61 protein-coding genes, 2 tRNA genes, 1 pseudogene and 1 riboswitch (1 of these 65 running past the window's edge) are annotated in these 53936 nt (G+C 70.4%); of the genes and pseudogenes, 32 read left to right on the top strand and 32 right to left on the bottom strand.

From position 1 onward, the window contains the following. Positions 1 to 681, top strand: the 3' portion of a protein-coding gene (locus tag AB0O34_RS01440) for an AAA family ATPase (protein WP_363911360.1). It extends 633 nt beyond the left edge of the window; 681 of the gene's 1314 nt are visible here — the last part of the coding sequence; the start codon falls outside the window, past its left edge; it ends in the stop codon at positions 679 to 681. On the opposite strand, the gene AB0O34_RS01435 is transcribed toward AB0O34_RS01440, so the two are convergent. The 4 genes from AB0O34_RS01435 to AB0O34_RS01420 all read right to left on the bottom strand — a co-directional run bounded on the left by AB0O34_RS01435 (position 682) and on the right by AB0O34_RS01420 (position 4305). Beyond that, the gene (locus AB0O34_RS01435) at positions 682 to 1758 is read right to left on the bottom strand and encodes a LacI family DNA-binding transcriptional regulator (RefSeq protein WP_363911358.1); all 1077 of its coding nucleotides are present in this window, start codon (positions 1756 to 1758) and stop codon (positions 682 to 684) included. A gap of 115 nt (positions 1759 to 1873) precedes the next feature. Further along, the gene (locus AB0O34_RS01430; protein WP_363911356.1) at positions 1874 to 2665 is read right to left on the bottom strand and encodes an IclR family transcriptional regulator; all 792 of its coding nucleotides are present in this window, start codon (positions 2663 to 2665) and stop codon (positions 1874 to 1876) included. Positions 2666 to 2761: 96 nt separating this feature from the next. Then, positions 2762 to 3499 carry a CoA-transferase subunit beta gene (locus AB0O34_RS01425; RefSeq protein ID WP_363911354.1) on the bottom strand — a complete coding sequence of 246 codons (738 nt, stop codon included), beginning with the start codon at positions 3497 to 3499 and terminating at the stop codon, positions 2762 to 2764. After that, positions 3496 to 4305 (bottom strand): CoA-transferase, encoded by an 810-nt coding sequence (locus AB0O34_RS01420; RefSeq protein ID WP_363911352.1) that lies wholly within the window; start codon positions 4303 to 4305, stop codon positions 3496 to 3498. Before AB0O34_RS01420 ends, AB0O34_RS01425 begins: the two co-directional genes overlap by 4 nt. A gap of 196 nt (positions 4306 to 4501) precedes the next feature. On the opposite strand from AB0O34_RS01420, the gene AB0O34_RS01415 reads away from it, so the two are divergent. The 3 genes from AB0O34_RS01415 (at position 4502) to AB0O34_RS01405 (ending at position 8599) form a co-directional block, all read left to right on the top strand. Continuing rightward, positions 4502 to 6100, top strand: a complete 1599-nt coding sequence (locus AB0O34_RS01415; RefSeq protein WP_363911350.1) for a benzaldehyde dehydrogenase — start codon at positions 4502 to 4504, stop codon at positions 6098 to 6100. A 25-nt stretch (positions 6101 to 6125) separates the two neighbouring features. Continuing rightward, on the top strand, positions 6126 to 7379 hold the full coding sequence (locus tag AB0O34_RS01410; RefSeq protein WP_363911348.1) for an MFS transporter: 1254 nt from the start codon (positions 6126 to 6128) through the stop codon (positions 7377 to 7379). Positions 7380 to 7456: 77 nt separating this feature from the next. Then, positions 7457 to 8599: a glycerophosphodiester phosphodiesterase gene (locus tag AB0O34_RS01405; protein ID WP_363911346.1), complete on the top strand. Its 1143-nt coding sequence runs from the start codon at positions 7457 to 7459 to the stop codon at positions 8597 to 8599. Here the strand turns inward: AB0O34_RS01405 and AB0O34_RS01400 are convergent. Then, positions 8554 to 9063, bottom strand: a complete 510-nt coding sequence (locus AB0O34_RS01400) for a cysteine dioxygenase family protein (protein WP_363911344.1) — start codon at positions 9061 to 9063, stop codon at positions 8554 to 8556. The two genes, AB0O34_RS01405 and AB0O34_RS01400, sit on opposite strands and share 46 nt — an antisense overlap. Next, the gene (locus tag AB0O34_RS01395; RefSeq protein WP_363911342.1) at positions 9060 to 9959 is read right to left on the bottom strand and encodes an amidohydrolase; all 900 of its coding nucleotides are present in this window, start codon (positions 9957 to 9959) and stop codon (positions 9060 to 9062) included. The genes AB0O34_RS01400 and AB0O34_RS01395 overlap by 4 nt, the downstream gene beginning before the upstream one ends. Before the next feature lie 192 nt (positions 9960 to 10151). Here AB0O34_RS01395 and AB0O34_RS01390 point away from each other — a divergent pair, with 192 nt between their 5' ends. Continuing rightward, entirely contained in the window at positions 10152 to 11168 is a 1017-nt protein-coding gene (locus AB0O34_RS01390) for a LacI family DNA-binding transcriptional regulator (protein WP_363911340.1), read from the top strand. 33 nt (positions 11169 to 11201) lie between these two features. On the opposite strand, the gene AB0O34_RS01385 is transcribed toward AB0O34_RS01390, so the two are convergent. After that, the gene (locus tag AB0O34_RS01385; RefSeq protein ID WP_363911338.1) at positions 11202 to 11585 is read right to left on the bottom strand and encodes a phage holin family protein; all 384 of its coding nucleotides are present in this window, start codon (positions 11583 to 11585) and stop codon (positions 11202 to 11204) included. Between the two features lie 136 nt (positions 11586 to 11721). Between AB0O34_RS01385 and AB0O34_RS01380 the strand changes: the two genes are divergently transcribed. The 5 genes from AB0O34_RS01380 to AB0O34_RS01360 all read left to right on the top strand — a co-directional run bounded on the left by AB0O34_RS01380 (position 11722) and on the right by AB0O34_RS01360 (position 15330). After that, entirely contained in the window at positions 11722 to 12726 is a 1005-nt protein-coding gene (locus AB0O34_RS01380; RefSeq protein WP_363911336.1) for an NADP-dependent oxidoreductase, read from the top strand. A gap of 53 nt (positions 12727 to 12779) precedes the next feature. Continuing rightward, positions 12780 to 13055: a hypothetical protein gene (locus AB0O34_RS01375; protein ID WP_363911334.1), complete on the top strand. Its 276-nt coding sequence runs from the start codon at positions 12780 to 12782 to the stop codon at positions 13053 to 13055. Between the two features lie 30 nt (positions 13056 to 13085). After that, on the top strand, positions 13086 to 13484 hold the full coding sequence (locus tag AB0O34_RS01370; RefSeq protein WP_363911332.1) for an OsmC family protein: 399 nt from the start codon (positions 13086 to 13088) through the stop codon (positions 13482 to 13484). A gap of 611 nt (positions 13485 to 14095) precedes the next feature. Then, positions 14096 to 14240: riboswitch (cyclic di-AMP (ydaO/yuaA leader) on the top strand. A 294-nt stretch (positions 14241 to 14534) separates the two neighbouring features. After that, the gene (locus AB0O34_RS01365; protein WP_363911330.1) at positions 14535 to 15143 is read left to right on the top strand and encodes a hypothetical protein; all 609 of its coding nucleotides are present in this window, start codon (positions 14535 to 14537) and stop codon (positions 15141 to 15143) included. Positions 15144 to 15253: 110 nt separating this feature from the next. Further along, positions 15254 to 15330 (top strand) — tRNA-Lys (locus AB0O34_RS01360). 207 nt (positions 15331 to 15537) lie between these two features. Here AB0O34_RS01360 and AB0O34_RS01355 read toward each other — a convergent pair. Then, positions 15538 to 16590: a hypothetical protein gene (locus AB0O34_RS01355; protein ID WP_363911328.1), complete on the bottom strand. Its 1053-nt coding sequence runs from the start codon at positions 16588 to 16590 to the stop codon at positions 15538 to 15540. Continuing rightward, the gene (locus tag AB0O34_RS01350) at positions 16587 to 16961 is read right to left on the bottom strand and encodes a hypothetical protein (RefSeq protein WP_363911326.1); all 375 of its coding nucleotides are present in this window, start codon (positions 16959 to 16961) and stop codon (positions 16587 to 16589) included. Before AB0O34_RS01350 ends, AB0O34_RS01355 begins: the two co-directional genes overlap by 4 nt. Positions 16962 to 17030: 69 nt before the next feature. On the opposite strand from AB0O34_RS01350, the gene AB0O34_RS01345 reads away from it, so the two are divergent. The 3 genes from AB0O34_RS01345 to AB0O34_RS01335 all read left to right on the top strand — a co-directional run bounded on the left by AB0O34_RS01345 (position 17031) and on the right by AB0O34_RS01335 (position 23862). Further along, on the top strand, positions 17031 to 20999 hold the full coding sequence (locus AB0O34_RS01345; protein ID WP_363911324.1) for a CHAT domain-containing protein: 3969 nt from the start codon (positions 17031 to 17033) through the stop codon (positions 20997 to 20999). A 1392-nt stretch (positions 21000 to 22391) separates the two neighbouring features. Further along, on the top strand, positions 22392 to 22595 hold the full coding sequence (locus tag AB0O34_RS01340; protein ID WP_358548598.1) for a cold-shock protein: 204 nt from the start codon (positions 22392 to 22394) through the stop codon (positions 22593 to 22595). 208 nt (positions 22596 to 22803) lie between these two features. Next, complete coding sequence (locus AB0O34_RS01335; protein ID WP_363911321.1) at positions 22804 to 23862, top strand: alpha/beta hydrolase-fold protein; 1059 nt, start codon at positions 22804 to 22806, stop codon at positions 23860 to 23862. A gap of 18 nt (positions 23863 to 23880) precedes the next feature. On the opposite strand, the gene AB0O34_RS01330 is transcribed toward AB0O34_RS01335, so the two are convergent. From AB0O34_RS01330 to AB0O34_RS01320, 3 genes are all read right to left on the bottom strand, one after another. Beyond that, complete coding sequence (locus tag AB0O34_RS01330) at positions 23881 to 24183, bottom strand: antibiotic biosynthesis monooxygenase (protein WP_363911319.1); 303 nt, start codon at positions 24181 to 24183, stop codon at positions 23881 to 23883. Between the two features lie 133 nt (positions 24184 to 24316). Further along, complete coding sequence (locus AB0O34_RS01325) at positions 24317 to 25033, bottom strand: 4'-phosphopantetheinyl transferase superfamily protein (RefSeq protein WP_363911317.1); 717 nt, start codon at positions 25031 to 25033, stop codon at positions 24317 to 24319. After that, entirely contained in the window at positions 25030 to 25872 is an 843-nt protein-coding gene (locus AB0O34_RS01320) for a metallophosphoesterase (protein ID WP_363911586.1), read from the bottom strand. The genes AB0O34_RS01325 and AB0O34_RS01320 overlap by 4 nt, the downstream gene beginning before the upstream one ends. A gap of 117 nt (positions 25873 to 25989) precedes the next feature. On the opposite strand from AB0O34_RS01320, the gene AB0O34_RS01315 reads away from it, so the two are divergent. The 6 genes from AB0O34_RS01315 to AB0O34_RS01290 all read left to right on the top strand — a co-directional run bounded on the left by AB0O34_RS01315 (position 25990) and on the right by AB0O34_RS01290 (position 32629). After that, entirely contained in the window at positions 25990 to 27633 is a 1644-nt protein-coding gene (locus AB0O34_RS01315) for an ABC-F family ATP-binding cassette domain-containing protein (RefSeq protein ID WP_363911315.1), read from the top strand. A 318-nt stretch (positions 27634 to 27951) separates the two neighbouring features. Next, on the top strand, positions 27952 to 28716 hold the full coding sequence (locus AB0O34_RS01310; RefSeq protein ID WP_363911313.1) for a hypothetical protein: 765 nt from the start codon (positions 27952 to 27954) through the stop codon (positions 28714 to 28716). Continuing rightward, a complete protein-coding gene (locus AB0O34_RS01305; protein WP_363911311.1) occupies positions 28716 to 29441 on the top strand; it encodes a hypothetical protein in 726 nt (241 codons plus the stop codon). The genes AB0O34_RS01310 and AB0O34_RS01305 overlap by 1 nt, the downstream gene beginning before the upstream one ends. Positions 29442 to 29461: 20 nt before the next feature. After that, positions 29462 to 30766 carry a hypothetical protein gene (locus AB0O34_RS01300; RefSeq protein ID WP_363911309.1) on the top strand — a complete coding sequence of 435 codons (1305 nt, stop codon included), beginning with the start codon at positions 29462 to 29464 and terminating at the stop codon, positions 30764 to 30766. A gap of 31 nt (positions 30767 to 30797) precedes the next feature. Beyond that, complete coding sequence (locus AB0O34_RS01295) at positions 30798 to 31496, top strand: hypothetical protein (RefSeq protein WP_363911307.1); 699 nt, start codon at positions 30798 to 30800, stop codon at positions 31494 to 31496. A gap of 203 nt (positions 31497 to 31699) precedes the next feature. After that, complete coding sequence (locus AB0O34_RS01290; protein WP_363911305.1) at positions 31700 to 32629, top strand: C40 family peptidase; 930 nt, start codon at positions 31700 to 31702, stop codon at positions 32627 to 32629. 13 nt (positions 32630 to 32642) lie between these two features. Here the strand turns inward: AB0O34_RS01290 and AB0O34_RS01285 are convergent, their stop codons facing one another. Continuing rightward, positions 32643 to 33338 carry an MBL fold metallo-hydrolase gene (locus AB0O34_RS01285; protein ID WP_363911303.1) on the bottom strand — a complete coding sequence of 232 codons (696 nt, stop codon included), beginning with the start codon at positions 33336 to 33338 and terminating at the stop codon, positions 32643 to 32645. Positions 33339 to 33500: 162 nt separating this feature from the next. Between AB0O34_RS01285 and AB0O34_RS01280 the strand changes: the two genes are divergently transcribed. Continuing rightward, entirely contained in the window at positions 33501 to 33791 is a 291-nt protein-coding gene (locus tag AB0O34_RS01280; protein ID WP_363911301.1) for a YiaA/YiaB family inner membrane protein, read from the top strand. A 14-nt stretch (positions 33792 to 33805) separates the two neighbouring features. Here the strand turns inward: AB0O34_RS01280 and AB0O34_RS01275 are convergent, their stop codons facing one another. The 5 genes from AB0O34_RS01275 to AB0O34_RS01255 form a co-directional block, all read right to left on the bottom strand. After that, positions 33806 to 34435: a response regulator transcription factor gene (locus AB0O34_RS01275; RefSeq protein WP_363911584.1), complete on the bottom strand. Its 630-nt coding sequence runs from the start codon at positions 34433 to 34435 to the stop codon at positions 33806 to 33808. Positions 34436 to 34479: 44 nt separating this feature from the next. Next, complete coding sequence (locus AB0O34_RS01270; protein WP_363911299.1) at positions 34480 to 35595, bottom strand: DUF5931 domain-containing protein; 1116 nt, start codon at positions 35593 to 35595, stop codon at positions 34480 to 34482. Positions 35596 to 36016: 421 nt separating this feature from the next. Beyond that, on the bottom strand, positions 36017 to 36319 hold the full coding sequence (locus AB0O34_RS01265) for an AzlD domain-containing protein (protein WP_363911297.1): 303 nt from the start codon (positions 36317 to 36319) through the stop codon (positions 36017 to 36019). After that, on the bottom strand, positions 36316 to 37014 hold the full coding sequence (locus AB0O34_RS01260; RefSeq protein ID WP_363911295.1) for an AzlC family ABC transporter permease: 699 nt from the start codon (positions 37012 to 37014) through the stop codon (positions 36316 to 36318). Before AB0O34_RS01260 ends, AB0O34_RS01265 begins: the two co-directional genes overlap by 4 nt. Before the next feature lie 67 nt (positions 37015 to 37081). Beyond that, positions 37082 to 37687 (bottom strand): GNAT family protein, encoded by a 606-nt coding sequence (locus AB0O34_RS01255; protein ID WP_363911293.1) that lies wholly within the window; start codon positions 37685 to 37687, stop codon positions 37082 to 37084. A gap of 140 nt (positions 37688 to 37827) precedes the next feature. Between AB0O34_RS01255 and AB0O34_RS01250 the strand changes: the two genes are divergently transcribed. The 4 genes from AB0O34_RS01250 (at position 37828) to AB0O34_RS01235 (ending at position 39439) form a co-directional block, all read left to right on the top strand. After that, on the top strand, positions 37828 to 38136 hold the full coding sequence (locus AB0O34_RS01250; RefSeq protein WP_363911291.1) for a DUF6458 family protein: 309 nt from the start codon (positions 37828 to 37830) through the stop codon (positions 38134 to 38136). Positions 38137 to 38196: 60 nt separating this feature from the next. Then, a complete protein-coding gene (locus AB0O34_RS01245; protein WP_363911289.1) occupies positions 38197 to 38589 on the top strand; it encodes a ChaB family protein in 393 nt (130 codons plus the stop codon). A gap of 152 nt (positions 38590 to 38741) precedes the next feature. Next, entirely contained in the window at positions 38742 to 39173 is a 432-nt protein-coding gene (locus AB0O34_RS01240; protein WP_363911287.1) for a hypothetical protein, read from the top strand. 2 nt (positions 39174 to 39175) lie between these two features. Further along, positions 39176 to 39439 (top strand): DUF4235 domain-containing protein, encoded by a 264-nt coding sequence (locus tag AB0O34_RS01235; protein ID WP_363911285.1) that lies wholly within the window; start codon positions 39176 to 39178, stop codon positions 39437 to 39439. A 99-nt stretch (positions 39440 to 39538) separates the two neighbouring features. Here AB0O34_RS01235 and AB0O34_RS01230 read toward each other — a convergent pair whose 3' ends face one another. The 4 genes from AB0O34_RS01230 to AB0O34_RS01215 form a co-directional block, all read right to left on the bottom strand. Then, positions 39539 to 40534, bottom strand: a complete 996-nt coding sequence (locus AB0O34_RS01230) for an SDR family oxidoreductase (RefSeq protein WP_363911283.1) — start codon at positions 40532 to 40534, stop codon at positions 39539 to 39541. A gap of 38 nt (positions 40535 to 40572) precedes the next feature. After that, positions 40573 to 40827 (bottom strand): hypothetical protein, encoded by a 255-nt coding sequence (locus tag AB0O34_RS01225; RefSeq protein WP_363911281.1) that lies wholly within the window; start codon positions 40825 to 40827, stop codon positions 40573 to 40575. Positions 40828 to 40999: 172 nt separating this feature from the next. After that, complete coding sequence (locus AB0O34_RS01220; protein ID WP_363911279.1) at positions 41000 to 41896, bottom strand: glycosyltransferase family 9 protein; 897 nt, start codon at positions 41894 to 41896, stop codon at positions 41000 to 41002. A 31-nt stretch (positions 41897 to 41927) separates the two neighbouring features. Continuing rightward, positions 41928 to 43145: a glycosyltransferase gene (locus AB0O34_RS01215; RefSeq protein ID WP_363911277.1), complete on the bottom strand. Its 1218-nt coding sequence runs from the start codon at positions 43143 to 43145 to the stop codon at positions 41928 to 41930. A gap of 456 nt (positions 43146 to 43601) precedes the next feature. On the opposite strand from AB0O34_RS01215, the gene AB0O34_RS01210 reads away from it, so the two are divergent. Both AB0O34_RS01210 and AB0O34_RS01205 read left to right on the top strand, forming a co-directional pair. Then, a complete protein-coding gene (locus tag AB0O34_RS01210) occupies positions 43602 to 43898 on the top strand; it encodes a BON domain-containing protein (RefSeq protein WP_363911275.1) in 297 nt (98 codons plus the stop codon). Then, positions 43895 to 44629: a metallophosphoesterase gene (locus AB0O34_RS01205; protein WP_363911273.1), complete on the top strand. Its 735-nt coding sequence runs from the start codon at positions 43895 to 43897 to the stop codon at positions 44627 to 44629. Before AB0O34_RS01210 ends, AB0O34_RS01205 begins: the two co-directional genes overlap by 4 nt. 339 nt (positions 44630 to 44968) lie before the next feature. Here the strand turns inward: AB0O34_RS01205 and AB0O34_RS01200 are convergent, their stop codons facing one another. From AB0O34_RS01200 to AB0O34_RS01185, 4 genes are all read right to left on the bottom strand, one after another. Further along, a complete protein-coding gene (locus AB0O34_RS01200) occupies positions 44969 to 45118 on the bottom strand; it encodes a GPGG-motif small membrane protein (protein WP_189166679.1) in 150 nt (49 codons plus the stop codon). A gap of 173 nt (positions 45119 to 45291) precedes the next feature. Next, on the bottom strand, positions 45292 to 45792 hold the full coding sequence (locus tag AB0O34_RS01195) for a DUF6328 family protein (protein WP_363911271.1): 501 nt from the start codon (positions 45790 to 45792) through the stop codon (positions 45292 to 45294). Then, positions 45789 to 46037 carry a hypothetical protein gene (locus tag AB0O34_RS01190; RefSeq protein WP_363911269.1) on the bottom strand — a complete coding sequence of 83 codons (249 nt, stop codon included), beginning with the start codon at positions 46035 to 46037 and terminating at the stop codon, positions 45789 to 45791. Before AB0O34_RS01190 ends, AB0O34_RS01195 begins: the two co-directional genes overlap by 4 nt. Continuing rightward, entirely contained in the window at positions 46034 to 46567 is a 534-nt protein-coding gene (locus tag AB0O34_RS01185) for a DUF1360 domain-containing protein (RefSeq protein ID WP_363911267.1), read from the bottom strand. Before AB0O34_RS01185 ends, AB0O34_RS01190 begins: the two co-directional genes overlap by 4 nt. Positions 46568 to 46689: 122 nt before the next feature. Here AB0O34_RS01185 and AB0O34_RS01180 point away from each other — a divergent pair, with 122 nt between their 5' ends. Next, complete coding sequence (locus AB0O34_RS01180) at positions 46690 to 47271, top strand: hypothetical protein (RefSeq protein ID WP_363911265.1); 582 nt, start codon at positions 46690 to 46692, stop codon at positions 47269 to 47271. A gap of 126 nt (positions 47272 to 47397) precedes the next feature. Here the strand turns inward: AB0O34_RS01180 and AB0O34_RS01175 are convergent, their stop codons facing one another. Then, a complete protein-coding gene (locus tag AB0O34_RS01175; protein WP_363911263.1) occupies positions 47398 to 47763 on the bottom strand; it encodes a PRC-barrel domain containing protein in 366 nt (121 codons plus the stop codon). 211 nt (positions 47764 to 47974) lie between these two features. On the opposite strand from AB0O34_RS01175, the gene AB0O34_RS01170 reads away from it, so the two are divergent. Next, positions 47975 to 48048, top strand: a tRNA-Lys gene (locus tag AB0O34_RS01170). Between the two features lie 129 nt (positions 48049 to 48177). Here the strand turns inward: AB0O34_RS01170 and AB0O34_RS01165 are convergent. Continuing rightward, positions 48178 to 48651, bottom strand: a complete 474-nt coding sequence (locus tag AB0O34_RS01165; protein ID WP_363911261.1) for a CPBP family intramembrane glutamic endopeptidase — start codon at positions 48649 to 48651, stop codon at positions 48178 to 48180. A gap of 443 nt (positions 48652 to 49094) precedes the next feature. Between AB0O34_RS01165 and AB0O34_RS01160 the strand changes: the two genes are divergently transcribed. From AB0O34_RS01160 to AB0O34_RS01150, 3 genes are read left to right on the top strand one after another with little or no spacing between them, the layout of a single operon-like run. Further along, a complete protein-coding gene (locus AB0O34_RS01160) occupies positions 49095 to 49361 on the top strand; it encodes an MEDS domain-containing protein (RefSeq protein WP_363911259.1) in 267 nt (88 codons plus the stop codon). Next, positions 49358 to 49819, top strand: a complete 462-nt coding sequence (locus tag AB0O34_RS01155; RefSeq protein ID WP_363911257.1) for an STAS domain-containing protein — start codon at positions 49358 to 49360, stop codon at positions 49817 to 49819. The genes AB0O34_RS01160 and AB0O34_RS01155 overlap by 4 nt, the downstream gene beginning before the upstream one ends. After that, complete coding sequence (locus AB0O34_RS01150; RefSeq protein WP_363911255.1) at positions 49812 to 50768, top strand: sensor histidine kinase; 957 nt, start codon at positions 49812 to 49814, stop codon at positions 50766 to 50768. Before AB0O34_RS01155 ends, AB0O34_RS01150 begins: the two co-directional genes overlap by 8 nt. 8 nt (positions 50769 to 50776) lie before the next feature. Here AB0O34_RS01150 and AB0O34_RS01145 read toward each other — a convergent pair whose 3' ends face one another. From AB0O34_RS01145 to AB0O34_RS01135, 3 genes are all read right to left on the bottom strand, one after another. Then, on the bottom strand, positions 50777 to 51109 hold the full coding sequence (locus AB0O34_RS01145) for an isoamylase early set domain-containing protein (protein ID WP_363911253.1): 333 nt from the start codon (positions 51107 to 51109) through the stop codon (positions 50777 to 50779). A 190-nt stretch (positions 51110 to 51299) separates the two neighbouring features. Then, positions 51300 to 51653: an STAS domain-containing protein gene (locus AB0O34_RS01140; RefSeq protein WP_363911251.1), complete on the bottom strand. Its 354-nt coding sequence runs from the start codon at positions 51651 to 51653 to the stop codon at positions 51300 to 51302. 298 nt (positions 51654 to 51951) lie between these two features. Beyond that, on the bottom strand, positions 51952 to 52368 hold the full coding sequence (locus AB0O34_RS01135; RefSeq protein WP_363911249.1) for an NAD-dependent epimerase/dehydratase family protein: 417 nt from the start codon (positions 52366 to 52368) through the stop codon (positions 51952 to 51954). Between the two features lie 64 nt (positions 52369 to 52432). Between AB0O34_RS01135 and AB0O34_RS01130 the strand changes: the two genes are divergently transcribed. Continuing rightward, positions 52433 to 53686: an iron-containing redox enzyme family protein gene (locus AB0O34_RS01130; RefSeq protein WP_363911247.1), complete on the top strand. Its 1254-nt coding sequence runs from the start codon at positions 52433 to 52435 to the stop codon at positions 53684 to 53686. Here AB0O34_RS01130 and AB0O34_RS01125 read toward each other — a convergent pair. Further along, positions 53650 to 53772 (bottom strand): annotated as a pseudogene (locus tag AB0O34_RS01125) (hypothetical protein); the annotation flags it as partial. The gene AB0O34_RS01130 and the pseudogene AB0O34_RS01125 sit on opposite strands and share 37 nt — an antisense overlap. Positions 53773 to 53936 lie beyond the last annotated feature (164 nt).

Below are 53936 nucleotides of genomic sequence, written 5' to 3'. Positions count from 1 at the left end.
CAGCGCGAAGGCGCCGCCGACCTGCTGAACTTCGTCACGGGCCTGCTCAACGACGGGCTGCTGCCGGATGGTTTCCAGATCGACCGGGTCGACAGTGAGGGACTGTGGGCCAGGAGGGACGGGGAGCTCATCTCTCTTCGTGAGATGAGCGATGGGTACAGGACTGTCACAGCACTGGTGCTTGTTCTGACCCGCCAGCTCCACCAGGTTTTCGGCACCGAAATGACCACCACGCTCTCCGACACGTACGTGGTCCCGATGCCGGGAGTGGTCCTCATCGACGAGATCGACGTCCACCTGCATGTCAGCTGGCAGAAGAAGATCGGTGAGTGGCTCAAGGAGCATTTCCCGGCGATCCAATTCATTGTGACCACGCACAGCCCTTACATCTGCCAGAGCGCCGATCCCGGAGGTCTGATCCGGCTTCCTGGGGTGGACGAACATGTGCCTCCTCGCGTCGTCGACGACGATCTGTACGAGCGCGTGGTCTACGGCAGTGGCGACGACGCGCTTCTCACTGACCTGTTCGGCATGGACTCGCCCTACTCCAACCACGCCGAGGAGATGCGGCGAAGGCTCACCGAGCTGGAACGAGCCGTCCTTCGGGGGACGGCTTCTCCCGCGGAAGTGGAGGAGTACGAGCGCCTGCGGGAGACCCTCACCAGCTCGCTCGCCGCGTGATCAGCGGTGTGGGGGGAGCTCGCCGGAGCCTCGGGGGATGAGGCGGGTGGGGAGCTTGATGCCTTCGGCGGGGCCGTCGTCGCCGGCGAGGCGGCGGAAGAGCAGCTCGGCGGCCGTACGGCCGAGCCCGGCCGGGTCCTGGGCGATCACGGTGACGGACGGGGTGAGGAAGTCGGCCAGCTCGAAGTCGTCGAAGCCCACGATCGCGATGCGCGCGGGAGAGATCGCGATGCGCGCGGGAGATGCGGCGCCCAGGCCTTGGGCGTTGAGGGCTTCCAGGGCCCGCAGGGTCGCGACGGTGGTGCGGCCGTTGCCGGTGAACAGGGCCGTGGGCGGGTCGGCCTGGTCCATCATGCGTTCGATGTCCGCGTGGATGCGCCGCTGCTCGGGGGCACCCATGGCGACCAGCGACCCGTCGTACGGCAGGCCGGCCGTCTCCAGGGCCTCACGGTAGCCGCGCAGGCGTTCGCCGGCGGTGTAGATGCGGGCGCTGTCGCCGAGGAACCCGATGCGCCGGTGGCCGTGCGCGATGAGGTGCGCCACCCCCGATCGCGCGCCGCCGGCGTTGTCGCACAGCACGGTGTCGACGTCCAGCCCGGGACCGGCGGGGCGGTCGGCGAAGACGGCGCGGATCCCGGCGCTCAGCTCGGGGGCGAGGTAGCCGTGGTCCGATCCGGCGGGCACGATGACCAGCCCGTCCACCCGGCGGGCGCAGAAGGCCAGGACCAGTTCGCGCTCGCGCCCGGGATCCTCCCCGGATGAGCCGGTGAAGACCAGCGAGCCGTTGCGGATCGCGACGTCCTCGACCGCGCGGCTCAGCCCGGAGTAGAACGGGTCGGCGACGTCCTCGATGATGAGGCCGATGCTCGCCGTGCGCCCCCGGCGAAGGACGCGGGCGCCGTCGTTGCGGCGGTAGCCGAGAAGCTCGATGGCCTGCCGCACCCGCGCGGCGGTCGCCGCGTTGACTCCCGGCTCGTCGTTGACCACGCGGGAGACGGTTTTGAGCGCGACCCCTGCCGTGGCGGCGACGTCGTTCATCGTGGGCCGCCCGCGTCTGGTCTCTGCCACGGTCCGCATCATCCCGCATTTCAACGGGGTGTGACAACGTTGTCACCCGATCAACCGCCGGAGACGGTGGCCAGGGCGCCGTGGGGGGAGGACGCGTACCCGGGTGTCAGCGTATGGGCTGGGCTCAGGTGGCGGGCAGGGCTGTGCGGTGGGTGCCGGTGGTGGTGTGCAGGTCGGCCTCGATGCGGGCGGCCGTGGCCAGCAGCGGCGGCAGCAGGTCGCGGCGGGCGGACTCGGTGCTGGTGCGGCTCGCGTGGGAGGAGAGGTTGACGGCCGCCACCACCTGCCCGCCACGGCCCCGGATGGGTGCGGCGATCGACCGCAGGCCCTCCTCCAGCTCCTGGTCGACCATGGACCAGCCCTGGGCCCTCACCCGCTCAAGCTCGCCGCTGAGCGCGCCCCGCGAGGTGACCGTTCGGGCGGTGTGCCGCTCCAGCTTGACCTCGGCGAGGTACGCCTCCAGGTCGGCGGGCGGCAGCCAGGCGAGGAGCACGCGGCCCATTGAGGTGCAGTGCGCCGGGAAGCGCGTGCCGATGCTGATCGTCACCCGCATGATGCGGGTGGTGGGCACCCGCGCGACGTACACGATGTCCGGGACGTCGAGCACGCAGACGGAGGCGGACTCGTGGACCTCGGCGACCAGCCGTTCGAGGTGAGGGAGGGCGACCTCGGGAAGGGACAGGCTGGACAGGTAGGAGTAGCCCAGCTCCAGCACCCGGGGTGACAGGGCGAACAGGCGGCCGTCGGTGCGGACGTACCCCAGCTCGACCAGGGTGAGCAGGAACCTGCGGGCGGCGGCGCGGGTGAGCCCGGTGGCGCGGGCGACCTCGCTGAGCGTGAGCTCCGGGGTCGCGGCGTCGAAGGCCCGGATCACCGCCAGCCCACGGGCCAGCGACTGGACGTACTCCTCCGCCATGGTCAGTCCCCTTTCGCGGTGACCGTTATACCAGCAGTGATCGGCTGTGCCGGCAGTGATCGGCTGTGCCGGCAGCGCCCGGAGGTTCGCGGTTGATCATGTCATCGCCCGCAGTGTCGCCAGCTCGTGGTCGGTGGGCGGCGGGGAGACGTCCAGGTCGGGGCTGATGGCGATCGGCCAGCCGGTGGCCTCGCGGACCCTGTCGAGATCGACTCCGGGATGCAGGCGCGTGAGCCGCAGCTCCTCGGTGGCCGGGTCGGGCTCAAGGATCCCGAGATCGGTGATGACCGTGCGGGGACCCCGCCCGCGCAGGCCGAGCCGGGCACGGTCGCCCGCTCCCGACCCGAAGCCCACTGAGGTGATGAAGTCGACGCGGTCGACGAACGCGCGCCGGCTCTGCCGCACGATCACGATCACCTCGCCGCAGGACGCCGCGATCTCCGGAGCGCCCCCCGCGCCCGGCAGGCGTACCTTCGGGTCGTCGTAGTCGCCGATCACCGTGGTGTTGATGTTGCCGTACCTGTCGATCTGGGCGGCGCCGAGGAAGCCGACGTCGATGCGGCCCGGCTGGAGCCAGTAGTTGAACACCTCAGGGACGCTGACGACCGTGTCGGCGGTCTCGGCCAGGACGCCGTCGCCGATGGACAGCGGCAGGTGGCCGGGCTTGGCGCCGATGGTGCCGGACTCGTAGATCAGCGTGAGCTCGGGGGCGTGGGTCCTGCGGGCCAGGTTGGCGGCCGTGCTGGGCAGCCCGATGCCGACGAAGCAGGACTGGCCGTCGCGCAGCCGCCGGGCGGCCGCGATCGTCATCATCTCGTCGGCGGTCCAGCTCATCGGGGGGCCCTTGTGGACATGACGTGGTCCTCCATCCAGGACATGAAGGTCTCGCGGTCGCGGCTGATGGCGTCCCAGGCGGAGTAGAAGTCGTTGTCGCGGACCGAGTAGCCCTGGGTGTACGACGGATGGGACCCGCCGGGGGCGACGGACACGTACTCGACGGCCCACGAGGGGAGCACGATCGCGCCCGGCACCGGGTCGAGCGAGTCGACGACCTCCTCGACCGTGACCAGCGAGCGGCGTGAGGCGAGCACGACCTCCTTCTGGATGCCGGTGATGCCCCAGAGCTGCACGTTGCCCCGCCGGTCGGCCCGCTGGGCGTGGATGACGCCCGCGTCGGGGTTGACGGCGGGCACGGCCGTGAGCTCCTCGCCGGTGAACGGGCAGGTGATCGGCTTGATCGTTGCCGTCACGCCGGGCAGGTCGGTGCCCCGGTAGCCGCGCAGCACCGCGAAGGGCAACCCCGAGGCGCCCGCGACGTAGGCGTTGGCCATGCCCGCGTGGCTGTGCTCCTCGATCTCCAGGGAATGGTTCTGCACGGCTTCACGGAAGCGGTGAAGTGAGCCGACCCCGGGATTGCCGCCCCAGGAGAAGATGAGCTTCCTGGCGCAGCCCATGCCGATCATCTGGTCGTAGACCAGGTCGGGTGTCATCCTGATGAGGGTGAGATCCTGGCGCCCCTGGCGGATGATCTCGTGCGCCGCCGCGAACGGGATGAGATGGGTGAACCCCTCCAGCGCCACGCTGTCGCCGTCGCGCACGAGCCGCTCGACCGCCTCTGAGAGCGGAACCAGCTCGGCCACGCCCACCTCCCCGAGTGTTCGGTTCGCGAACAGAAGTTCTGACTTGGACGGTACTTATGCTAAAGCGGACCAGTCAAGCCGCGGGTAACCAGGGTGTTTCACGGGCGTTGACGCGACGTACCCGCGGGCGTAGTTTGCCGTAGAACGTTCTTGTGAAGAACGCCCGTTCGCATAGCGAACGCCGGAGGTGCTGCTCATGGACGAGCCGTTCGCGGCCGTCGACGCGCAGACCCGCGCCGAGCCGGAGGACCTGGCCGTCCCCGGCCGTCGTGGCGAAGGACGCCCGGTGAGCCCCGGCGGGCGGCACAGCACCATAGAAAGGGGATTCGTCGTGGACTTTCTCGATCCCAAGGTCTGGTCCGGATCGGTGTTCGGCGGCAACGGCTGGGAGCCGTCGCGGGCCGGTGACGCCCCGGTGATCGCGCCCGCCACCGGGCACGAGATCGGCCGGGCCGGTGTCGCCGGTCCCGCGGACGTCACCGCCGCGTCCGCACAGGCGGCCAAGGCCCAGCGCGAGTGGGCCGCCGCCTCGTTCGAGGAGCGCGCGGGCGTCCTGCGCAGGGCGGGCCGCTTGTTCGAGGAGCACGCCGCCGACATCCAGGGGTGGCTGATCCGCGAGTCCGGTTCGATCCCCGGCAAGGCGGGCTTCGAGACCTACGTCGCCGCGCAGGAGTGCTACGAGGCCGCGGCCCTGGCCTCCCAGCCGCCCGGCGAGATCCTGCCGACCGCCAAGAAGCGCCTCAGCCTCGCCCGCCGCGTGCCGGTCGGGGTCGTCGGGGTCATCTCGCCGTTCAACGCGCCGCTGATCCTCGGCATCCGGTCCGTCGCGCCCGCGCTGGCCCTCGGCAACGCGGTGGTGTTCAAACCCGACCCGCGCACCGCCGTCTGCGGCGGCGTGGCGGTCGCCCGCGTGTTCGAGGAGGCGGGGCTGCCCGCCGGCCTGCTGCACATGCTCCCCGGCGGCGCGGAGACCGGGGAGGCGATGGTCGCCGACCCCCGCATCCGCGTCATCTCGTTCACCGGCTCCACGGCGGCGGGGCGCAAGGTGGGAGAGCTCGCCGCCCGGCACCTCAAGCGCGTCCACCTGGAGCTCGGCGGCAACTCCGCGCTGATCGTCCTCGACGACGCCGACCTCGACCTCGCCGTCTCGGCGGGGGCCTGGGGATCGTTCTTCCACCAGGGCCAGATCTGCATGACCGCGGGACGGCACCTGGTCCACTCGTCGATCAAGGACGAGTACGTCGAGCGGCTCGCCGCCAAGGCCGACCACATGCCGGTCGGCGACCCCGCCACCCAGGAGGTCGCCCTCGGCCCGCTCATCGACGAGCGCCAGCGGGACAAGGTCCACGCGCTGGTCACCGGGAGCCTCGACAGCGGGGCCCGGCTCGCGGCCGGCGGCACGTACGAGGGCCTGTTCTACCGCCCGACCGTGCTGACCGACCTGACGCCGTCCGCGCCCGCGTACGCGGAGGAGGTCTTCGGGCCGGTCGCCCCGGTCATGGGGTTCTCGTCTCCGGAGGAGGCGGCCTCCCTGGCGGCCGACAGCGAGTACGGCCTGTCGCTCGGCATCCTGACGGGGGACGCCATGAAGGGGCTGGCCCTGGCCGACCTCATCCCCAGCGGCATCGTCCACATCAACGACCAGACCGTGGACGACGAGGCGGTCGCGCCCTTCGGCGGGGTCGGGGCCTCCGGCACCGGATCGAGGTTCGGCGGCACCAGGGCCAACATCGAGGCGTTCACCGACACGCAGTGGGTGACCATGCAGGGCGACATCGCCCGATACCCCTTCTGATGGCCACCGGTAGGCTCCCGGGCCGATGACCAGTTCCACCACGGACCCCGAGCCCGAACCGGGACCCGCGCACCCCCTCACCCCCGCGACCGGCACCGGAACCGACCCCGCATGGCTCGGCCGGGGACAGCTACTGCTGATCGCGGGATTCGTGCTGGCCTCGCTCAACCTGCGGCCCGCCCTCGCCGGGGTGTCGCCGCTGCTCAGCGAGATCATGGACGACGTCTCGCTGAGCCCCGCGGCGGGCGGGGCGATCACCACCGTCATGGTGGTCTGCCTCGGCCTGCTCGCCCCGGTCGCGCCAGTCCTGGCGACGCGCCTCGGCCTCGATCGCACGCTGCTGATAGGCCTGCTCATCCTCGCCGCGGGGGTCGTCCTGCGCGGGGTGGGCGGCCTCGTCGCGCTGTACGCCGGGTCCGCCGTCGCGGGCACGGCCATCGCCATCATGAACGTGGTCATGCCCGGCGTGGTGAAACAGCATTTTCCCCACCGCGTCGGGCTCTTCACCGGCGTCTACGTCTCGGGCCTGGTGACGGGCGCGGCCACGGCGTCGGCGATCATGGTGCCCATCGAGGAGGGGTACGGCTGGCGCGCGGCGGCCGGATCCGTGGCGGTCCTGGCACTGGCGGCGGCGGCGCTGTGGGCGCCGCAGGCCCTGCGGCGGCACCGTCGCGACCGGGACGGCGGCGGGCACAGGCCGTACGCCATGCTGCTGCGCAGGCGCGTGACCTGGTACGTCATGGCCTTCATGGGCTTCCAGTCGCTGACGTTCTACATCATGCTGGCCTGGCTGCCGACGATCTTCCGTGACGCGGGGCTCCCCGCCGACCAGGCCGGCTACCTGCTGGCGCTGACCAACCTCGCGCAGATCGCCGCCACGCTCACGGTGCCGGTGCACGCGGGAGGCGCCCGGTCGCAGGTGCCGCACATCGTGGTGGCCGCGCTACTGACCGTCGCCGGGTATCTCGGCGTGCTGTTCGCCCCGATCACGTTGCCGTGGCTGTGGATGATCGTGCTCGGGGTCGGCCAGGGAGCCTCGATCGCGCTCGCCCTGCTGATCATCGCCCTGCGGGCGCCCGACCCCGCCTCGGTCACCGCGCTGTCGGCGGTGGCGCAGTCGTCCGGCTACCTGCTCGCGGCCCTCGGTCCCTTCCTCATCGGGCTGCTCCACCAGCTCTCCGGCGGCTGGACGCTGCCGCTGGTGACCGGCCTGCTCGTCTGCGGCGTCCAGCTCGGCTTCGGCGTCCTCGCCGGGCGTCCCGTGCCCGCCGAGGCGTGACCCGGCGGGCACCCGGTCACGGGAGCCCTCTGCGTGTCGACGGAGGATGGGTATTTGACCAGGCCTAATATCGACCGGTGATCGTCTTTCCGTGGGTACTGGCCGGTGTGGTGTCCCTGCTGCCGGGCGGAATGACCGCCGTCTCCGCCGCGCACGGCGCCGGCGGGCCCGGCCCCCGCCCGATCGTCATCGGGCACCGGGGCGCCTGCGCGTACCGGCCGGAGCACACCCTGCTCTCCTACGAGACCGCCATCCGGATGGGCGCCGACTTCATCGAGCCGGACCTGGTCTCGACCAGGGACCACGTGCTCGTCGCGCGGCACGAGAACGAGATCTCCCACACGACCGACGTCGCCACGCATCCGGAGTTCGCCACGCGCAGGACCACCAAGGTGATCGACGGGCGCAGGCTGACCGGGTGGTTCACCGAGGACTTCACCCTGGAAGAGCTGCGCACGCTGAGGGCGGTGGAGCGCCTGCCCGGGCTGCGTCCCGGCAGCGCCGCCTTCGACGGCCTGGCCGGCATCGCGACGTTCGACGAGATCGCCGCCCTCGCCCGCCGGACCGGCGTCGGCCTCTACCCCGAGACCAAGCACCCGGGCTACTTCGCCTCCATCGGGCTCCCCCTGGAGGGGCCGATGCTCGCGACGCTTGACCGGTACGGCTGGCGCGAGCGGTCCGACCCCGTGTTCATCCAGTCCTTCGAGACGGCCGGCCTGAAGGCGCTGCACGGCAGGACGCGGCTGCGGCTCATCCAGCTCCTGGAGTCCTCAGGGGCTCCCGAGGACCTGGTCGTCGCGGGGGATCCGCGCACCTACCGCGATCTGGCGACGCCCGAGGGGCTGCGCGAGATCGCCTCGTACGCCGACGGCATCGGCGCCTCCACCCGCCTGGTGGTGCCGATGGACGCGGATGACACCCTCGGGGCTCCGACCACGCTGGTCGCGGACGCCCATCGTGAGGGCCTGGCCGTTCACGTCTGGACGGTCCGCCCGGAGAACTCGCAGCTCCCCGCCGACTTCCGCGTGGGCGACCCGGCGGCCCCCGGGTACGCGAGCGCGCACGGCGACGTGGCCGGCTGGCTCAGGATGCTGTACGAGCTCGGGGTCGACGGCGTGTTCACCGACGACCCCGATGTCGCGAGGCGTACCCGTGACGGGCTCAGGACCGAGGGTCAGACGAGCGCCTCGGCCTCCGTCTGGCGCAGCTCGTCCGCGTAGCTGAGAGAGACACGGCGCATGACGCCCTCATCGCTGATCGAGTACTGGCCGAGGCGCCACAGCGGGGGAGAATAGGCGTGGATCGACACGCTGGTCTCCGCGTGGCCGTTCACCCGGTGGATGTGGTCGGGCCCGAACGAGATCGACTCGCCCTCGGACAGGAGAGTCTCCAGGTGCGCGCCCCCGATGCGGGGGTTCGACTCCTTGAGCGTGCCCGCCACGACCCTCAGGGCGCCGGAGGACACGTCGTGGTCGTGCCATCCGGTGTCGTCGTCCGGGCGCCAACAGATGAGCCACACGTCGACGTAGGAGTCCCTATAGAGGGAGGCGTAGTGGCGGGCCTCTCCGGCCTCGCCGAACGTGACGTGGTGCGACCAGAGCTCAGGTCGCTCCGCCAGTTCTTCGACGAGATCGCGCAGCTCGCGCTTGTCGAGAAATCGGTCAGGCAATGACTCCCAGCTCATCTGGGCACAACTCCTTCCATATTTAGCAGGCGCATCGGATTGGTCACCGATATCTGGTGTGTGGCGGCCTCGCCGAGCATGGCTTCGGGGGGTGACGCGTACGGGGCGTCCGAACCGAGGACGACGACCTCGATGCCGAGCACCCGGCTGATCGCGTCGATGGCCTTGTGGCCGTAGGACGAGGTCTCAAGGAACGCGTTCGGATCGACGACGCCCCGGGTGGAGCCGCCTCGGGCGATGAAGCGCTCCACGTGCAGGGGTGCGAGGCCGCCGAGCAGCGCGAAGCAGACGCGGAGCCGAGGGTGCCGCGGGCGGCCGAACGCCTGGAAGGCGTACCAGGCGGCGTGCATCTGCTGGACGTACGAGACGACCGCCGGCCACCACGCGGGGCCGTCCGGCGCCCCTGCCGGGCCCGGGTGGACGAACAGCGGCCGGTCGCGCTCCTCAAGCAGGTCGAGCAGGGGCGCGACCCGCGCGAAGCCCTCGGCGTCGAGCAGGGTGGTCGCGGGCAACTGGAGACCGGCGAAGCCGCCGTCCAGCACCTTGGCGGTGCGCGCCGGGTCGATCTCGGAGACGCAGGTGGAGGCCCAGGAACCGAAGGACGCGGGCAGGTCGAGCGCGCCCTCGTGGTAGGCGTTGAGCAGCGGCCAGGCGTCGGCGGGCGGCAGGTGCTCGATGCCGAGCGGGCTCGACAGCGACACCAGGGCCAGGTCGATGGCGTGCTCGCGGTTGAACGCCAGCCGGTGGCCGAGGTCGTGGTCGAGGGGGTTCGCCGCGAAGGGCTCCTCGCCGTCGAGGAACAGCGTCCAGTCATCGAGGAACGGCGGCTCGCCGCGCGCCCGTAGCGCGTCGACGAAACCTGGCGTCCAAATGTGCTGGTGCACATCGATGCTCACCGCTGTCACCTCCTGAGACCACTGTACCCGACAATTCCTATCGACATTATCGGGTATGTCTGGGTACGTCCCGTGAAACGGTTCACTGATTCGCTTCAGTGAACCGCTTCACCTCGCCGCCGTCAACACTCTGTCCAGAGACCGAGATGGCAGGGCCCTTCGTGATGAGGCGATTCGGCATAGGCTGGCTTGATGCCGCGCTCCCAGCCACGCAAACGGACGACGATCCGCGAGGTGGCCCAGGCGACAGGCCTGTCCCCCGCGGCCGTCTCCTACGCGCTGCGCGGCATGCAGGTGTCCGAGGAGACCATCGAGCGGGTACGCCAGGCCGCCGCCGAGCTGGGGTACGAGGCCGACCCCATCGCCCGCGCCCTGGCGAGCGGGCGCACCGGCATGATCGGCCTGCTCTGCGGGTCGCTGGAGGACCTCTGGCAGCAGTCGCTGGCGTTCGGCATCGGGCGGGCCCTGCGCGAGAAAGATCGGTACGCGCTCATCCTCGACGCGGCGGGCGACCCCGGGCGTGAGCGCACCCTGGCGCGCCAGCTCCGCGACCAGCGGGTCGACGGCCTGATCGTGCAGCCGGTCGACCCGGCCGCGCCGCTGTGGGCGCAGCTCGCCGAGACGCTGCCGGTGGTCTCCATCGGCGACGCCCTGGTCGACGCGCGCACGGCGGGGGAGGTGGTCTTCGACAACCGCAGGGGCGTCACCCTGGCCCTCGAATACCTCAGGGAGAAGGGCCACCGCCGCGTGGCCGTCCTGACCCCGACATGGTCCAGCACCCCCGACCGGCCCGCCGATGTCCACGTGACCGCCGAGGCCGAGCGCCTCGGGCTCGATATCGACGTCGTGACCGCCCCCCACGGGCTGGCCGCCACCACCAAGGTGGCGTGCTCACTGCTCCGCGGCGAGGCCAGGCCCAGCGCGGCCTTCTGCTTCTCCGACTCCATCGCCTACGGCGTGTACGCGGCGGCGGCCGAGCTGGGGCTGCGTATCCCCGACGACATCTCGGTCATGGGCTACGACGACCACCCGATGTCCGGGCTGCTCACCCCCGGCCTGACCACCGTCAACTGGGACATCGACGGCATCGTGCGCGCCGCCGTACGGCTGGTGGTCGCGGCGGCGGACGGGCAGAACCGCAGGCGCAGGATCATCCAGGCGCCCGAACTGCACGAGCGGGGATCCGTCGGCGCGTGCCGGCCCTCGTGACGGCTCTCCGCCCGGTCCTGTGTGAGTCCCCGGTCAGTCCTCGTTGAGGCCGAGGAGCATGTCGAGTATCCAGGTGATGAGGCCGACGAGGATCGCCCCCAGGAAGGCGGCCCAGAATCCGCTCACGTGGAACGGCAGCTTGAGCTGCTCGGCGATCCAGCTCGTCAGCAGCAGCAGCACGGCGTTCACGATCAGCGCGAAGAGGCCGAGCGTCAGCACGTAGAAGGCGCAGCCGAAGGTCTTGATGATCGGCTTGAGCACGGCGTTCACGATGCCGAAGATGAGGGCGACGGCGATGAGGGTGCCCGCGGACTTCGCCGTGGTGGCCCCGGAGACGGTGATCCCCGGAATCAGGCGCGTGGCCGCCCAGAGCGCCGCCGCGACGACAAGGATCTTGACGATGATCTTCACGTTCACGATGTTCGCACGGGTGCGCGGGGGAGCGGTAGGGCCGGAAGGCCCCGGGCCCCCGGTTCCGGGGCCGGTGAAAGATCGTTCGGGCGTGCGGTGTTCGCTGGAGGGGTGGCGCATTGAGGATCGAAGGGGGTAGACCATGACACGCGCGATCACGCTGCGGTCACGGCCCGTCGGATGGCCGACAAAGGACAATTTCGAGCTGGTCGAGCTGGAGCTCCCGCCGCTGCGCGAGGGGCAGATACTGGTGCGGAACCTTTACATGTCGGTCGACCCGTACATGCGCGGCCGGATGAACGAGGGCGAGTCGTACGTACCGCCCTTCGAGGTGGGCCAGCCGTTGCGCGGCGGCGCGATCGGGGAGGTGGTCGAGAGCCTCGCTCCGGAGTTCCAGGTCGGCGACATCGTCCTGCACGACTACGGCTGGCGCGAGCACGCCGTGATGGACGCGTCGGAGGCGCGCCGGATCACGCCCCTGCCCGGCGTGCCGCTGTCCGCCTACCTCGGCGTGCTCGGCATGCCGGGCCTGACCGCGTACGTGGGCCTGCTCGACATCGCGGCCTTCAAGAAGGGCGACGCGGTGTTCGTGTCGGGGGCCGCGGGCGCGGTCGGCAGCCTGGCCGGGCAGATCGCCCGCCTCAAGGGCGCCTCCCGGGTCGTCGGCAGCGCCGGTTCCCCCGCCAAGGTCGCCTACGTGGTCGAGAAGCTCGGCTTCGACGACGCGTTCGACTACAAGCAGGACGGGCCGGTGGCCGAGCAGCTCAGGCGGGCGGCCCCCGACGGCATCGACGTCTACTTCGACAACGTCGGCGGCGAGCATCTGGAGGCGGCCATCGAGGTGTTCCGCCGGTACGGGCGCACCGCGATGTGCGGGGCGATCTCCGTCTACAACGAGGCAGAACCGGTCTGCGGGCCGCGCAACCTCTTCCAGGTCGTCGGCAAGCGGCTCACGCTGCGTGGCTTCATCGTCGGGGACCACGCCGACCGGATGCCCGAAATGATGAGGGAGGTCGGCGCGTGGCTCCAGGAAGGCAGGATCACCTACGAGGAGACCGTCGTGGAAGGGCTGGAGAACGCTCCGGACGCCTTCATCGGCATGCTCCGCGGGGAGAACCTCGGCAAGATGATCGTCCGGCTGGCCTGATGTGCATATCCCCCTGATCACGGGGAAAGGGCCATAAAAGGGGGTGAGCCGTAATGGACCAGGACGAGCTGCAGTCGCTGACGCCCAAGGAGCTCCACGACAGGGCGGTGCGCTACGCGGTGGCGCACGGCGACTTCGGCTTCCTGTGGGAACTGCTGAAGGTGATCCCGGCGGCCGAGGCCGCGAGCGGTCACTCGGACGAGACGGCCAACGACCTCAGCCGGGTCTCGGCGCTTCTCAGCGACGCGATGGCCTCCGGTGAGGGCGAGCTGGGCGAGGCGCTGCGCCCGGTCTACATCGCCTACCTTTCCGAGCACCCCGACGCCTGAGCGTTCACGGCCGGCTCTAGGCTCCAGAGCATGGCATCGGTAAATGTGGAGCGTACTGACGACGGCTTCGTGGCGCGCAACGCGCGCGGAGCGGAGGTCGCGATGGGCAGCGGCGACCAGGAGGGGGTCTTCACCCCCGTGGAGCTGCTGCTCGCCGCGGTCGGAGGCTGCAACATCGTGACCGTCGAGCCGCTCACCGCCCAGCGCGGGCACAGGCTCGTACGGCTGGCGATGACGGTCCAGGCGGAGAAGGCCGAGCCCACGCTGCTCGGCCCGGTCACGATCACGTACGACGTCGAGCTGCCCGAGGGCGACGCGGAGGCGGACGAGGTCTTCCGCGCCGTGGCCCACCGGGTCCACGAGCGGCACTGCACGGTCAGCCGCTCCCTCGAAAAGGGCACCGAGGTCAAGGTCGAACTGCCCGAATAGCCGCCTGGCCCGGCGGGTCCGGCCGTACCCGGTCATCCGAGCGACTTAGACCGAATCTATACCCGGGGATGACGAGTAGCTCAGGCCCCGGTATGTAGTGTTAAGGCAGGTCAAGAGGGATGCGACCAGCCGCCCGAGAGGGCGCCGCAGAGCTTTTTGCCAGAAGGACGCGGTGGGGGACCGCGTCCGTACAGCGGGACCGCCCGGTGCGTTTGGGGGAAGGCATCGGCGCTGGACCGTGTAGATCGGGGCCGGGCAGGCGGGGGACTGTCCGGCCCCGATTCATGTCTCCAGGCTCTTGACCGTCGACCCCCTCGCCGCGCCCGCGCGGCACTTCCCACCCTTCGCGCACGCCCGTCTCGACGTACGGGCGTGCGCTTTTTCATGCCATTCGTGTGCCATGTTCATCAGCAGTCACAGGCGTCACATTGATCTCCCCGCCGGCCCCTACGCTGAACTCGCCATGGACCCTAATGTCCGAAGTGTGGGGGTTTGTGGTGCGAAGGTAGATCTTATAATGCTTTGTAGTGATTTCGTTTGCTTTGTCCTGACTTGGTGGGTAAGGTTTCAACCACGAAAGGGGTGGTGACCTGGTCTTCAGCCGAAGGCCGCCGCCTCAAGTGTCGAATCTCCAAGGCCCATCAGGCCCAGGGGAACCGGGGACCCAAGTTCTTCGGGGTGAATCCGCGCAAGCGGTAGGGCGACTCCAAGCCCGAACCCGTCAGCTAACCCGGTAGACGTGATTGGAGAGGAGACCCGAGTGGAGCACCTCACTCCGCGCAGTCAGTCCGCCGGGCAACCCTAGACCCGGATCTCGCCGTCAGAAGCGGCGGGCGAGTCGGCTGCTAGCAGCCGTGCACCGAGCGATCCCTCTGTGACACATGATGGCAATCCGCCGTCGCTAACGGACGAATACGGACGCGCGCTCAGCGCCGCGATCGACCCCTGTGGTCTCGCTCGCATCCTGAGAGCGCTTTCCACCCCCCGCACCGAAATCTTGACTCTCGGAGCGCGGGTCCCCTTGTCTTCTGACGAAAGATCCTATCCTCCATGCCTTTTTTCAAGAACACCCCCAAATGTCGATGGACGTCAGGCTTCGCCGGAGTCGCCCTCGCATGCGCGACCGCCGTCTGCGCCACCAGCACAGCCCACGCCGATGACAAGCCCCTGACCCCCGTTCAAACCCAGGCCTCGAAGCCGATGCTGCTCAAGGGCTCGACCAAGGCGTCGTACTTCTGGGACGACTCCTCCGGCCGTATGGGTGACACGGGACTGCCGGCCATCGGCAAGCCCATGCAGAAGGGCCTGTTCGCCAGCCCCAGCTGGCCGCTCGGAACCGAGGGGTACGTCCTCTACAAGGACAAGAAGGCCCCCTTCTTCATCGGTGACCGAGGCCCGGGCATCCCGTCCGAGAGCGGCGTCATGCTGGACATCGACGGGAAGACCTTCGCGGAGCTGACCGGCGGCACCTTCAACAACTCCTCCCTGGTGGTGACCGGTTTCGACGCCGGCCACATCAAGGTCGACTACGTCATCACCAAGTGGGGCAACGGCGTGGGCAAGAAGAACTACCCGGTCCCGTTCTCCAACGGCGCGTGGGGCGTCGTCGACAAGAACCCCGCCAAGCCCCCGGCCCCTGTGGTCCTCGCCAACGGCTGACACCCGGAGGCCTCCGTACGGAAGGCCTCACGGAGAACCACCTGAAAGCCCCGCATCACCACTGTGGATGTGCGGAGCCAGGCCAGGACTGCTAAAGTCACCGTAGTCACGCGCCGCTAGCTCAGTTGGTTAGAGCAGCTGACTCTTAATCAGCGGGTCCGGGGTTCGAGTCCCTGGCGGCGCACCACGCTTTGACCGATGACCTGGGCACTCTCCACTTGACGGCGGGTGCCCACAGTCATTTCCCGGGGCGCTTGCTCGTGAGGCCGCGGCCCGCGATCCACGACGCGTCCGAACTTCCGCGGCCAGCGCCGGAACACGACGAGGTTCCGGAGGGCAAGCCCACCGACACCGCGGCGCACACTGAATGAACGTGACCGGCACGGGAGAACGACTAGCGCCGCCGGGGTGGCCGCCTGTCCACATGCGAGGTACGGGCGTCGTCCGGCGGCGACGGGTGGCGGTACGGTTCCGGCGGCATGGGGATGCCCTGGCGCCACAGGTCGCACAGGTAGGTGTTGCGACGGTGCTCGTCGTCCGGGTCGCGGGGGAGCGGGAGGCGCAGGGCGTCGACGAGCGTGAAGCGGTGGAGGTCGATGGCGGCCCGCACGGCCTCCCCGTAGGCGACGGCGGCGTGGACGGCCCCCACGTACGCCACTCGGGCGATCACCAGCGGCACCAAGGCCAGCAGCAGCCACCATCCCGAGCGGGCCAGCAGCGCGCCCGCCACCACCGCGGTCGCGGCCATCGTCACCGACAGGCGGGCGGAGGTGTCCAGGATGTCGCGCCGGTCGTCGACGACGGCCTTGACGTTCTCGCCGAGGAGCGGATAGAGGCGCGGCCACGCCACCACGGCGTCGAGCCCGTACGGCTCGCCGGCCTGGGACTCTGTGGCCGCCAGGACATTCCCGAGTGCGGTCGGCCGCAGCAGCTCCGCGGGCGGGTACAGCCGCCGTAGCCGGGTGCCGGCCACCCCGGCGGCCTGGATCCCGGCTTCCGCCACATACGTCTCGGCTCCCGCCGCCGGTCCCTCGGCCGTGCCCTCCTGACCTTCGACCGTGCCCGCCTGTCCCTCGGCCGTGCCCTCCTGGCTCTCGGGTAGTTCCTCCGCGGAGGCCAGCCGTGCCCGGAGGCGTCCCTGCCTCGCACGAGAGCGCCTGGCCAGGCCGGCCGGCGGCCATTCGCCCTCCAGCAGGCGGACCAGCGCCAGCTGCAACGGGGTGCCGAGGACGGCGAGCAGCGTGATCGCGACCCCGAGCAGCACCACCTCACCGGTCCGGAGTCCCGCGGCCGTACGCCAGGCGCGCCCGAAGTCGACCGGGCGGCCGGGCGCGCCCGCCCACACCAGCACCAGGACCATGAGGGAGGCCGCATAGGTGGGCAGGTAGTCGACCAGGAGGAACCGTCCTCCGGAGATGCCGGGCTTGGCCAGCGCGTCCAGGCTCACCTGCGCGTCTCCATCGGCCCGTGCCCCTGAGGGCACGTGGGCGTCATGCGGGGATCGAGGTGGACCCGTCGCGTCGCCGAGCCGCACGTCGCGCAGGCGAAGCGGATGATCCGGTAGCGGAGCGACTCGCCGGGAAGCGTCGCGCCCGCGCCGTCTCCAAGCGATCGCAGCACCGCCGAGCCGAGGCGTACGAGTCGGGACCGGCTGGAGACACCGGCGACCTGGTCTCCCACCACGAGGACGGCGTACTCGATCGAGGCGTCGTCGGCCAGGAGGGACTCCAGCGCCTCGGTGGCGTCCAGGACCGAGCTTCCCGGCGGCAGGTCGAGACGGACAAGGCCGGGATCGTCGGGAGTGTCGTCCAATAGCACGTCGAATCCATCCACAAGTTGTGGACTATCAGTAGCCGCGAGGTCACGTCCAGCCGTACGGTCGGATCCGTGGACGAAGCCGTCTTAGCCCGGATCTACGCCTGTGTCAGGGCCTACCAGGAGGAGGGCCACGCCGACGGTCTGTTCTCCGAAGAGGCCCTCGCCGACGCCGAGCGGCTGCGCGGCTCATCAGAGCCGGAAGCCCTGCGCGCGCGTGCCTGGTACCACTGGTGCCGGTACGAGGCCGACGGCGAACTCGCCGACCTCGCGGTGGCCGTCGAGGCCAGTGACCTGCTGCGCGAGGCGGATCCCGAGGCCCGGCCCTACGTGCTCGGCCACGCCCTCGACCACCTCGACGGCAGGGCCGCAGGTGAGGAGCCCGAGCTGCTGACCGACGGCGAGGAGGCCGCCTGGGCGGGGCTGTTCTTCTCTCTCGGCGGCGCCTGTGGCGAGATGTTCACCGCCACCCAGGACCTGACGCAGGTGAACCGGGCGGTCCTGGCGATGGACACCGCGCTTGGGCTGCTCGGCGAGGCCGACACCGCGACGCTCCCGGCGACGGTCATGCTCGGCCGCTTCCTGTCCGTCCGAGGGCAGGCGACGGACGACCGTGAGGACCTGGAGGCGGCGGCCGGCCGGCTGGGGGACGCCCTGCGGCTCGCACCGGCCGATCACCCGTTCCGGTCCGGCATCCACCTGTTCCTGTGCGGGGCGCTGGCACACGCCTACCTCCTGGACCAGCGGGCGGAGACCGCCGCCGCGCTCGCCGAGGTCTTCGTCACCGCGCTGGGCGAGGTCCCGAGGGACAATCCCGACTGGACGGCGATCGCCGAGCTGGGCAGGGGCATCGCGGGTGACGCCGGTGACGCCGGCGTCGCGCTGGCCCGGGTCGCCGTCGCCGCGAGGCCGGTGGGAGACCCCGAACGGCCGGTCGCGCTCTACGTCCTCGGTACGAGGCTGGCCGTTCACGCTACGGCCGGCGGGTCGGCCGACGACAGCGTGCGGGCCGTCACGGCGCTGCGCGAGATGGTCGCGCTCGACACCGGCGTGATCGAGGTCCGCGTCCTTGGCCGCACGATGCTGAGCCTCTGTCTCGCGCAGGCCTTCGAGATGACCGGTGACATCGAGCTGCCGCCAGAAGCCGTGGCCATGGCCCGCGAGGCGCTGGCGGCCGGCCCGCCGACCCCGGAACTGCGGCTGTTCTGCGTGCTCAACCTCGGCACGGCGCTCTCCCACAGCTACCACGCGCTGGGCCGCAGGGACCACCTGGAGGAGCTGATCGGCCTGCTCGGCCGGACCGACCTGGATTCGCCCGACGGCGCCCGAGGGCTCTACGTGCTGGCGGGAGGCTACTACGACCGCTACCAGGTGGACGGGTCCAAGGAGGACCTCGAGCGGGCGGTCTCCTGCGGACGCCGGGCCGTGGCCGCCATCCCCGGCGGGGACCCCGGCCTGTCCGACGCGCTCGGCAACCTCGGCAACGCCCTGCTGCTGCGGTCCCGGCTCACCGGTTCCGCCACGGACCTCGACGAGGCCGTCGCGCTGTACCGGAGGGCCGTCCAGGTGACGCCCGAAGGTCACGCGAACAGGCCGGGGGTCTGCCTCAACCTGGGCGGCGGCCTGCGCGAGCGCTACCTGCGATCGGGCTCGCCTTCCGACCTGGAGGACGCCATGGCCCTGACACGGGAGGCCCTCGGGCTCGCCGTCCCCGGGTCGCCGGCGTGGCATCTGAGCCAGTCCACCTTGGGAGCCGCGCTCGCCGACCACCACAGCCTCTCGGGGAGCCGGGCCGAACTCGACGAGGCCATCATCAGGCTGCGCGCCGCCGTCGACGCGATGCGAGAGGGCGCCCTGGACCGTCCCTCGGCGCTCAACCTCCTCGGCACCACGCTGCACTCGCGCTTCGAGCTGACCGGATCGGGTGACGACCTCGACGCCGCCATCGCGTCCTACCGTTCCGTGCTGGCCGCGACCGCGCCCGCGAGCCCCCAGCACCTCACCTCCAGCGGGAATCTGGGCGGCGTGCTCGAGAGCCGCTACTGGCGGACGAAGGACCGCGCCGACCTGGACGAGGCCGTCGCCGTCCTGGTGCGTGCCGAGGAGGTGGCGGCGCGAGGCGACGACAACAGCCCGGTGATCCTCACGAACCTGGCCAAGGCGCTCTCCACCCGCTACCTCGCCTTCGATGACCTGGCCGACCTCGATCGCGCCGTCTCCACCGCCCGTGCGGCCTACGAGGCCCTCCCGCCCGGCTCCATCCGGCGTGCGCGCTACCTGGGCGGCTGGGGCTCGCTGCTCGCCACGCGCGCCGAGCGGCGAGGCGACGCCGCTGACCTCGACCAGGCCATCGAGGCACTCCGGGAAGCGGACGCGAACCTCGCACCGGCCGAGCCCAGCCGCGCGCACCAGCTCGGCGGCCGGGCGAACGCGCTGCTGGAGCGGCACGCCCGTACCGGGGCGCGGGCCGACTACGAGGAGGCGGTGGCCACCCTGCGCGTCGCCGCGGAACTCGCGACATGCCCGGCCCACATGCGCATGCGAGCCGCGCGCATGTGGGCCGGCGCGGCGGGACAGGCGGGCGACATGGCCTCGGCCCTGGAGGCGCTGGAGCACGCCGTGCGGCTGATGCCGCTGCTGGCCTGGCGGGGCATTCCCCGTGCCGACCAGGAAGGCCGGCTGGAGGAGCTGTCCTGGCTGGCCGCCGACGCGGCCGCCCTTGCGGTCGAGGCCGGTCGGCCGGAGCGGGCGGTCGAGCTGCTGGAGCACGGCCGCGGCGTGCTGTGGGCGCAGTTACTGGAGACCCGTGGCGACCTCGGCGATCTCCGGGCGGCCCACCCGGACCTCGCCGGACGGCTGGAGGAGCTGCGGGCCGCGCTGGAAGCCGGTGACGGGCCCGCCCGTGAGGTGGGCGCCGACCGCGCGCTCCTGGCGGGCGAATGGGACGACCTGGTCGCGAGGATACGCACGCTCGCCGGGTTCGAGGACTTCCTGCGCCCCCCGGCTTTCGCCAGGCTGGTCACGGCGGCCTCCGACGGGCCCGTGGTGCTGGTGAACGTCAGCGCGCGGCGGTGCGACGCGCTCGTACTGGCGGGCGGCGGCGTCACCGTGTGCCCGCTGCCCGGCCTGCGCGCCGAGGACGTCGTCGAATGGGCCAACTCCCTCCTCCGGCTCTTCCTCCGTCCACCGGCCAACCTGCTGGAGAACGTGGCGGCCCACCAGAGGGCCAACGATCTGCTGCGCTGGCTGGGCGCCAACGTGACCGCGCCGGTGCTGGCGGTGACGCGGGACGCACCTCGGGTCTGGTGGTGTCCCACCGGCCCGCTGGCGCTGCTCCCGCTCCACGCGGCCGTCGACCCGTCCACCGGCGAGTGCGTGCTGGACCGCGTCGTCTCCTCCTACACCCCGGCGATCCGGACGCTCATCGACGCCCGTGCCCGCCCCGCGAGCGCCGCGCGGCCGAGGCGAACGCTGCTGGTGGCGATGGCGCACACCCCCGGCGCTCCCGATCTCGCCGTCCGACCCGAGATCGACGCGCTGACCGGCCTGCTGGGCGATCGGTGCACGCTGCTGGAGGACGCCGTGGTCGCCGACGTGCGCGACCGGCTCGACGGCCACCCCTGGGTCCATCTCGCCTGCCACGGCCTGCAGGACGCGCGGCGCCCCTCGCGCAGCGGAGTCGTGCTGCGCGACGGCATGCTGACCGTCCTCGACATCGCCGGGATGCGCCTTCCGGACGCGGAACTGGCCTTCCTGTCGGCCTGCCAGACCGCTGCGACCGGATCCGCGCTCACCGACGAGGCCATCCACCTCGCCGCGGCACTCCAGGTCGTCGGCTTTCGCCATGTCGTGGCCACGCTGTGGCCGGTGTACGACGAGATCGCGCCCGAGCTGGCCCGGCTGTTCTACCAGCGCCTGGCCGGGGAACCCGACGCGTCCGACGCGGCCGAGACGCTCAACCACGCGGTCCGCCGGCTCCGCGACGCGGGCAACGCGGCCCTCCCGGGGATCTGGGCCCCCTACATCCACGTGGGCCCGTGACGGCGGCAGGTCATTCGTGCGGAGCCGATCGCCTTCGCCGGATCGACAGCCTGACGAGGAAGGCGCCCAGGAGTACGGCGGCCAGTCCACTCGCCACCACGATGCCGACGCTCTGGGCGTCGATTCCCGTGAAGGGCAGGTTCCCGGATTGCGGGGACGCGGGTTGGGGGGTAGAGGTGCGGTTTCCGGCGGGGAGTTCGTTGCCGGTTCGGTCAGGGACTTCGGAGCCGGGTTCGTGGCGTGTTATGCGGGCTCCGTCCGTATCGGTGAACGGGGAGTCGCCGTATTCGCGAACCTCGACGTGATTGTCCCAGGTGTGAGTTTCGGTGTACGGCGGCTTCCCGAATTGGCGTGATCCCGAGTCGCTGGTGGAGGTGACGCGGGGCTCATCGTCAGGCTCGTGCGGTGACGGGACGGCGGTCGAGGCGCCCGTCCCGGCCTGGGGCACCTTGCCGGGATGAGGTGGGCCCGGACGGCCGGTGGGGCTGCCGGTCGGGCTACCGGTGGGTATGGGAAGCACCCGTAGGGACACCCCGGTGGAACCCGATCCTCCCTGGCCTGGGGCGACTTCGCCTGAAGTGCGCCGTCCGTCCCCGTCGCCGGCGAAGCCGATGCCGGAGGCGGCCATCGCCGTGGGCGCGCAGACGGCCAGGAGGACCGCGGCCTCGATTCCGAGCACGATTGACATGAGCCGTCCACGCATGGTTTCCCCCGGATAACAGTAAATCCTGCTCATTGCCCGATAGTTACCCACCTACCGGCCTTTCGCGAATTTACCCATTTCGCGGGGGATATCACCGCGATCGCCACTTGTCCCGCGGTGGCCGTCTGGAACCTCTTGACGGGAAGGCGGACGCCGGGAATATCAGATTTATCGCGTCGGCCATGCCTTCTGGTAATGCAAATCTCCACAAAATGATCGTGTAATTCCCTGCAACGTCCGAAAAGCGCGCATAATGCCAGGATTGTCGTTTTTGTGATGCGGGCACGCGCCGATGAAGCATCTGGGTGCACTGCCCGGCCGTCCTCGCCGGGTCCAGGCCCGCGCCCGGTTCTCGTCGCGGGTGAGCCCGGCCCGTCTGATCGTCCCCGCCGGGCCTCGGACTGCTCGCCCGCGGGCGGATGTCCCGGCGCGGGCGTGATGGCCGGGCGAGCGGCTGATCCGCGGCGGTGGGCCCAGGTCGTCCGAGGCGGCACCGGTGGGTCGTGGCGCGTGTGTGCTATCCTGATGTCAGTTGCAGTTGTGGTACCCATAAACTCTGTGTGCACCTGACGAGACGTAACCTTCAGGTGCATTTTTGTTTGCCGGTCATCTCCGGATGGGCTCATCGCGGCGACGCGGAGTCGGCACAGTGCCGATTCCGGCTCGACCCCCTATCGAAGGAGACTGACATGGCTACTGGCACCGTGAAGTGGTTCAACGCTGAAAAGGGCTTCGGCTTCATCGAGCAGGAGGGCGGCGGCGCCGACGTCTTCGCCCACTACTCCAACATCGCCGCTCAGGGCTTCCGCGAGCTCCAGGAAGGCCAGAAGGTGTCGTTCGACGTCACCCAGGGCCAGAAGGGCCCGCAGGCGGAGAACATCGTTCCCGTCTGATCTGACGCGCGCGTAAAGCGTTAAACGGCCGGGGCCCGCACCTTTCGAGGTGCGGGCCCCGGCTCGTTTCATCTACCTCACGGCCATGGGGTGCTCGGGCTGGTCGTCGCCCGGCGCCGGTGGGCACGCATCCTGCTCCACCGATCCCCGCCAGAGGCGGAACCCACGGGATCCGTGATACGGATGTGGGAGCCGAAGGAGGGTACCGATGTTGCCGTGGCGGGCCGACCTTGAGGGACGGATCGACGAGCACACCGTCGAGAGCGAGTTGCTGCGCGGGAACCCCCTGGGGGACCCGCACCGGCGGCCGTTGTGGGTCTACGTCCCGCCGGGGTACGACGACGAGCCCGACCGGCGTTACCCCTCCATCTATGTGATCCAGGGCTACACCGGCCACCTGGCCATGTGGGGTAACCGCACGCCCTTCCGCCAGCCGTTCCCCGAGACCGCCGACCAGGTCTTCGCCCGCCGGGAGGCGCCGCCGGCGATCGTCGTGTACGTGGACGCGTGGACGGGTTACGGCGGCAGCCAGTTCGTTGACTCGCCCGGCACCGGCCGGTACCACTCCTACCTCTGCGAGGAGATCGTGCCGTGGGTCGACGCCCGCTACCGCACCCTCGCCGATCGCGACCATCGGGCCATCACGGGGAAGTCCAGCGGCGGGTTCGGGGCGATGATCACGCCCATGCTGCGCCCCGACCTGTTCGGCGCGTTCGCCACCCACGCGGGCGACACCCTCTACGAGTACTGCTACCTGCCGGAGTTCGCCCAGGCCGTCCGCCACCTGCGCGCCTTCGACGGCGACATCGGCCGGTGGTGGGGGGAGTTCCGGTCCCGCACCGCGTTCACCCACCCGGCCGACGGGGTGCTGCTGTCGGTTCTCGGCTGCTCGGCCGCCTTCTCGGCCGGGCCGGACGGCGTTCCCGAGCTGCCGTTCGATCCCCGTACGGGCGTGCTGAGGGACGAGGCCTGGCAGCGCTGGCTCGACTGGGACCCCGTGCGCATGGTCCCGAAGCACGCCGACGCGATGCGCTCCATGCGGGCGATCTGGATCGACGCGGGCACGCGCGACGAGTACTTCCTCGATCTCGGCGCCCAGGCCTTCCGCCAGGCGCTCCTCGACCACGGGGTGCCGGGCGACCTCGTCCGCTTCGAGCTCTTCGACGCGGGGCACGGCGCCATCGACTACCGCTACCCGATGTCCCTCGCCTGGCTGGCCGGCCGCATCCAGCCCGGCCCTGCCTCCGGCGCCGGCGCACGACCCTGATCGGAAGGCTCGACCGCGTCACCCGGGGAGTTTGGCGGCGAGGATGTCGACCCTTTCGATGGTGGGCGGCCGGGTGAAGAGCTCGTCGGATCTCTCCATCAAGGCCGTGGCGACCTTGCCGGCGAGGTTGGCCCGCCGCGCGGCGTCCTGCTCGAAGGCGTCGAAGATGCCGAAGGTCGCGCAGTTGATGCGCACCGCGAACCACGCGGCCGTTCCCGGCTCGTCCTCGATGAGGGCCAGCCCGTCACGCAGGAAGTTCTCGGTCTCCCGTTCCTTTCCCGGCCGGGCGTTCACGCGTACCAGCAGGCCGATGGTGACCATTCGCGATCCCTCCCTCCGCTGGTCGGAACGCGCTCCCAGCAATCCGTACCCGATCGCGAATGCGGACGAACGCCCTTAAATCGGAAGTTACGCCGCCTTGGCGGGATGTGGGCTCAGCCGGGGAACAGATCGTCTACGAGTCGATCAGCTTGGAGTCCGGGGCCGCGGATGGAGTCGTGCGGGCCGTGGTGGCCGGGGCGGGGACGACGATGGCGGTGAGGATCAGCCCGTCCGTGACCATCCAGCGCCCGGAGAACCCCGTGACCTCCGAGTCGTCCACGTGGGGGCCGGGCACGAGGAGCCGCGCGTGGAAGGTGCCCCGCTCGGGGTCGATCTCCAGCCGGGCCTCCTCGAAGTCGAGCCACAGCCCGGTGAGCGGGAACCACGCCTTGTAGACCGACTCCTTGGCGCTGAAGAGCAGCCGCTCCCAGCTGACGCGCCGATCGCGGCGCCAGAGCTCGCGCAGGTGCTCCCTCTCCTCGGGCAGGGAGATCACATCGAGGACGCCCTCGGCCAGGGAGTCGTTGGGCTCGGCGTCGATGCCGATCGTGGTGACCTCCGCCGACCTGCCGAGGACGGCGCCGCGGTAGCCGGCGCAGTGGGTCATGCTGCCGACGACGCCGCTCGGCCACCGGGGCTCACCCCGCGGGCCAGGGAGCACCGGCGCGGGGGGCAGGCCCAGCTCGCTCATGGCCCGCCGTGCGCACAGCCGCGCGGTCGTGAACTCCCTGCGCCGCTTGTCGACGACCTGCTCGATGACCTTCTCCTCCTCGGGGAACAAGGTCGCCCCCGGCGGGTCGTCCGAGAGGTCCGCCGACACCACGTACGGGGGAAGGATGCCCTCGATCACGCCGGGGCCTCCTCGGGGAAGACGTGCCTGATCGCCTGCGTGCCGTCGAGCCCGTACGCGCGCCGCTCGCGGGGGTAGCCGAGGGACACCTCCTCGAAGCGCACGCCGTCGTACCAGGTCGTGCGGGGGATGTGCAGGTGGCCGTAGACCACCGTCGCCGCGTTGTAGCGCAGGTGCCAGTCGGCCGTCTCCACCGTGCCGCACCACTGCGCGAACTGCGGGAAGTGCAGGATGTCGGTGGGCTGGCGGACCAGGGGGAAGTGGTTGACAAGGACGGTCGGGATGGCCGGATCACGGGTTTCGAGATGGCGCTCGGTCTCGCGCAGCCGGGCCCGGCACCAGGCGTCGCGGCTGGGATAAGGATCTGGGTGGAGCATGAACTCGTCGGTGCACACCACGCCCGTCTTGTGCGCCCACGCGAGCGCCTCTTCCTTGGTCATGTTCGGCGGCCGGAAGCTGTAGTCGTACAGCACGAAAAGGGGCACGATGGTGACCGGCCCTCCGTGCCCCGTCCAGACGGCGTAGGGATCCTCGGGGGTGAGCACGCCGATGCGCCGGCAGATGCCGACCAGGTGGTGATAACGCTCCTCTCCCCGCAACTGCACCGGATCGTCCTTCGGCGTCCACAGCTCGTGGTTGCCCGGCGTCCAGATGACGGTGGCGAAGCGTTCTTTCAGCAGGGTCAGCGCCCACTCGATGTCGGCGACGAACTCGCCCACGTCACCGGCGACCAGCAGCCAGTCGGACTCGGACTCAGGACGGAGTTTTTCGACGATCTGGCGATTCTCGGGATACGCCACGTGGAGGTCACTGATCGCCATGAGCTTGCCGCTGGTCATGCCGCCGATCGTCACATGGCGATCGTAAACCGTGCCGTTGCCGGGCGGGAAACAGATCCCGGGCGCGGCAGGGCACCAAATGTGTGATGTGGAGCCGGGTCCGGATAGCGTTTGCGCATGACCGCCACCATCGTCGCCAAGGACCTCGCAGCCGGACATGGCGACAGGGCCCTGTTCTCCGGGCTCGACCTGGTCGTCGCGCCGGAGGACGTCATCGGGCTGGTCGGTGTCAACGGCGCGGGGAAGTCGACGCTCCTGCGGATCCTCGCGGGCCTCGACGCCCCCGAGCGGGGCTCCGTGCAGCTCAGCCCGCCCACGGCGGTCGTCGGCTACCTGCCACAGGAGCCCGAGCGCAGGCCGGGGGAGACCGTGGCGGACTTCCTGGCCCGGCGCACGGGCGTCGCCGCGGCGCAGGCCGACCTGGACGCCGCGACCGAGGGCCTGGTCGAGGGCCGTCCTGGCGCCGACGACGCGTACTCCACGGGGCTCGAGCGCTGGCTCGCCCTCGGTGGCGCCGATCTCTCTGAGCGGGCCGAGGAGGTCGCCGCGGATCTCGGCCTCGGCGTCGATCCGCACCAGCCCATGACGGCGCTGTCGGGCGGGCAGGCCGCCCGGGCCGGCATGGCGTCGCTGCTGCTCAGCCGTTACGACGTCTTCCTGCTCGACGAGCCCACCAACGACCTCGACCTGGACGGGCTCGAACGGCTGGAGCGCTTCGTCACCGGCCTGCGGGCGGGCACCGTGGTGGTGAGCCACGACCGCGAGTTCCTCGCCAGGACCGTGACCAGGGTGGTCGAGCTCGACCTCGTCCAGCAGGAGGTGCACGGCTACGGCGGCGGGTACGAGGCCTACCTGACCGAGCGCGAGGTCGCCCGCCGTCACGCCCGCGCCGAGTACGAGGAGTACGCCGACACGCGGGCCGGGCTCCAGGCGAGGGCGGGGATCCAGCGGGCCTGGATGGACAAGGGCGTGAAGAACGCCCGCCGCAAGGCCACCGACAACGACAAGATCGGCCGCAAGTTCCGCAGCGAGGCGAGCGAGAAGCAGGCGGCCAAGGCCCGCCAGACCGAGCGCATGATCGAGCGGCTGGAGGTCGTGGAGGAGCCCCGCAAGGAGTGGGAGCTGCGCATGGAGATCGCCGCCGCTCCCCGGGCCGGGGCGGTCGTGGCGACCATGCGAGGCGCGGTGGTCAAACGCGGCACCTTCGTCCTCGGCCCCGTCGACCTGCAGATCGGCTGGGCCGAGCGGGTGGCGATCACCGGGGCCAACGGCTCGGGCAAGTCGACGCTGCTCGCGGCGGTCCTCGGCCGGGTGCCGCTCGACGAGGGGCACGCCGCGCTCGGGCCGGGCGTCGTGGTCGGGGAGGTCGACCAGGCGCGTGCCCTGTTCCTGGGCGACGAGCCGCTGCTGGACGCCTTCGGCGCCGCCGTGCCCGACCTGGCGCCCGCCGACCTGCGCACGCTGCTCGCGAAGTTCGCGTTGAGGGCGGCGCATGTGCTGCGGCCCGCCGCCACCCTGTCGCCCGGCGAGCGCACCCGGGCGGCCCTGGCGCTGCTCCAGGCTCGCGGAGTGAACCTTCTCGTGCTGGACGAGCCGACCAACCACCTCGACCTGGTGGCGATCGAGCAACTGGAGTCGGCGCTCTCCTCCTACCAGGGCACCCTCCTGCTGGTCACCCACGACCGCCGCATGCTGAAGGCCGTGCACACCACGCGCCACCTCCAGCTCTCCGCCGGCCGGGTAACGGAGACCGGGCAGTAGTGCGGCGGGGCAGGGCCGCGGCGTCGGGTCGCCGCCGGGCCTTGTCGTGTCCCATCCATCTCCTCGTGCGTGGCCTCCGCGCGCTCTATTCGTGCTTTAGCTGACTAAACCAGTCATTGGATGACATTCATAGCGTGCTACACGAATATCGTCGATCTCGTAAACCAAGGAACGCCGGAGATCGTCTCAACGTTGTATAGCGCAGATAAGTAGTCATAAAGGGCTGATGTGCGACCAGGTGCTCCCGGCTTCCCCGCACCTTCGACGCACAACGTCAGGAAAGAGCGGTGGCACGTGCGCAACGCGCGGAATCCCGGGATGCCGGCACCGTGGTCACGGGCGGTCAGGTTCTTCTGGGCGGCTCATGCAGGACGCCGGGACGGCCGTCTCGGCGTTCCCTACGATCACCACGCCACAGGGTCGGGGCACCCCGACGGCAATCGCTGGACGAAGTTCATCGGGACCGTGGCGGCCGACAGCGCCTGCCGTCGCGCCCGGGTCATGAAGGCGTTCATCCACGACACGCGGCAGGAAGAAGGGGCCCTGCTGGTGACGGCTGGCAGGGTCAACGACCTCACGCGCGGGGCACGCGATCTCCGGTCCCCCGCGTCCCCGGCTGCTTCAGGGTCCCCCTCGGGCCCGGCGGCAGGCTCCTCGTACCCGCTCTCGCTCGCCGACGTGATCGCGGCCCGGCGTGAGAGCGCCCTCGGCGGCCGGCGGCAGGCCCTCGACGCCGAGCTCGCCGCGGCGCGACAGGCGCTGGCGGAGAGGCTGTCCGTCTACGAGGCGGCCGTACGGCAGATGCGTACGAACATGAACGAGGTGGCGTGGTGGGCCAACCACCTGGTCGCCCACTACCACCAGGCGCTGGACCGTTCCTACCTGGCCGGAAAGAAGAGGGAGGGCGACGCGGGCGCCCGGCTTCCGCACTGGGAACCCGCCAAGATCGAGCCGGACGAGTCGGAGGAGCGACTGGTGATGTCGGGCGACCTGCTCAGCCTCCTTCCGCCCAAGGTCCGCGAGGTCGTGGAAGAGGCGCTGGGCCACATCGGCACCCCCGCCGGCGAAGGCGGTGCCGCCTGATGCCCGGAATCCGGATGATGATGGGCGCGCTGCTCGCCGGCTCCGCCTGCCTCACGGCCGGCTGCGCGCAGGCGCAGGCACAGCCGGTGCGCTCGTGCGGCCTCGTGGTGGACGCGACCTCCTTCAGCCGCAACACCGACGTGCCCGCGAAGATCAAATCGGGTGTCCCGAAGTTCCTCGACGGCTGCGACCGCGTCGCCTTCAACGTCATCAGCGGTTCGGTCGGCGCGTCTGACTGCCGTCAGGCCCCGATGGACCTCGTGGCCGGGCCCAGGGACAATCCGCAGGGCAATCCCAACAAGGCCGCCCAGATCAGCGCGCAGCGCAGGCTCGCCGCGGTGAAGACGATGAACGACCTCCTCGCGTGCGCGCGCGCCGAGACGGCCACCCAGACCGGTTCCGACGTGTTCGGCGCGCTGGTCGACATCGCCCGCCAGACCAGCCCGCTCGACAGCTCCGCCAGGCTCCTGGTGATCAGCGACATGGCCCAGCGCACCAAGGAGCTGGACCTCTACAAGGCGCGAATAGACACCCCGGCGAGCCGGCTCGCGATCATCTCGCGCCTCCAGCGGGACAACCGGCTGCCCAAACTCACCGGCGTGCACGTCACGATCATCGGCTTCGGCATCAGGGTGACCTCCGAGGTCGTACGCCAGCAGCAGATCAGGGACTTCTGGGACCTGGTGTTCGTCAAGGCCGGCGCCCTGCCGGTGACCTACCTCTAGGCCTTGGAAAGGACGGACCAGTGGGCCAGAACCAGCGGCGGGCGCTCTGGTGGCGTATCAAGCCCTACTTCAGCCAGGGTGAGCGGCCTGACTCCCTCGACCTCGAACTGGAGATGGAGGAGGACCCGTACGGAGGGCCCGTCCTCGGGCGGCGGCTCCCTGAGAAGGAGCTCAAGCGGCTGTGCGACGAGGCGCGGAAGAGCGGCGACCACGACGGCAGGTCGGGGATGTACGACGAGTGGAGCCTGTCGACGGGAAGCAGGCCGCCCTACCTGATGACGCTGGAGGCCATGCGTGAGGAGACCCTCTCCGAGGAGCGGGTCAGCTCGCTACGGGACCTCCAGCGCCTGGAGGAGCGCATCGCGGCCACGAAGCAGGATCTGAAGAAGTGCGAGGAGCGGTCCAGCCGTACGGAACGCGAGCTGGACGGGCTCACGGCCCAGGAGAAGGAGATCCAGAGCCTTCTCAGCGGCCACGGGGCGCAAGCCGGCACGGGCGACCGGGAGCACGACGGGACCAAGGGGACCACGGCGCCCGCCCACCCGGGTCACCGGTGGGCCGAGCCCACCCGGAGCCTCAGGCGCCGCCTGCTCCTCGGCGTGCTGCGGGTCGCGGTGCTCGCCCTGTTCGCCGCGGTCGAACTACCGATCCAGTACGCCACGTTCCTGTTCTTCGGTGAGAGCCCGGAGATGACCTGGGCCTTCGTCATCGGCACGACGGGCGCGATGCTCGTGGCCCCGCACCTGGCGGGGGGATGGACAAGGCGCATGAGCATCGAGGGCTGGCGGTCGCCGCTGCTGCCGGGCACCCTGGTCGTCCTGCTCGGCTGGTCCGTCGGGGTGTGCCTGCTCGCCTTCCTGCGTACGGCCGTGCTGTTCGCGCCCACCGTCGACTCGGCCACCCTGGAGACGGTCAAGTCGACGATCGACACGCTCGACCTCGGCAGGGTCCCGGTGACGGTGCTGTTCACCGCGCTGCTCACGCTCAGCGGGGTGGTGACGTTCACCTTCGGGTATCTCGGCGAGAACCCGTACGCCGCGAAGCTGGCCGACATCCAGCGCGAGCGCAGGAAGCTGGAGAAGGTCCTCGCGACGCTGGAAGGGCGGAAGAACCGCGACGAGTACCTGGTCAGCCTCACAGAGACCCGGATCGAGCGGCATTCGGAACGCTGGGAGGCGTGGATCGCCGCACGAGGCAAGCCGTATGAGGTGGGCGCCGCCGTCTACCTGCGAGCGGTCGCCGACGCCATGAGGAACCCGGCGTTCACCGAGTCGGCGAGCCGGTGGCTCGGTGAGCACGCCAGGCCGAAGCAGGCCGCCGACTAGCGACGTCACCGAGAACCACTTGGAGCGCTCCGTGGACGGTGTCCGCGTGTCCCTGGCCGGCATGGGGTTCGGCCTGATCATCGCCGGGTGCCTGGGCACCCCGGTCAGGCTCTCGAAGATCACCCAGGTGACGGTTCTCACCTCTGAACAGCGTGTCCTGGTGGCCGCCATCGGCCTGGTCACCGTGCTCCTCATGCTGGGGACCAAGCGGCTCTTCAGACCCCTGCGCCTGCGCCACCTGACCGCCCTGCTGTTCAGCACCCTCGTGGGGGCCGCGGTGGCCTTCTCGGCGGGCGCCCTGGTGTTCCCCGCGCTCGCGGGGCCGGCGAGGAGCCGCCACGACGACCGCGAAGGCGAGTGGAGGGGCTTTCTCGACTACCCGGAGAGCGGCGGGCACTCCGTCCACGTGCGCGTCGACTCCGTCGAGCGCTCGCACGTGGTGTCCGGCCGGCTGGTGATCCGGCTCAGCAACGGGAAGTGCGTCTTCGTCCTCAGGGACTCCGAGATCACCCCTGGAAGGGCCATGTCGATGGACTTCCAGCGCGCCCCGGGAGACGAGGCCTGCGCCGCCGAGGACGGCGCCGAGCTGCGCATGGAGGTGATCGAGCCCGGTCTGAGGATGAAGCTCGACGTGGTCACCGACGAGGAGGACGTCATCGCCACCGGGGTGGTGACCAGGACTCCGGACGCGCGTTCACCGCCCGGCGGCCGATTCCCTTACCGTCCCTGATTCCTTTCCCCTTCGGTGAACCGCTCGCCGCCGTGGCCCGTACCTGCTGGTGCGAATCGCCGTGGCCGGTCCGTCGATGTCGTGGCGGCCGGGCCACGGTGCGGTTGATCAGGGAAGGGATCCTCGTGCCCGTGCGCAGCGTCCGGAAGCGACTCGTTCCGGCGGTCGCCGGGCCGGCCGTCGCCATGTCTCTGACGTTTCTGATGTTTCTGACGGCCCAGGGGAGCGCCGCGGCCGAGCCGCGTCCCACCGTCGCACAGGCCAAGGCCAGGCTCGAGAAGCTCCAGGACCAGGCCGACAAGATGGTCGAGCGCTACAACACCGTCGCCGAGCGCTACAAGACCGCCAAGAAGAAGTACGGCCTGCTCGACCAGGAGCTCGACCGCGAGCGGAGCAAGGTCGACTCGCTGCGGGAGAACGTCGTCTCGACCGCCTCGAACATGTACCAGTACGGCGGCATGATGAGCTTGCCGGGGCTCATCTCGCAGGACGACCCGGCGGGCCTGCTGTCCGGGCTGGCCGTGGCCGACCAGGTGTCGGCGGGGCAGGCCCGCACCCTGGAGGCGTTCGACGCCGCCACGCGCGGGCTGCGGACGCGGCGGGCCAAGGCCAAGACCGCGTACGACGACATGTCCAAGATCCTGGTCGATGTCGGCAAGGAGAAGAAGCAGGTGGAGAAGCTCGTCGGCGAGCAGGAACGCCTGCTGCGGCGGCTCAACCAGTTCAACGCGGGCGACCCGAACAGCCGGGGCATCAAGTACGACGGCGCGGCGTCCGGCAACGCCAAGGTGGCACTGCAGTTCGCCTACGCGCAGGTGGGCAAGCCGTACCGCTGGGGCGCCACCGGGCCGAGCTCCTACGACTGCTCCGGCTTCGCCCAGGCGGCCTGGGCCAAGGCCGGGGTCAAGCTGCCGCGCACCACCTACCAGCAGTGGGCGTGGGGCGCCTCCCGGCGGGTGTCGCTGAACGCGCTGCGGCCCGGTGACCTGCTCTTCAGCAACGGGCTCGGTCACATGGGCATCTACGCGGGCGACGGCAAGATGGTGCACGCCCCGCGTACCGGCGACGTGGTCAAGGTCGTCGCGCTGGACTCCTACTGGCGCGGCCGCCTGGCGGGCGCCGTGCGCCCCTGACACTCGGCCGGGATCAGGTGAAGTTGCGCGATACGGCCGTGAGGGTGGCGGGGACGTCGGTGGTGATCGGCCGGCCGTGGCCGACGCACGCGAGGGTCGTGTCGAGCTTGGCCAGGGCGCGGAACGACTCCATCGTCTTGGCGCGGTCGAGGTTGAAGACCCCGAGCATCACCTGCCCGTCGACGTGGGCCACGGTGTCGCCCGTGAACAGCACCCCGGACGCGGGCAGGTGGATCGCGATGCTGCCATCGGTGTGGCCGGGGGTCGCGATCACGCGGGCGCCGCCGCCGAAGTCGATGACGTCACCGTCTTCGAGCTCGCGGTCGACAGGGCAGGGCGGCGCGGGTGGCAGGCCGGTGGCGACCTGCGCGTGCAGCTCGCGCTCCCAATCGTGGAAGTTGGGCGGCCGGCCGCGGACCACGCCCCGGATCACCGGCGCCTCGAGCCGGTGGGCCATGACGCTCACCCCGCCCCACGCCCTGACCTCGGCCGCCGAACCGGTGTGGTCCTCGTGGAAGTGGGTCACCACCACGCGGGTGAGCTCACGCCTGTCGAACCCGAGCGTGCCGATGGCCTCGGCGATGTCGGCCCCGGAGCCCGCGATGCCGGTGTCGATGAGCGTGAGCGAGCCGGCGTCCCGCCAGAGGTAGGCCTGCCCGAACCTCGGCTGGAGCATGTAGAGCTCGGGACGAAGCTGGGTGATCTCCATATGCGCACCCTAGGCCGCTGGTCACCGCACGCGGCACCCCTTTCGCCCGCAGCGCAGCGACGCGGGCGAAGCGCGGTCCCGGGAACGCGCGGGCAAGTACTCAGGGGAGATCCGGTACGCGTACTCAGGCGCCTGGGCCGCCCACGGAGGAGCATCGAAACCATGACGAAGCCCCTGCACCCCACCACGACCGGCGCTTACTACGCCCAATGCGTCATCTCCTTCGGGATCGCGCTCGCCGGCATCGCGATCGGCATCGCCTACATTCCCGTCGACCCCTGGGTCCGCGCGTTCCTGGCCGTCGCCGTGCTCTACACGGTGACGTCGGCCTTCGTGCTCGCCAAGTGCGTGCGCGACCGGCAGGAGGTCGGCAACATGGCGAGCCGCGTCGACCAGGCGCGCCTCGACAGGCTCCTCGCCGAGCACGACCCTTACAAGGTCGACGGCCTGTGAAGTCGCGGGCGCCGTCAGGTCTCGTCGAGGCCGCGTTCGATCGCGTAGCGGACCAGCTCGACGCGGTTGTGAAGCCGCAGCTTGTTGAGGGTGTTCTGCACGTGGTTCTGCACGGTGCGGTGCGAGAGCACCAGCCGCTCGGCGATCTGTTTGTAGGAGAGCCCCTTGGCGACCAGGCGCAGCACCTCGGTCTCGCGGTCGGTCAGGCGCGGGCCGTCGTCGGCGGGGGTCTGGACCGCGAGGCGGCGGTATTCACCGAGCACGAGCCCCGCGAGGCCGGGGGTGAACACCGGCTCGCCCTCGGCCGTGCGGCGCACGGCGTCGAGGAACTCCTCCTTGCCGGCCGACTTGACCAGGTAGCCCGAGGCGCCCGCCTTGACCGCCTCGAGCACGTCCTCCTGCTCAGCACTCGCCGACAGCACCAGGACGCGGGGCGGGTGCTCGCAGGCCGCGAGCCCTCTGGCGACCTCCACTCCGGGCAGGTCGGGAAGCCTCAGGTCGAGGATCACCACGTCGGGCCGTACGGCGGCGGCGACGCGGAGGGCCTGGCGCCCCTCACCCGTGGTCGCGACCACGTCGTAGGCGGCCTCGCCGAGGTCGCGGGCGAGGGAGTCCCGCCACATCGGGTGGTCGTCCACCACCATCACCCGCAGAGCGTTCACACCGGTAACTGTAGGTCGGCCGGGGCCTAAGCGGGAGCGGGGACGGTCAGCTCGACCTCGGTGCCCTGGCCCGGAACGGAGATGAAGCCTGCCGTGCCGCCGAGGTTGGCCACGCGCCCTCGGATCGACTGCGCGACGCCGAGCCTGCCCTCGGCCTCCGCCTCCGCGAGACGCCCCGCGGGGATGCCGGGGCCGTCGTCGCGGACGGTGACGGTCACCGACTCGGCGTCCCCCTCGGCGAACACCCAGGCCCGGGTGCCCTCCTCGCAATGCCGGCGCACGTTGTCGAGCGCCGCGCCCACGGCCGCGGCCACCTCCCGCGCCTGCTCCGCCCGCAGCAGAAGGGGCGTCGCGGGCGTGGACACGGTCACCGTGGCCGAACCGTACCTGCGCAGCAGGGCGCCGACGTCGGTGAGCCCGGCGTCCTCGTACCTCGCCGAGACCGGCTCGCCGCGGATCATCTCCCGCAGGGCCGCCTCCTGCCCCCCGGCCAGCCGTCCCAGCTCGGCGGCCTCCCCGCCGATCTCCAGCCCGCGACGCTGTACCAGGGCCAGCACCTGAAGGACGGAGTCGTGGATGCCCCGGGCCAGCCGCTCGCGCTCGCGGCCGGCCGCCTCCATCTCGACCGCCCGCTGGAGCCGTTCCTCGGCCTGCTTGGTGAGCCGGGCGACGTGGCCCACCACGGCTCCGGCGAGGATCAGCAGCACGGCCCCACTGGCGGGGACGAAGAGGTCGAACGCGCGCAGGCCGCGCAGCCACAGGTCGCCCAGCGACAGGATGATCGCCGCCACGACCCCCGCGCGGCGCCCGCCGTACACGGCCCAGGCGAGCACGGGGCCGCCGATCCAGGTGGCGGTGACCGGCATGACCCCGGCGGGACCCGCGCCCGAGCCCTGGACGTACGGCGAGGCGAGCAGGCAGCCCATCGTGACGAGCAAGTCGATCACGAGGAGGGCCCTGCCGCGGGCGACCGAGTAGGCGAACGTCGTGGCCGCGGTCCAGAGGGCCATGACACCGATGACGAGCCACCCGAGGGCGGGCCGCTGGTAGCCTCCGGCGCCCGCGAGCAACAGCGCTGCGTAAGCGAGCGAGGCGATGCGGTAGACCGCGATGGCGCGCCAGAAGGACCCTTCTATCTCCATGCGTCCCCATCGCGATCGTCGGGGCGTATTCCGGTGAGTCAACTGTAGGCATACGAGCAGCCGCCGGCCCCGTCTTCGCCTAGCCTTTGAGGTCTGCGTAGCAGGTCACACGCCCGCGACGCGGCTTGCTTTCTGGGGAGAAGCGAGTGTTCTGGGAGAAAAGAGGTCATATCGCGGCTACGCTCGATTCATGGTCAGGCAGCAGACAGCGGTAGTACCGGTAGACCCAGAAAACCCTGGCACCTGCCTATGCGGGCATCCAGCCGACTACGTGATCGAGACGAGCTGGTTCTCCGGCAGGCGTTCCCGGGACCCGGTGTGCGAGCCGCACGTCGACGAGGTGGTCCGGGGCATCGCGAAGAAGAACGCGGTGCGGAACGGCGGCACCTAGATCCAGGTGACTCCGGGGGTGCGCTTCGGTTCACCCAAGGAGGCGTAACACGGCGGTGGTCGCGACGGCCACCGCCACGACTATCAGGAACGGCGCGCGGAACAGCAGCGCGATCACGGCCGCGCCGAGCCCCGCGGCGCGAGCGTCCAGGGTGATGTGGTGGCCCCCTGTGAACGTCTGGGTGGCGATGAGGGCGCTCAACAGCCCCACGGGTAGCAGTGCGGCGATCCGGCGTGTGCGTTCGTCCCGCAGGATCCGCTCCGGCACCGACAGCCCGGCGAGCTTGAACAGGTAGCAGCCCACGCTCGCGGCGATCACGGCGTACCAGATCATGGGGTCTCCTCCTCAGGGCCGGAAATGGCCGGGGATACCGGCGGTTCCGCCTTCTTCGACGGCAGGAGCAGCGCCAGGACCCCCACCACCAGGGCGGACAGCAGCACGGGAACGCCCGCAGGCAGCAGCGGCGCGGCGATCAGGGCGGTCGCGGCGGCGAGCAGGGCCGCCATCCACGGACGCCCCGCACGCATGCGCGGCGCCAGCAGGGCCAGGAACGCGGCGGGCGCGGCCACGTCCATGCCGAGCACCTCGGGGCCGGGCAGGACCTGGGCGCCGAGCGCGCCGAGCAGGTTGCCAAGGCCCCACAGCGTGTACAAGGCCACGCCGGTCGCCCAGAATCCGAGCCGCCCGGCCCGTTCGGTCTCGCGGCCGACGGCCATCGCGGTGGTCTCGTCGATGACCAGCTGCGCGGCCAGGGCCTTGCGTGCGCCCCTGACGTTCAGCAGCGAGGCCAGGCGCAGGCCGTACAGCGCGTTGCGGCTGCCGAGCAGGACCGCGACGGCGGCACCGGCGAACGGGTTGCCACCGGAGCCGATCACCCCGGCGATCGCGAACTGCGACGCGCCCGTGAACATCAGCAGCGACAGCGCTAACGTCTGAAGAATGGACAGCCCCGCGGCCGAGCAGATCGCACCGCAGGACACGGCGTACGCCCCGCTGGTCAGGGCGATCCCGGCCGCGTCGCGGAGCACCGACGCGCGAGTGGCGGGCCACCCGGGGTCGGCCGGTCGGGGCCGGCCGGGGGGCTGGAGGGAAGGATCAGTGCGTTTCAGCGGGGGAGTCCTCACGGGTGGGCCGCCGGACCGGCGGGTGGCCGCGGTGGATGTTCCAGTCGGGGGCGAGGACGGACATCACGATGGCGTCGTGCCACTCCCCGTCCCAGCGCAGGGCGTCTCTCAGGACGCCTTCCTTGACGAAGCCGACCTTCTCGTACACGTGATGCGCCCGAGCGTTGAAGGCGAACACCTCAAGGCTCACCCGGTGGAGCCCCACGGTCTCGAACGCGTGGGCAAGGACCAGGCGGGTGGCCTCGGTGCCGTATCCCTTGCCGTACACGCGCGGGCCCACCAGGGCGATGCGCAGGTTGCAGGACATGTTGGCGGTGTCGAGCTCGTTGAGCACGATCTCGCCGACGTAGGAGCCGTCGGCCGCGTCGCAGATCGCCAGGTCGAGCCGGTCGCCGTGCTCGGCCCGGGTGGCGTACCAGAGCCTGGTGGCCTCCTGGTTGAACCCCCCGTGCGAGCCGGTGAGCCGCCGGGTCTCGGGGTCGCGCACGAGCTCCCACAGGCCGTCGGCATGCTCCGGGCCGGCGGGGCGCAGTACGACGCGCTTGCCGGTGAAGGTCGGTTTATCGCTGAACGTCACGGAAGAGTGCGTACCACCGACGTGTCTGCCTGGGCAAACGGAATACGCCGGGTACGGCGTGGCGAGATCCGGCGGGCCTCGGACGTTTGAGACCCGTGTGAGGGAAAGAAGGGGGTGCGAGGAGCGAAGGAGGCATTTCCATGACCATAGCCGGAAGCATCTTCCTGATCATGCTCGGCGCCATCCTGACGTGGGCCGTCGAGTTCGACCTCGCGGGCGTCGACATCAACGTCGTCGGCGTGATTCTCATGCTCGGTGGTATCGCCGGACTGCTGTTCGGCATCTGGCGGCTCACCAACATGCGAAGGACGACCGCCGTCACCCGCACGACTCCCGTGAGCCCTGTCAGCCCGGTCAGCCCTGTCAGCCCGGTCAGCCCTGTCAGCCCGGTCGACGGCACGCGCACCCAGGTGTACGAGGAGCGGCGTTACGACGACCCGATGGTCTGACCCGGCGGAGCCCGGTGGCGGCCACGTGGCCACCAGCGGTTCTTCGAGGAGGTATCAGTCATGCCTGGAAAGCAGGAGCTCCCATCGACCATTGAGCGCTCCCCGAAAAAGGCACAGGAAACATGGATCAAAGCGCATGACTCAGCCGTGCGGACGTACGGAGAGGGCGAAAGGGCCCACCGCACCGCGTTCGCCGCGCTGAAGCATTCGTTCGAGAAGGTCGGCGACCATTGGGAGCCGAAGGCCCAGAAGGGCCCCTCCGATGCCCAGGCCGCGCGCGGCACGCCGGCACGGGGTGAGACCGCCGAGGGCGTCGACGCCAACGCCAGCAAGGAACACCTGTACAAGGTCGCCGCCCGGCTGGGTGTCGAAGGCCGGTCGAAGATGGACAAGAGCGAGCTTGTCGAGGCCATCAAGAAGGCGAATCGCAGGGCCACCGCGAAAGCCAGGTGACCTGTGGCCGAACAGGCTTCCACGGCGTTCATCGGCCGGTCCGGCTCAAGCCGGGCCGGCCTTCTCGCGTGTGCCCATCCGCGCCGGTGGGCGGAAACTCGTTAGAGCCTTTCCTGTAGGGGTAGCGGGGTGCCATGGCAAAGGAGGACACGATGGCGGATATGACGGGCCCGGCGCAGGACGCGCTGACCGAGGCGAAGAAGAGCACGGGCGACCTGGCGGTCAAGGCCGGCGACAAGGCAGGGGACCTGGCTTCCAAAGCCGGGGACAAGGCCGGAGAGCTGGCCTCCAAGGCGGGCGGCAAGGCAGGGGACCTGGCCTCCAAGGCCGGGGACAAGGCGGGCGACCTCGCGGCCAAGGCGAGCGACAAGGCCGGTGACCTGGCCGAGATCGCCGGGAGCAAGGCGACCGAGCTGGCGGGCAAGGCGGGCGACCTCGCCGAGAAGGCCCGCTCCAACATGCCCCCCGAGGTGAAGGACGCGGCCGACAAGGTCGTCACCCAGGCCAAGAACCGCCCGTGGGTCACCGCCGCGGTGGCCGCCGGCGCCCTGGTCCTGTGGAGGATCCTGCGGAGGAAGAAGTAATCGTGAAGAAGCTTGCCTACAGGTCGGCGGGCGCGCTGTCCGGCATGGCCGGCGGCTTCCTCTCCGGCCTGATCTTCAAGCAGGTCTGGAAGCTGGTGGCCGGCAAGAGCGACGCCCCCGAGGCCACGTCCAAGCAGTACGGCTGGAGTGAGGTTCTGATCGCCGCCGCGGTCCAGGGCGCGATCTTCGGGGTCGTGAAGGCCGCCATCGACCGCGCGAGCGCGGAAGGCATCCAGAACGCCACAGGGGAGTGGCCGGGGAAGTGACGCCATCCGGCAGAAGGTCCCCCCTGAGAGCCTGGAACCACCCCGCATAGCGAGAGGGCGACGGAATCGAATCCGTCGCCCTCCTTCGTGTCCCGGCCCTCAGCGGCGGGCGGCCAGCACGGCCAGGGCCGCCGCGGCGGCGCCGCCCACGCCGGCGGCGACCAGGTTGCGGTGCTGCGACAGCCACACCTGGACGCTGCGGTCCTTGGAACGCTCGTCGAAGCCGCCGTGGGCGCCGTAGTCGCGGTTCTCGTCCGCGGGCTCCCACAGGTTCGCCACGCCGCTCGGCTTGTCTTCGGTCTGCTGGGAGTCGACGCCCGTCTTGCCGAGGTAGCGGTCGATCAGCCCGGCGGCGAACTTCTCGCCGATGATCGTCGCCGCGGTGCTGCCGCCCACCCAGTACTCCCGCCGGGACGGGTGCTCGGCGGCGTACACGATCGCCTGCGCGGCCACCTCGGGCTGGAAGATCGGCGGCACGGGCTGGGGGTGGCGGCGCAGCCGCGAGAGCACCCAGTCGAACTGCGGGGTGTTCACCGCGGGAAGCTGCACCATGGTGATCTTCACATCGCTGCCCTCGTTGAGCAGCTCGGTGCGGACCGACTCGGTGAACCCCTTCATCGCGTGCTTGGCACCGCAGTAGGCCGCCTGGAGCGGGATGCCGCGGTAGGCCAGGGCGGAACCGGTCTGCACGATGACGCCCCGGTTCCTCGGGCGCATCCGGAGCAGCGCGGCCCGGGTGCCCCACACGTAGCCGAGGTAGGAGACCTTGGTGGTGCGCTCGTACTCCGCCGGCTCGATCTCGGTGAACGGCGCGAACACCGAGGAGAACGCCACGTTGATCCACACGTCGATGGGGCCGAGCTCTTTCTCGACGCGGTCGGCGGCGGCGTCCACCTGCTCGTGGTCGGCCACGTCCGCGGGGAAGACCTTGGCGGTCCCGCCCTCGCCTCCCACCTCGGTGGCGGCGGCCGCGAGGCCGGTCTCTCCCCGCGCGATGAGGGCGACCTTCGCGCCCTTCTCTCCGAGCATCCGTACCACAGCACGACCGACGCCACCGCTGGCGCCGGTCACCACTACGACCTTGCCGCTTAACACGTTCTCCCCTTTCAGCCGGTGGACTGGAGCGCGCCGGTTCAGCCCGTCGACCGCGGTCCGCCGCCGAGGCGGCGCTGGCGCCGGACGGCGAGGACGACGTCCACGATGGCGATCACGGCGATGACGCCGAGGGCCACGGCCAGCAACGTGGCCTTGGCCACCAGCGCCAGCACTCCCAGCGCCACCGCGAGGAACAGTACGAACGACGCAAGACGTATGTGGATGACGTCCCTCGGGGTTCCCGTCACCATGGGCTTACCGGTCGAAGACCGCTGTTCTGGAGTTTCGCTCATTACCGGCCCCCCTTTCCGCTGAACATTCCCCGTACCCGACAGATCCGACGTCATGCGCGCTCCTGCTGGTAGGTGACAGGAGCCGGTCGGTGAAGCACGTCCTCTGCCTCCTGATGGTGGATACCGCTCCTTCCCCCGCTACCGTTCAAAAGCCCGTCCAAACCCAGCCCGCTCAGGCAACGGAGACCGAGAGCACCTCGCGGCCGGCCGCCACCACCTCTTCGACGGTCACCGCCCGGGGATCGGCGCCGCGCGCGAGGGCCCGGTGCCACGGCCTGTCCGCGGGCGGTCCCCACCGGGCGGGCGAGCCGGGGCCGAAAACCACCACCGACGGGGTGCCGTACGCCGTCGCCAGGTGGGCCACCCCGGTGTCCGCGCTGACCACCAGGCCCGCCCCGGCGACCAGGGCGGCGAGCTCCTTCAGGGACGTACGGCCGGCGAGCACGCTGGTCGGCGCCAGCTTGGCCTGGGCCGCGACGAGCAGGGCCAGGGGGCGCTCGCGCCGGCTCCCGGTCACGACGACGCGCAGCCCCTCGGCGACCATGGCCCTCGCCACCTCGGCGAAACGCTCGGGCGGCCAGCGCCTCGCCGTCTCCCGGGCCCCCGGATGGATCACCACGGCTCCAGGCGCCGGGTTGTGGCAGAGCGGGACGGGAAGGGCCAGGTCGCCGGGGTCGACGCGCGAGCCGTACCACTTGACGAGCCGGCACCAGCGCTCCACCTCGTGCTCGTGCTCGTGCCAGCGCGGTCCCTTCAGCCGGGGCAGGGCAGGGTTGGCGTACGCCCACAACCGCCTCGGCCGCAGTTCCATCATCAGCCGGTGGCTCCTCGGCCCGCGCCCGTGCATGTTCACCGCCAGGTCGGGCCGCCGGCCGTTCCAGGTGAGCCCGTCCAGGCCGCGTGTGGGCAGCAGGCCCTCGACCGCGCCGGTGAGAATCGCCAGGTCGTTCAGTTCGGGGGGCGCGGCGAGAACGACGTTCAGGCCGCCGCGGCGCAGCGCCCGCAGTGCCGGCACGGCGGTGAGCAGCTCACCGATGCCGAGCGCTCTCAGTACCAGCGCGATGCTCATGGCCTCGAGCCCTCCCGGACCAGAGGGGGGTTCACGACGCCTTACTTCCGACGGGGATGCGTCCGCGAGCCTCCAGGACCTCCTCGTAGACGGCGCAGGTCTCGGCGGCGATCCGGGGCCAGTCGTACCGTGCGCGGGCCCGCTCGGCGCCCGCGACCCCGTACGCCGTGCGCAGATCGTGGTCCCCCAGCAGGGTGTTGAGGGCCGTGGCGAGCGATCTCGGGTCGCGCGGTGGGACCAGGGTGCCGGTCAGGCCGTCGACGACGGTCTCGCACTGGCCGCCGACGGAGGAGGCGATCACCGGCAGCCCGCAGGCCATGGCCTCCAGGGTGACCATGCCGAACGGCTCGTACCAGGGCACGCAGACGGCCAGGTCGGCGGAGCGCATGAGCGCCGGGACGTTCTCGTGGGAGACCTGGCCGACGAAGCGCACCCGGGCCGCGACCCCCGCCTCGGACGCGATGCGGCGCAGCCGCGTCACCTCGGGATCGTGATCCATGTCGTGGGCGGGCGGCCCTCCGGCGACGACCAGCTCGGCTCCGGGGACCAGGCGCATGGCCTCGATGACGGTGTCGACGCCCTTGCGGGGCACCAGCCGCCCGATCGACAGCACGCGCGGGCCGTGCGGGCGGGGCGCGACGGGCCCGGACGGCCCGAACTCCGCGCAGTCGACGCCGCAGGGCACCACCTGGACCGACCGGCGGGGAGCGTCCATCCGGATCAGCTCGTCTGCCTCGTCACCGCACGTGGCGATGATCCGGTCGACGCCCCGGGCGATGACGGTCTCCGCCTTGAGGCGTTCGTTCGGGCTGGAGTCGTTGGTCCCCTGGTGGCGCCGCTTCACCACGCCGAGGGCGTGGAAGGTGTGGACCACGGGGATCCCGGGATCGCGGGCGGCGGCCAGGGCCGCGAGGCCGCTCATCCAGAAGTGGCTGTGGACGACGTCCGGCGGCTGGAACATCCAGCGCTGCCGCAGCCAGTGCCCGAAGTCGGGCACCCACGGCAGGATCGCGTCCTTGGGGATCCTGGCCGGCGGTCCCGCGGGGACGTGGACCACGGACACGCCGGGGGCGAACGCCACCTCTTCGGCGATCTCCGCGCTCTCCCTGCGGGTGTAGACGGTCACCTCGTGGCCCCTGTCGGCCAGCCCGCGGGCGAGGGCCGCGACGTGGACGTTCTGGCCGCCTGAGTCCACGCCTCCGGCGATGGCGAGGGGGCTCGCGTGCTCGGACACCATTGCTATCTTCACCGGGTCTCCTCCAGTTCGGCGATCCCTGCTGACTTCCTGGCTCGGATGCGCGGAGCTCAGGGGAGCGCCCGAAGTCGGGCTGGTCGATGCCTGATGGCCTCGTGGAGCATGCGCTGGTCACCTGGCGCGGCACGGATCACGAACATCGGCACGGATACGAGCGGCGGCACCGATACGAGCGTCGGCACGGATCACGGGCAAGGGCGGATCGCGACACCGTACGGAAGGCGACCGCGGTCACGAGGTGCACGGGGGGCAGGGTGCACAGGCTGGGGGATCGTGATGACCCGCATGCGCTTCCCATCCGGCCATGGACCGGGTGGAGAGCGCCTGCGTCCTACACACTTGTCGTTAACGCGCTGTTCTATCCTGAGATCGAAGGACCAAACCTCCCCGGTTTCGCGGCCGGTACGACGGGCAGGGCGAGACCTGTACTCGATCGGAGGGGGGTAGACGATGTCCTACGAGGCTCAGCACGACGTCGCTTCGCATCACGACGCTCCGCACTACGACGCTCCCCACTACGTCGCCGCCCGCGTGCAGCGGGCGCTCGCGGAGGACGACCGCACCTACGAGCTGGGGATACGCGTCGAAATCCGCGGTGACCAGCTCTTCCTGGGCGGCCAGGTGGAGTCGCGCGAGCGCCGGCTCCTCGTGGCCGATGTGGCGGCTGAGACCGCGCCCGGCCTGAAGGTCCACAACGAGGTCACCGTGGTCGAGGTAAGGGAGCCGGGAGAGGAGGAGACCCTGTGAAGATCAGAGTCGCCGCCGTCGGCGACGTCCACCTGGGTGAGGACATCCGGGGGAGGTACCGGCGGAGGCTGGACGGCATCGAGGAGCGGGCGGACGTCCTGCTACTCGCGGGGGACCTGACCCGTCACGGCACCCCCGAGGAGGGCAGGGTCGTGGCCGAGGAGTTCCGCGACCTGCCGGTTCCCGTGGTCGCCGTGCTCGGCAACCACGACTACCAGTCCGACGCCGAGGACGAGATCGTCGCTCTGCTCCGCGACGCCGGGATACGCGTCCTGCAGGACGACTCCACGGTGATCGAGTGCGGGGACGTACGACTCGGCGTGGCGGGCGGCAAGGGCTTCGGCGGCGGGTTCGCGGGTAAGTGCGCGAGCGAGTTCGGCGAGCCACAGATGAAGGCCTTGGTCCGGCACACCAGGGAGATCGCCGAGCTGTGGCACAAGGCGCTCAAGGGCCTGGACACCGACCACAAAGTGGTGCTCAGCCACTACTCGCCGGTCAAGGAGACCCTCGCGGGCGAGCCGCTGGAGATCTACCCCTTCCTCGGCAGCTACCTGCTCGCCGAGGCCGTCGACGCCGAGGGCGCCGATCTGTTCATCCACGGACACGCGCATGCCGGTGTCGAGAAGGGCGTGACGCCCGGTGGCGTCCGCGTCCGCAACGTGGCGCTGCCCGTGCTCAGCAGGGCGTACGCCGTCTACTGCCTTGGCGGTGAGGACCCCGAGATCTGCTGAGACGTCCTGATGTGCCTGCTCTTCCCGCCCCGCCTAGGGTTTCTCCTGGGCGGGGCGAAGGGTTTCACGGGCCGGCGGACGGTCTGAGAGCACGGTTCGATCCCTCGGAACGCATTGTTCTTCAGGGAAGGGGCCGCATGGTCAGGGGCGGTTCAGCCAGGGGACGGCTGACCGCTGAGGTCTGTTGTCTTTTGATGTCTTCTTTTCTCGAGCACTCGTTTCGACCGGGTCGATCGAGCCGGGCCCCTTGTGGAACCCGCGAACTCGGGGCCGCGGCGGCGGGCCGGGTAGGCCGGTCCGCCGCTTGCGCGTCCAACTTCGCCTCTTCTTTCAGGTGCTTTATGGATGGAAGATGCTGACGCCACCGGGGCCGACGAGAAGGCCGACGACGATGAGGACGATCCCCCAGAGGAGGTCGCGACGGGCCAGGATGACGTAGATCCCGGCGATGACGAGAACGACGGCGATGAGCCAAAGAAGTGTACCCATGGGCATCCCTCTGCCCTGACAAATGCCTCATTAACGTGTTTGCGCATCAACTCTTGCTATCGGGGGATTAATGTTCAAGCAACAGCCAACCGCGGGGCTGACCGGCGCAAACGTCTGGGCGCCTCCCACGTCGCCCGACGTGTGAGGCGCCCGAAGATCGCGGCCGCCGGCTCTCAGGCCTCCTGGGCACCGTCCCGCCCGCGCCACCGCGAGACGAGCGGCTCCACGAACCACAGCCAGCCGCTCAGCCCCGCCACCCCTCCCGCCAGCAGCGCCGCCGGCAGGATGCCGAGGAAGGCCTCCACGACCAGCCCGGTCGAGCACGTCATGGAGATGGCGAGCGCGATCCCTCCCACCACGCCGAGCCGGTTGGCGCGGTGGAGCATGAGCTCCTTCAACTGGGTGCGGAAAAGAATGCGGTGCTGTGTCGCCGGGGCGATGAGGCAAATGGAGGCGATGGCGGCGCTCAGCATGGCGACGTAGAAGAGCCACCGCCCTGCCTGGTCGACCTTTCCGAAACCTGTGGAGAAGGGCAGGGTGAGAAGGAAGGCGAAAAGCACCTGCACGCCCGTCGCCGCCACCCGTAACCCCTGGAGGAGTTCGCCGAGCTCACGGTCGACCCGTTCTTTGTGGCTCTCATCGGACTCGGGTCCGGCCACGTCACTCAGCGTCATCCGTACTTCCTGATCCTCTCGCGCCGGTGGGCGCGCACCATGCGCCGTACGGTGAACAGAGCGCCCGCCAGTGCCGCGTAGGCCAGGATTCCGAGGAGCATGGTCAGCCAGACGGCCCCCGCCATGCCCGCCACCACGCTGAGAAGGGTGCACGCGACCAGCCCCAGCGCGGCTATTCCGAACCACTTGCCGTAAGGGTTCTGCTGGAACGCCTTGAGCGAGGTGCTGAGGGAGATCTCGGTCATGACTCCTCCTCGGGCGGCTCCTCGGTGGACTTCATCAGTCGTGCGTACCCGAACTGTAACCAGTCGGAGACGGCGACGGCGGACATGGTGGCCCCGGCGATGCGGGTGACTCCGGGAGCGAAGACCATGCCGGCGGCATAGGCCGTGGCGACCCACTGCGCGACGCAGAAGGGGCAGGTCACGAGCTCGCCGACGGCATGCTTGATGCCGTGGCCGCGAACCTCCTCCCTCAGTTCGGCAGGTCCGCTCACCCCGGCGTAGCGTGTGAAGGGTGCCCGGAACGGGCTCGTGACCGGGTCCTTCGTGATCGTCCGGGAGAGTCGGTGTGTGCTCAGCCCCATGAGGAACAGGTCCATCGGGGAGATCCGCTCTGGTGCCCTGGCGCCCGTCAGCCTGCCGAGGGCGAGCAGGCCCGCCACCGCGCCGCCGTAGACGCCGAGAACGCGCAGGTACGATCCAAGCGGCCGATCTGCTCCGTTCTCGTAGGCCCGTCCCTCCTTACGAAGTGTGCTCGTGAATATGTTGGTCATAGGGCGCCGCCTACCCTTCCCCGGCACGACCATGCGCCGTGTTTTCCGGTGCACAAGGCGGGTAGTTGTGATCTTCAGCCTGCGCTCGTTGGGGGTGAGCCTTGGGGAGTCACACGCATGAGGTGACCGACGCGATCATCGACACGTTGAAGCGCGCCGGGTCCGTGCTCAAAGCCGAGGGAGTGCGGTTCGCGCTCGCCGGAGGCTGTGCGGCCTACGCCCGCGGAGCGGCCCCTTCGCTGCACGATGTCGACTTCGTGCTGGTCGAGGAGGACGTGCCTCGCACGCTGGAGATGCTCAGGCAGGTCGGGTTCCGCACGGCCAAGCCGCCGGAGGACTGGCTGGTCAAGGCGTTCGACGAGGGTGACAGGCTGGTCGACCTGATCTTCAGGATCGAGGAGCGCCCGATCACCCCTGAGATGATCGCCAGAGCCGACATGATCAATACGGCGGCGCTGAACCTGCCCGTGCTCGACGCGACCGACCTCGTCATCTCGTGGATCCTGCCGATGTCGGAGCACAGCTGCGACTACGGGTCGATGCTGCCGCAGGTCCGCGCGCTCAGGGAGCAGGTCGACTGGGACCGGGTCGCCGTCGTCGCATCGGTCTCCCCGTACGCCTCGACGTTCCTGACCCTGCTCGACCGGCTCGGTGTGGCCTGCCCGAAGCCCCCGCCAGAGAACGCCGACACTCACTGGCCCTGAGCCTCGAACCGGGCCCGCCCCGCACGCGGCCCCGCTCTGTTCGCGCACAGGCCTGATGCGCCTGGAACGGCGGAAGGCCGCGCCTTGGCGGCGCGGCCTTCGCTCGTTTCCTGGGCGGGTGATGGCCTAGACGGTGCCCGGCCCGAAGGGGAAGCGGCCGTAGTAGTCGCCCACCTGGCTGCGGTACGCGGGCTCCTTGAACGCGGCCTCGTCGAACTCCGGCGAGTCCTTGATCTCCTGCTTGGTGCGGCTGAGGAAGACCTTCTTCTCCTGCGGGTCGATCTGCGTGACCGTACTCGCGGGAAGCATGACCTTCTTGCCGAAGATCCAGGGGCCGGTGTCGACGATCAGGTAGCTCTCGCCCACCTCGTACGTGGCCTCGTCCACCGAACCGATCTTCCCGTCCGTGGCCTCGACGTGGTATCCGACCACGTCGAAGTTCTGGTTGGTGCCGGTGACGGTCGGGCTGTAACTCCAAAGATCCTGCTGCATGTTCGCGTTCTCCCTTCGATTGACTTCGTCGGGACTCTCCGCTCTACCCGCTCACTCCGCGCCAAACGTCGTCACGTGGATACGACGGCCTTGCCAGACGGTAAGCCCGGCCACCGACCGGCACGATCGTGGGGAGTCACGCCTGGTGGACGGCGCAGCCGGGCAGATGTCACAGCCACCCCGTTTGTACCGCTAACCTGGACGTGGTCGCGCGCCGCTAGCTCAGTTGGTTAGAGCAGCTGACTCTTAATCAGCGGGTCCGGGGTTCGAGTCCCTGGCGGCGCACTACGGTACACACCGATGACCTGGGCATCCTCCACGCGGCGGGGGTGCCCATAGTCATTTTCGGCCCTGCGGGTTCTTCGGTCGTTACCGCGTCTCCTGCGCTCCGGTGGGACTGCTCCTGCTTCTCGCTCAGATGGTGTCCACTCGCGCGGGACGCCCCGCCCGGATCGGCCAGAAGCGGTAGAGCAGCACGACGAGCAGCGCGAGCAGTGCCCAGCCGACCAGCCCGGTCAGGCCGGCGACCACCACGTTGGGCTCAGCCTTGGCATCGCCGAGCAGCAGAATGGCGGGAGCCGAGGCGTTCATGGCGCCATGCCCGACAACGGCCGGCCAGACGCTGTTCGAACGCAGGCGCAGCCAGCCCAGCACGAGACCCCCAAGGATGCAGAATCCGGTGAAGTAGGCCCCCGCCCACGGCCCGAGGACCGGGTAGTTGTAGCCGAGCAGCGTGAGCGGGCTGTGCCACAGGCCCCAGGCCACGCCGGACAACGGCAACGCGATCAGCGGGCCGTGCGAGTCGGTCAGGGCGGGCAGCAACCAGCCGCGCCAGGCCCATTCCTCTCCGAGCGAGGGCACCGCGTTGAGCACCGGACCGACTAGCACTGCCGCGACAATTTGCGAGGTCGCCAGCGTTCCCAGGTCGCTCGGAAGGGGTGTGCCGCCCTGCAGCAGGATCGCTGTTCCCCCTCGTGGTGTTGCTCGCGGTGGTCCTGTACGGCGTGCTCCTGGCCAGGAGCGGCCACGCTCTTTCCTGGCCTGACCGCGGGCACCTTCATCGGACCGCAAGGCACGTCGTACTGGCTGGCCGGCCGCACCAGGCCGTCGCTCAGGCTGGAGCTGAGCGACGGGCCGCTGAACCGAATCGTGGTACAGGTCGGCGACGACCCCAACGCCCTCGCGGTACGCATCAGGAACCTGGTTCGGGACCGTTAGATCGCGAGCTCTCGACTTGGTGTCCGCCAGCGTCTTGGCCGCGTCCGAGGCCGTCTCCACCGGGTGCGGTGGTGCCGGTGCGGGAAGCCGGTGCCGGTCGGCATCAGTGCGGAGTGTTCGACTCGGATTCCGCGCGCAGGAGGATGACGGCCGAGGCCGTACGGGCGGCGAGCGGCCGGCTCGCGGTGTCCGCCGCCGCAGGGACCTACCTCTCCGGCGGTGCGTTCGCCCCCGGCCGCATGGTCGCGGTGCTGCGCGACGCGGTGGACCGCGCGGTGGCCGACGGCTACGACGGCATGTACGTTATCGGCGAGATGTCCTGGTCAGCTCCTGGTGACGCCCCGGGGCGGAGCGGCTGGGCGAGTACGAGACGGCGGTGAACGAGGTGTGCGCGACGCGCCCGGTGACGGGTCTGTGCCAGTACGACCGCCGTGACTTGGACGTAAGAAGGCTCACCGAGTCCGTGGGTCTGCACCCGAAGGTGGTGAGCACTCCGATGGTCTTCGAAACAGGACTGCTGCGCATCGTCGCGGTGCCCTGTGGCAGCGGCGCCGAGCAGCAGGTCTGGTTGCGGCTGAGCGGCGAGGCCGACGCCTCCTCCGGCGACGCGCTCGAACAGGCCCTGGTTTTGGCCGGAGCGTCTGGGACAGGGGATGTCCATGTCGACCTGGCGGACATGCGTTTCATCGACGTGCGTGCGGCACGCCAGTTCACCCAGGCCGCGCGTGGCCTGCCATCAGATCGCAGGCTCGTGCTCCACAACGCGCCCGATGTGGTGCGTCGCTTGATCGGGCTGTGCTGGCCCGCGCTGACCGGTTTGGAGGTGGCGAATGTCTGAGACCGCTGAGGCTCCCTCCAAGCTCGCCCACCTGGCGATGTTCTACTCCGGCACCGACGAGTATCTGGCCGGGGTGCTGGGCTTCCTGCGCGACGGGCCGGCCCGTGAGCAGCCCGCCTTCGTCGCCGTTCCCGGCCACAAGCTCGGCGTGATCCGCGACGGGCTGAACGGTCAGGCCGGCCGGGTGGCCTTCGCTGACATGAACGAAATGGGCCGCAATCCCGCCTGGATCATTCCCAAGGTGGCCGCGTTCCTCGACGCCCACGCGGGCCAGGCGGTGCGCTACGTCGGAGAGCCGATCTGGGCGACGCGCACGGAGGCGGAGATCCAGGAGGCCACGCGGCACGAGGCACTGATCAACCTGGTCTTCGCCGACCGCGCGGCGGCCATCCTGTGCCCGTACGACACCGCCCGGCTGGACGCCGGGACGCTCGCCAATGCCGAGCACACGCATCCGACCCTGGTGAGCGGGGGAGCCGAGCGGGCGAGCGCGGCGTATCGCGGCGGGGCCCTGTTCCCCGACGAATGCGACCTGCCACTGCCCCCCGTCCCGGCCGACGCCGTGAGCCTGTCCTACCGCGACGACCTCGCCGCCGTGCGGGCCGTGGCCGCCGAGCACGCCCGGCGCGGCGGCCTCGGCGGCGGTCGTACCGACGAGCTCGTCTTCCTGGTCAACGAGCTGGCGACCAACACCCTGGATCACACCCAGGCCCACGGCACCCTGCACATCTGGCACACCCGTGAAGAGATCATCGTCCAGGTGCGGGACCGCGGCCACATCGCCGACCCGCTCGCGGGCCGCCGCCGCCCGCCCGCTAACGCCGATCACGGCCACGGCCACGGCCTGTGGCTGGCCCATCAGCTCGGCGATCTGGTCGAGCTGCGCACCGGCCCATCCGGCACCACCATCAGAGTGCACGTGGGAGTGCCGGAGCCGCTCAGCCGGTGACGCCCCGGTCAGCTCGCGGAGACGGCGGTGGTCCTGCCGTTGACGTTCGAGATGTCCGCCGGCGCCGGGTCGATGTGGCCGCCGTCGCGGTCGTGGCGATCGGCGTCGGCGTCGTCGAACCACATTCCTCCGTCGCCCAGGTAGCGGAAGCAGATGGACCGGTCGGCGGGGACGGTGATCGTCACCCGGTAGAGGTCGTCTTCCGGCCGCATCGGGTGGGCGTAGGGATCCCAGTCGTTGAAGTCACCCACGAGGGAGAGGCCGGCCGGGGCCTGGTCGACCGGCACGGTGAAGGTGAACTCGACAAGCCCGTTCTTGGACGGCCTACCACGGTTGATCATCGTATGTCCTCCAGTAGCCGGTCATGTCCGCGACAAGAGAACGTACAAAGGGCCATCTGACCTGGCAGTGTCGCGGAAAGCCGCCCCCCGGGCAGCCGTATTTGCGTCCTACCCGTGGCCGTCATGGGGGATTCCCGGGCGTGTGCCAAGCGCAGCCATGGATTCGCTCTGCCCCCGGCAGGCGACCAGGCTAGTGGTAGGCGGGCACGAAGCCGTCCGCGCCGTCGGGCCGGAAGTCGGTCGTCTGAAGTACCTCACACAGCCGGGTCACCTCGAGCACGCGATGGAGGAAACCATGCACTCCGCTCAGCCGGAGGGAGCCACCGGCCCTGTCCGCCGCCGCATGGCCTTCCATGAGGGCGTCCACGCCGGTCACATCGCAGAAGTCCAGGGCGGACGTGTCGACCACGAGGGTCGTGTGGCCGTTTCTTACGAGATCGTCGAGGATCCCGGCCAGGAGGCCGGCCGTCGCGAGGTCAAGGTCGCCCGCGAGCCTGAGCACGGTGACCGGCGGATGGTGCGAAACCGAAATGATTAATTGCATGGCTATCTATGCGCCTTCATTGGGATTTGGGAGCTATATCCCAAAACACGCTACCCGTCGCCGTCTCTTCGATGGGTAACGTCAAGGCCCGCAGCTCACCGTGCGACATCATGCTGTTCCAGGAGAAATTCACGTCGCAGGCAAGTGCGCAAAGAACGCCCAACTGAGCGAGGTCCCGCCGTCAGGAAGGGGCGAGCGTCAGGGGCGTCGCCCTACCCCGGTGGCAAGCTCGCGGACGCGCCCGCGTGCCCCACGGGTGGTTCCGCGGCGAGGTTGAACGGCCCGGAAACGGGGCGGGTCACGGCCAGGCGGTAGGCCTCCCCGGCGTCGTCGGAGTGCAGGGCCTGGATCCGCAGGCACCCGGCCAGCCGTGGGTCGGCCAGCTCTCGTCCACCGCCTCCTCGCCGGGGCCTGGCGAGTACGCGCCCACGGAGGAGGCGTGCACCAGGGCGGGCACCCCCGCCGCCGCGACGGCGCGGAACACCCGCATACCCCCGAGGACGTTGGCCCGCCAGGTGACCACGGGGTCGTGGGTCGGCTGGAACAGCCACGCCAGGTTCACGACGGCGTCCGCGCCGGAGAAGATCTCCGTGAGGTCGGCCGTGACGACATCGGCCGTGCGCCACTCGGTCTTGCCGGGTCGCAGGCCCGGCGACCGCCTGGCCACTCCCACGATCGAGGTGACCGCCGGATCGTCCTCCAGTGCGGAGATCACGCTCGTCCCGACGTTCCCCGTCGCGCCCACCACAATGACTCGCATAAGGAGACGGTTGCCCTCCGTGCTCATACCGAAACGCTCCGGGCACCTCAGGGCGGCGTTTCGCCGGCCGGTGGCCGGGCAGCGCAACCTGCCGAGACTCTGCGAAGTGCCGTGCCTTCCCGACCTGGAGTATCCGATGCGGTTGCCCCTTTCCCGAGGTCCGATCACCTCGTACCTCTTCGAACGGCTGATCCGGCCGGCGCACGAGATCGATCCCCTGCCCGTCTCGCCGGTGGACGCGCCCCTTCACGACGACGATCTGCAGCTCGCGCTGTTCGTCTGCTACGAGCTGCACTACCAGGGCATCGACGGCGTGGACGAGAGTTGGGAGTGGAATCCCTCGCTGCTGGCCGCGCGGGCGAAGCTGGAGCGGTGCTTCGAGGAGGGCCTGGCGCGTGCCGTGCCGCGCCCGCCCGCCGTACCCGCGACGAGCCTGCGCAGGGCCCTGATAGAGCTGGTGACCGCCGCCGACGACGGCCCTTCGCTTTCGTCCTTCATCCAGCGCGAGGCCGACCTCGGCCAGTTCCGTGAGTTCGTCACACACCGGTCGATCTACCACCTCAAGGAGGCCGACCCGCACACCTGGGCGATCCCGCGGTTGCGCGGCGGACCCAAGGCCGCCCTGGTGGAGATCCAGGCCGACGAGTACGGCGGGGGCCGCGCCGAGCGGATGCACTCGGAGCTGTTCCGGGCCACCATGCGCGGTCTGGAACTGGACGACTCCTACGGCGCCCACCTCGACCGCGTGCCCGCGATCACCCTGGCCGTCTCCAACGTCATGTCGCTGTTCGGCCTGCACCGCAGATGGCGCGGCGCCCTGCTCGGCCACCTGGCGGCACTGGAGATGACCTCATCCCTGCCCAACATGAAGTACGGCCGGGGGCTGCGGCGGCTCGGGGGCGACGCGGCGGCCACCCGCTTCTACGACGAGCACGTGCAGGCCGACGCCGCCCACGAGCAGATCGCCGTCCACGACATGTGCGGCGGCTTCGCGATCGCCAACCCGTCCCTGACCGGCGACATCCTCTACGGCGCCGCATGCGCGACGACGGTCGAACGGCTCTTCGCCGAGCACGTCATCAGCCGCTGGCGAGGCGGGGCCTCCTCGCTGGTGAGGGGCGGCCGGCCAGGTCACGCCGGGGCGTCGGGCTCGCTCGGCGCCTTGAAGCCGGTCACCTTGTGCGAGCCGTCGCAGAAGGGTTTGGTGGACGACCGGCCGCAACGGCACAGCGCGACCGTCGCCCTGCCCGGGTCGATGGGACGCCCGTCCTGAGTCGTCAACGCGAACGGCCCACGTATGAGAAGCGGACCATCCTCACACGGTGTGACCGTGACCGGGTCCTCACTTCGCTGCGGCATGCCTCAATCTTGCCCGGCCGCACGAAAGCAAACGTCCTGCCCCACCAGGTGGGGAAATCGTCGCCCAGGCCGGCTGGGAGCCGCCGGACGTTCCATCCCCGTGGCACCGCTCATCGAATCCTTTCAGCGTGGAGACCCCGGCCTTCAGGCCGGGGAGGAAACGC

Source organism: Sphaerisporangium sp. NPDC088356 (assembly GCF_040685555.1).
Lineage (GTDB): Bacteria > Actinomycetota > Actinomycetes > Streptosporangiales > Streptosporangiaceae > Sphaerisporangium.
Note: the sequence above shows the minus strand (reverse complement) of the source record. Positions and strands in the feature narration are given on the sequence as shown.

Coding starts and splice junctions, on each gene's coding strand:
- AB0O34_RS01225 (WP_363911281.1), bottom strand. CDS start 40,827: ATGAGCGAAACTCCAGAACAGCGGTCTTCGACCGGTAAGCCCATGGTG.
- AB0O34_RS01140 (WP_363911251.1), bottom strand. CDS start 51,653: ATGCAATTAATCATTTCGGTTTCGCACCATCCGCCGGTCACCGTGCTC.
- AB0O34_RS01340 (WP_358548598.1), top strand. CDS start 22,392: ATGGCTACTGGCACCGTGAAGTGGTTCAACGCTGAAAAGGGCTTCGGC.
- AB0O34_RS01210 (WP_363911275.1), top strand. CDS start 43,602: ATGTCCTACGAGGCTCAGCACGACGTCGCTTCGCATCACGACGCTCCG.
- AB0O34_RS01425 (WP_363911354.1), bottom strand. CDS start 3,499: ATGAGCTGGACCGCCGACGAGATGATGACGATCGCGGCCGCCCGGCGG.
- AB0O34_RS01315 (WP_363911315.1), top strand. CDS start 25,990: ATGACCGCCACCATCGTCGCCAAGGACCTCGCAGCCGGACATGGCGAC.
- AB0O34_RS01145 (WP_363911253.1), bottom strand. CDS start 51,109: ATGATCAACCGTGGTAGGCCGTCCAAGAACGGGCTTGTCGAGTTCACC.
- AB0O34_RS01390 (WP_363911340.1), top strand. CDS start 10,152: ATGCCGCGCTCCCAGCCACGCAAACGGACGACGATCCGCGAGGTGGCC.
- AB0O34_RS01410 (WP_363911348.1), top strand. CDS start 6,126: ATGACCAGTTCCACCACGGACCCCGAGCCCGAACCGGGACCCGCGCAC.
- AB0O34_RS01415 (WP_363911350.1), top strand. CDS start 4,502: ATGGACGAGCCGTTCGCGGCCGTCGACGCGCAGACCCGCGCCGAGCCG.
- AB0O34_RS01335 (WP_363911321.1), top strand. CDS start 22,804: ATGTTGCCGTGGCGGGCCGACCTTGAGGGACGGATCGACGAGCACACC.
- AB0O34_RS01185 (WP_363911267.1), bottom strand. CDS start 46,567: ATGACCAACATATTCACGAGCACACTTCGTAAGGAGGGACGGGCCTAC.
- AB0O34_RS01175 (WP_363911263.1), bottom strand. CDS start 47,763: ATGCAGCAGGATCTTTGGAGTTACAGCCCGACCGTCACCGGCACCAAC.
- AB0O34_RS01310 (WP_363911313.1), top strand. CDS start 27,952: ATGCCGGCACCGTGGTCACGGGCGGTCAGGTTCTTCTGGGCGGCTCAT.
- AB0O34_RS01240 (WP_363911287.1), top strand. CDS start 38,742: ATGGCGGATATGACGGGCCCGGCGCAGGACGCGCTGACCGAGGCGAAG.
- AB0O34_RS01305 (WP_363911311.1), top strand. CDS start 28,716: ATGCCCGGAATCCGGATGATGATGGGCGCGCTGCTCGCCGGCTCCGCC.
- AB0O34_RS01275 (WP_363911584.1), bottom strand. CDS start 34,435: ATGGTGGTGGACGACCACCCGATGTGGCGGGACTCCCTCGCCCGCGAC.
- AB0O34_RS01435 (WP_363911358.1), bottom strand. CDS start 1,758: ATGCGGACCGTGGCAGAGACCAGACGCGGGCGGCCCACGATGAACGAC.
- AB0O34_RS01220 (WP_363911279.1), bottom strand. CDS start 41,896: ATGAGCATCGCGCTGGTACTGAGAGCGCTCGGCATCGGTGAGCTGCTC.
- AB0O34_RS01195 (WP_363911271.1), bottom strand. CDS start 45,792: ATGACGCTGAGTGACGTGGCCGGACCCGAGTCCGATGAGAGCCACAAA.
- AB0O34_RS01250 (WP_363911291.1), top strand. CDS start 37,828: ATGACCATAGCCGGAAGCATCTTCCTGATCATGCTCGGCGCCATCCTG.
- AB0O34_RS01150 (WP_363911255.1), top strand. CDS start 49,812: ATGTCTGAGACCGCTGAGGCTCCCTCCAAGCTCGCCCACCTGGCGATG.
- AB0O34_RS01430 (WP_363911356.1), bottom strand. CDS start 2,665: ATGGCGGAGGAGTACGTCCAGTCGCTGGCCCGTGGGCTGGCGGTGATC.
- AB0O34_RS01365 (WP_363911330.1), top strand. CDS start 14,535: ATGCCTTTTTTCAAGAACACCCCCAAATGTCGATGGACGTCAGGCTTC.
- AB0O34_RS01330 (WP_363911319.1), bottom strand. CDS start 24,183: ATGGTCACCATCGGCCTGCTGGTACGCGTGAACGCCCGGCCGGGAAAG.
- AB0O34_RS01200 (WP_189166679.1), bottom strand. CDS start 45,118: ATGGGTACACTTCTTTGGCTCATCGCCGTCGTTCTCGTCATCGCCGGG.
- AB0O34_RS01245 (WP_363911289.1), top strand. CDS start 38,197: ATGCCTGGAAAGCAGGAGCTCCCATCGACCATTGAGCGCTCCCCGAAA.
- AB0O34_RS01285 (WP_363911303.1), bottom strand. CDS start 33,338: ATGGAGATCACCCAGCTTCGTCCCGAGCTCTACATGCTCCAGCCGAGG.
- AB0O34_RS01380 (WP_363911336.1), top strand. CDS start 11,722: ATGACACGCGCGATCACGCTGCGGTCACGGCCCGTCGGATGGCCGACA.
- AB0O34_RS01320 (WP_363911586.1), bottom strand. CDS start 25,872: ATGACCAGCGGCAAGCTCATGGCGATCAGTGACCTCCACGTGGCGTAT.
- AB0O34_RS01270 (WP_363911299.1), bottom strand. CDS start 35,595: ATGGAGATAGAAGGGTCCTTCTGGCGCGCCATCGCGGTCTACCGCATC.
- AB0O34_RS01400 (WP_363911344.1), bottom strand. CDS start 9,063: ATGAGCTGGGAGTCATTGCCTGACCGATTTCTCGACAAGCGCGAGCTG.
- AB0O34_RS01190 (WP_363911269.1), bottom strand. CDS start 46,037: ATGACCGAGATCTCCCTCAGCACCTCGCTCAAGGCGTTCCAGCAGAAC.
- AB0O34_RS01290 (WP_363911305.1), top strand. CDS start 31,700: ATGTTTCTGACGGCCCAGGGGAGCGCCGCGGCCGAGCCGCGTCCCACC.
- AB0O34_RS01370 (WP_363911332.1), top strand. CDS start 13,086: ATGGCATCGGTAAATGTGGAGCGTACTGACGACGGCTTCGTGGCGCGC.
- AB0O34_RS01375 (WP_363911334.1), top strand. CDS start 12,780: ATGGACCAGGACGAGCTGCAGTCGCTGACGCCCAAGGAGCTCCACGAC.
- AB0O34_RS01280 (WP_363911301.1), top strand. CDS start 33,501: ATGACGAAGCCCCTGCACCCCACCACGACCGGCGCTTACTACGCCCAA.
- AB0O34_RS01265 (WP_363911297.1), bottom strand. CDS start 36,319: ATGATCTGGTACGCCGTGATCGCCGCGAGCGTGGGCTGCTACCTGTTC.